At 64.9% G+C, this 53,747-nt stretch carries 56 protein-coding genes, 1 tRNA gene and 3 pseudogenes (2 of these 60 only partly in view); 32 read left to right on the top strand and 28 right to left on the bottom strand.

The features are described from left to right. Both casA and AVCA_RS07845 read right to left on the bottom strand, forming a co-directional pair. Window positions 1-1,014: the 5' portion of a type I-E CRISPR-associated protein Cse1/CasA gene (casA, locus tag AVCA_RS07850; RefSeq protein ID WP_012700341.1), read on the bottom strand. It extends 537 nt beyond the left edge of the window; 1,014 of the gene's 1,551 nt are visible here — the first part of the coding sequence; it begins with the start codon at window positions 1,012-1,014; the stop codon falls past the left edge of the window. A gap of 3 nt (window positions 1,015-1,017) precedes the next feature. Further along, a complete protein-coding gene (locus tag AVCA_RS07845; RefSeq protein ID WP_012700340.1) occupies window positions 1,018-3,723 on the bottom strand; it encodes a CRISPR-associated helicase/endonuclease Cas3 in 2,706 nt (901 codons plus the stop codon). A gap of 140 nt (window positions 3,724-3,863) precedes the next feature. Here AVCA_RS07845 and AVCA_RS07835 point away from each other — a divergent pair. After that, window positions 3,864-4,810, top strand: a protein-coding gene (locus AVCA_RS07835) for an IS630 family transposase (protein ID WP_407919053.1) whose coding sequence is annotated in 2 segments (ribosomal slippage) — window positions 3,864-4,209 and window positions 4,209-4,810 — 948 coding nt in all. Because the reading frame shifts where the segments join, the coding sequence is not laid out codon by codon here. Between the two features lie 307 nt (window positions 4,811-5,117). On the opposite strand, the gene AVCA_RS07830 is transcribed toward AVCA_RS07835, so the two are convergent. From AVCA_RS07830 to AVCA_RS07815, 4 genes are all read right to left on the bottom strand, one after another. Next, window positions 5,118-6,335, bottom strand: a complete 1,218-nt coding sequence (locus AVCA_RS07830; protein WP_012700337.1) for an OprD family porin — start codon at window positions 6,333-6,335, stop codon at window positions 5,118-5,120. A 222-nt stretch (window positions 6,336-6,557) separates the two neighbouring features. Beyond that, on the bottom strand, window positions 6,558-7,865 hold the full coding sequence (locus AVCA_RS07825; RefSeq protein WP_012700335.1) for a CitMHS family transporter: 1,308 nt from the start codon (window positions 7,863-7,865) through the stop codon (window positions 6,558-6,560). An 86-nt stretch (window positions 7,866-7,951) separates the two neighbouring features. Next, entirely contained in the window at window positions 7,952-8,275 is a 324-nt protein-coding gene (locus AVCA_RS07820) for an AtuA-related protein (RefSeq protein WP_175555982.1), read from the bottom strand. Continuing rightward, on the bottom strand, window positions 8,275-9,624 hold the full coding sequence (locus AVCA_RS07815; protein ID WP_012700333.1) for an acyclic terpene utilization AtuA family protein: 1,350 nt from the start codon (window positions 9,622-9,624) through the stop codon (window positions 8,275-8,277). Before AVCA_RS07815 ends, AVCA_RS07820 begins: the two co-directional genes overlap by 1 nt. Window positions 9,625-9,733: 109 nt before the next feature. Here AVCA_RS07815 and AVCA_RS07810 point away from each other — a divergent pair, with 109 nt between their 5' ends. After that, the gene (locus AVCA_RS07810; protein ID WP_175555981.1) at window positions 9,734-10,627 is read left to right on the top strand and encodes a LysR family transcriptional regulator; all 894 of its coding nucleotides are present in this window, start codon (window positions 9,734-9,736) and stop codon (window positions 10,625-10,627) included. An 818-nt stretch (window positions 10,628-11,445) separates the two neighbouring features. Here AVCA_RS07810 and AVCA_RS07805 read toward each other — a convergent pair. Beyond that, the gene (locus AVCA_RS07805) at window positions 11,446-11,862 is read right to left on the bottom strand and encodes a type II toxin-antitoxin system YafQ family toxin (RefSeq protein WP_437438509.1); all 417 of its coding nucleotides are present in this window, start codon (window positions 11,860-11,862) and stop codon (window positions 11,446-11,448) included. 1,100 nt (window positions 11,863-12,962) lie between these two features. On the opposite strand from AVCA_RS07805, the gene AVCA_RS24605 reads away from it, so the two are divergent. Then, on the top strand, window positions 12,963-14,000 hold the full coding sequence (locus AVCA_RS24605; protein WP_072432625.1) for a ParA family protein: 1,038 nt from the start codon (window positions 12,963-12,965) through the stop codon (window positions 13,998-14,000). Beyond that, window positions 13,997-14,881 carry an SIR2 family protein gene (locus AVCA_RS24600; RefSeq protein WP_012700329.1) on the top strand — a complete coding sequence of 295 codons (885 nt, stop codon included), beginning with the start codon at window positions 13,997-13,999 and terminating at the stop codon, window positions 14,879-14,881. The genes AVCA_RS24605 and AVCA_RS24600 overlap by 4 nt, the downstream gene beginning before the upstream one ends. 178 nt (window positions 14,882-15,059) lie before the next feature. On the opposite strand, the gene AVCA_RS24595 is transcribed toward AVCA_RS24600, so the two are convergent. Together AVCA_RS24595 and AVCA_RS25955 are read right to left on the bottom strand one after the other, a co-directional pair. Further along, the gene (locus AVCA_RS24595) at window positions 15,060-15,932 is read right to left on the bottom strand and encodes an ogr/Delta-like zinc finger family protein (RefSeq protein WP_081434878.1); all 873 of its coding nucleotides are present in this window, start codon (window positions 15,930-15,932) and stop codon (window positions 15,060-15,062) included. Next, the gene (locus tag AVCA_RS25955) at window positions 15,907-16,083 is read right to left on the bottom strand and encodes a chromosome partitioning protein ParB (RefSeq protein ID WP_139239937.1); all 177 of its coding nucleotides are present in this window, start codon (window positions 16,081-16,083) and stop codon (window positions 15,907-15,909) included. Before AVCA_RS25955 ends, AVCA_RS24595 begins: the two co-directional genes overlap by 26 nt. A 222-nt stretch (window positions 16,084-16,305) precedes the next feature. Between AVCA_RS25955 and AVCA_RS07800 the strand changes: the two genes are divergently transcribed. The 4 genes from AVCA_RS07800 to AVCA_RS07785 are packed head-to-tail and all read left to right on the top strand — an operon-like array spanning window position 16,306 to window position 17,355. Next, entirely contained in the window at window positions 16,306-16,623 is a 318-nt protein-coding gene (locus AVCA_RS07800; protein WP_231876374.1) for an Ogr/Delta-like zinc finger protein, read from the top strand. Then, window positions 16,620-16,853, top strand: a complete 234-nt coding sequence (locus tag AVCA_RS07795; RefSeq protein WP_012700326.1) for a helix-turn-helix transcriptional regulator — start codon at window positions 16,620-16,622, stop codon at window positions 16,851-16,853. Before AVCA_RS07800 ends, AVCA_RS07795 begins: the two co-directional genes overlap by 4 nt. Continuing rightward, the gene (locus AVCA_RS07790) at window positions 16,850-17,137 is read left to right on the top strand and encodes a helix-turn-helix transcriptional regulator (RefSeq protein WP_012700325.1); all 288 of its coding nucleotides are present in this window, start codon (window positions 16,850-16,852) and stop codon (window positions 17,135-17,137) included. Before AVCA_RS07795 ends, AVCA_RS07790 begins: the two co-directional genes overlap by 4 nt. Then, window positions 17,134-17,355, top strand: a complete 222-nt coding sequence (locus AVCA_RS07785; protein WP_012700324.1) for a hypothetical protein — start codon at window positions 17,134-17,136, stop codon at window positions 17,353-17,355. The genes AVCA_RS07790 and AVCA_RS07785 overlap by 4 nt, the downstream gene beginning before the upstream one ends. 166 nt (window positions 17,356-17,521) lie before the next feature. Here the strand turns inward: AVCA_RS07785 and AVCA_RS24590 are convergent, their stop codons facing one another. The 3 genes from AVCA_RS24590 to AVCA_RS24580 are packed head-to-tail and all read right to left on the bottom strand — an operon-like array spanning window position 17,522 to window position 18,383. Then, window positions 17,522-17,776 (bottom strand): BrnA antitoxin family protein, encoded by a 255-nt coding sequence (locus AVCA_RS24590; RefSeq protein WP_072432624.1) that lies wholly within the window; start codon window positions 17,774-17,776, stop codon window positions 17,522-17,524. Window positions 17,777-17,818: 42 nt separating this feature from the next. Then, window positions 17,819-18,145, bottom strand: a complete 327-nt coding sequence (locus AVCA_RS24585; protein WP_081434877.1) for a BrnA antitoxin family protein — start codon at window positions 18,143-18,145, stop codon at window positions 17,819-17,821. Next, complete coding sequence (locus tag AVCA_RS24580) at window positions 18,105-18,383, bottom strand: BrnT family toxin (protein ID WP_072432627.1); 279 nt, start codon at window positions 18,381-18,383, stop codon at window positions 18,105-18,107. Before AVCA_RS24580 ends, AVCA_RS24585 begins: the two co-directional genes overlap by 41 nt. A 345-nt stretch (window positions 18,384-18,728) precedes the next feature. Between AVCA_RS24580 and AVCA_RS24575 the strand changes: the two genes are divergently transcribed. Genes AVCA_RS24575 through AVCA_RS07745 form a run of 8 tightly spaced genes read left to right on the top strand, consistent with a single transcriptional unit; the run spans window position 18,729 to window position 22,354 of the window. Further along, on the top strand, window positions 18,729-19,037 hold the full coding sequence (locus AVCA_RS24575; protein WP_072432623.1) for a hypothetical protein: 309 nt from the start codon (window positions 18,729-18,731) through the stop codon (window positions 19,035-19,037). After that, window positions 19,034-19,291, top strand: coding sequence for a hypothetical protein (locus tag AVCA_RS07775; protein ID WP_012700322.1), 258 nt, complete (start codon window positions 19,034-19,036; stop codon window positions 19,289-19,291). Before AVCA_RS24575 ends, AVCA_RS07775 begins: the two co-directional genes overlap by 4 nt. Continuing rightward, entirely contained in the window at window positions 19,288-19,506 is a 219-nt protein-coding gene (locus AVCA_RS07770; protein ID WP_041807093.1) for a hypothetical protein, read from the top strand. Before AVCA_RS07775 ends, AVCA_RS07770 begins: the two co-directional genes overlap by 4 nt. Continuing rightward, window positions 19,499-19,744, top strand: a complete 246-nt coding sequence (locus AVCA_RS07765) for a hypothetical protein (RefSeq protein WP_012700321.1) — start codon at window positions 19,499-19,501, stop codon at window positions 19,742-19,744. The genes AVCA_RS07770 and AVCA_RS07765 overlap by 8 nt, the downstream gene beginning before the upstream one ends. Then, window positions 19,741-20,004 (top strand): hypothetical protein, encoded by a 264-nt coding sequence (locus AVCA_RS07760; RefSeq protein ID WP_012700320.1) that lies wholly within the window; start codon window positions 19,741-19,743, stop codon window positions 20,002-20,004. Before AVCA_RS07765 ends, AVCA_RS07760 begins: the two co-directional genes overlap by 4 nt. Continuing rightward, window positions 20,001-20,282: a hypothetical protein gene (locus tag AVCA_RS07755; RefSeq protein WP_236616361.1), complete on the top strand. Its 282-nt coding sequence runs from the start codon at window positions 20,001-20,003 to the stop codon at window positions 20,280-20,282. Before AVCA_RS07760 ends, AVCA_RS07755 begins: the two co-directional genes overlap by 4 nt. Next, on the top strand, window positions 20,275-20,727 hold the full coding sequence (locus tag AVCA_RS26365) for a hypothetical protein (RefSeq protein ID WP_175555980.1): 453 nt from the start codon (window positions 20,275-20,277) through the stop codon (window positions 20,725-20,727). The genes AVCA_RS07755 and AVCA_RS26365 overlap by 8 nt, the downstream gene beginning before the upstream one ends. Then, window positions 20,639-22,354, top strand: a complete 1,716-nt coding sequence (locus tag AVCA_RS07745) for a DUF3631 domain-containing protein (RefSeq protein ID WP_012700318.1) — start codon at window positions 20,639-20,641, stop codon at window positions 22,352-22,354. The genes AVCA_RS26365 and AVCA_RS07745 overlap by 89 nt, the downstream gene beginning before the upstream one ends. 315 nt (window positions 22,355-22,669) lie before the next feature. On the opposite strand, the gene AVCA_RS23990 is transcribed toward AVCA_RS07745, so the two are convergent. Then, window positions 22,670-23,707: a DUF4238 domain-containing protein gene (locus tag AVCA_RS23990; RefSeq protein WP_050764375.1), complete on the bottom strand. Its 1,038-nt coding sequence runs from the start codon at window positions 23,705-23,707 to the stop codon at window positions 22,670-22,672. Between the two features lie 309 nt (window positions 23,708-24,016). On the opposite strand from AVCA_RS23990, the gene AVCA_RS07735 reads away from it, so the two are divergent. Continuing rightward, window positions 24,017-24,571, top strand: coding sequence for a hypothetical protein (locus tag AVCA_RS07735; RefSeq protein ID WP_236616360.1), 555 nt, complete (start codon window positions 24,017-24,019; stop codon window positions 24,569-24,571). An 88-nt stretch (window positions 24,572-24,659) separates the two neighbouring features. On the opposite strand, the gene AVCA_RS07730 is transcribed toward AVCA_RS07735, so the two are convergent. The 3 genes from AVCA_RS07730 to AVCA_RS07720 all read right to left on the bottom strand — a co-directional run bounded on the left by AVCA_RS07730 (window position 24,660) and on the right by AVCA_RS07720 (window position 26,840). Then, a tRNA-Thr gene (locus AVCA_RS07730) sits at window positions 24,660-24,735 on the bottom strand. A 93-nt stretch (window positions 24,736-24,828) separates the two neighbouring features. Beyond that, window positions 24,829-25,668: a CvfB family protein gene (locus AVCA_RS07725; RefSeq protein WP_175555979.1), complete on the bottom strand. Its 840-nt coding sequence runs from the start codon at window positions 25,666-25,668 to the stop codon at window positions 24,829-24,831. Window positions 25,669-25,703: 35 nt separating this feature from the next. Beyond that, complete coding sequence (locus AVCA_RS07720) at window positions 25,704-26,840, bottom strand: PQQ-dependent sugar dehydrogenase (protein WP_012700313.1); 1,137 nt, start codon at window positions 26,838-26,840, stop codon at window positions 25,704-25,706. A gap of 156 nt (window positions 26,841-26,996) precedes the next feature. Here AVCA_RS07720 and AVCA_RS07715 point away from each other — a divergent pair, with 156 nt between their 5' ends. Next, entirely contained in the window at window positions 26,997-27,707 is a 711-nt protein-coding gene (locus AVCA_RS07715) for an rRNA pseudouridine synthase (RefSeq protein ID WP_012700312.1), read from the top strand. Window positions 27,708-27,744: 37 nt separating this feature from the next. Here AVCA_RS07715 and AVCA_RS07710 read toward each other — a convergent pair whose 3' ends face one another. After that, window positions 27,745-28,509, bottom strand: coding sequence for an SDR family NAD(P)-dependent oxidoreductase (locus AVCA_RS07710; protein ID WP_012700311.1), 765 nt, complete (start codon window positions 28,507-28,509; stop codon window positions 27,745-27,747). 142 nt (window positions 28,510-28,651) lie between these two features. Here AVCA_RS07710 and AVCA_RS07705 point away from each other — a divergent pair, with 142 nt between their 5' ends. Continuing rightward, window positions 28,652-29,416 (top strand): Mut7-C RNAse domain-containing protein, encoded by a 765-nt coding sequence (locus tag AVCA_RS07705; RefSeq protein WP_012700309.1) that lies wholly within the window; start codon window positions 28,652-28,654, stop codon window positions 29,414-29,416. Between the two features lie 72 nt (window positions 29,417-29,488). Continuing rightward, the gene (locus tag AVCA_RS07700) at window positions 29,489-30,511 is read left to right on the top strand and encodes a patatin-like phospholipase family protein (RefSeq protein ID WP_012700308.1); all 1,023 of its coding nucleotides are present in this window, start codon (window positions 29,489-29,491) and stop codon (window positions 30,509-30,511) included. Here AVCA_RS07700 and AVCA_RS07695 read toward each other — a convergent pair. The 3 genes from AVCA_RS07695 to AVCA_RS26355 form a co-directional block, all read right to left on the bottom strand. After that, complete coding sequence (locus AVCA_RS07695) at window positions 30,428-31,351, bottom strand: substrate-binding periplasmic protein (RefSeq protein ID WP_012700307.1); 924 nt, start codon at window positions 31,349-31,351, stop codon at window positions 30,428-30,430. The genes AVCA_RS07700 and AVCA_RS07695 overlap by 84 nt on opposite strands. Before the next feature lie 498 nt (window positions 31,352-31,849). After that, window positions 31,850-31,987 carry a hypothetical protein gene (locus AVCA_RS26360; RefSeq protein WP_156483737.1) on the bottom strand — a complete coding sequence of 46 codons (138 nt, stop codon included), beginning with the start codon at window positions 31,985-31,987 and terminating at the stop codon, window positions 31,850-31,852. Window positions 31,988-32,124: 137 nt separating this feature from the next. Beyond that, window positions 32,125-32,277 (bottom strand): hypothetical protein, encoded by a 153-nt coding sequence (locus AVCA_RS26355; protein ID WP_012700306.1) that lies wholly within the window; start codon window positions 32,275-32,277, stop codon window positions 32,125-32,127. Between the two features lie 605 nt (window positions 32,278-32,882). On the opposite strand from AVCA_RS26355, the gene AVCA_RS07690 reads away from it, so the two are divergent. The 6 genes from AVCA_RS07690 (at window position 32,883) to AVCA_RS07665 (ending at window position 41,385) form a co-directional block, all read left to right on the top strand. Next, entirely contained in the window at window positions 32,883-33,893 is a 1,011-nt protein-coding gene (locus tag AVCA_RS07690) for a zinc-dependent alcohol dehydrogenase family protein (protein ID WP_012700305.1), read from the top strand. 30 nt (window positions 33,894-33,923) lie between these two features. Further along, complete coding sequence (locus AVCA_RS07685) at window positions 33,924-34,922, top strand: dihydroorotate dehydrogenase-like protein (protein WP_012700304.1); 999 nt, start codon at window positions 33,924-33,926, stop codon at window positions 34,920-34,922. 99 nt (window positions 34,923-35,021) lie between these two features. After that, entirely contained in the window at window positions 35,022-36,233 is a 1,212-nt protein-coding gene (locus AVCA_RS07680) for an RNA-guided endonuclease InsQ/TnpB family protein (RefSeq protein WP_012700303.1), read from the top strand. Between the two features lie 223 nt (window positions 36,234-36,456). Beyond that, the gene (locus AVCA_RS07675) at window positions 36,457-37,533 is read left to right on the top strand and encodes an HlyD family secretion protein (RefSeq protein ID WP_012700302.1); all 1,077 of its coding nucleotides are present in this window, start codon (window positions 36,457-36,459) and stop codon (window positions 37,531-37,533) included. Then, window positions 37,530-40,265 carry a ribosome-associated ATPase/putative transporter RbbA gene (rbbA, locus tag AVCA_RS07670; RefSeq protein WP_012700301.1) on the top strand — a complete coding sequence of 912 codons (2,736 nt, stop codon included), beginning with the start codon at window positions 37,530-37,532 and terminating at the stop codon, window positions 40,263-40,265. The genes AVCA_RS07675 and rbbA overlap by 4 nt, the downstream gene beginning before the upstream one ends. A 1-nt stretch (window position 40,266) precedes the next feature. Further along, window positions 40,267-41,385, top strand: a complete 1,119-nt coding sequence (locus AVCA_RS07665; RefSeq protein ID WP_012700300.1) for an ABC-2 transporter permease — start codon at window positions 40,267-40,269, stop codon at window positions 41,383-41,385. Between the two features lie 40 nt (window positions 41,386-41,425). Here the strand turns inward: AVCA_RS07665 and AVCA_RS26350 are convergent, their stop codons facing one another. Next, window positions 41,426-41,590 (bottom strand): hypothetical protein, encoded by a 165-nt coding sequence (locus tag AVCA_RS26350; RefSeq protein WP_012700299.1) that lies wholly within the window; start codon window positions 41,588-41,590, stop codon window positions 41,426-41,428. Window positions 41,591-41,805: 215 nt separating this feature from the next. Here AVCA_RS26350 and AVCA_RS07660 point away from each other — a divergent pair, with 215 nt between their 5' ends. Together AVCA_RS07660 and AVCA_RS07655 are read left to right on the top strand one after the other, a co-directional pair. Next, window positions 41,806-42,222, top strand: coding sequence for an SRPBCC family protein (locus AVCA_RS07660; protein ID WP_012700297.1), 417 nt, complete (start codon window positions 41,806-41,808; stop codon window positions 42,220-42,222). Window positions 42,223-42,352: 130 nt separating this feature from the next. After that, window positions 42,353-43,141: an SDR family oxidoreductase gene (locus AVCA_RS07655; RefSeq protein WP_012700296.1), complete on the top strand. Its 789-nt coding sequence runs from the start codon at window positions 42,353-42,355 to the stop codon at window positions 43,139-43,141. Between the two features lie 28 nt (window positions 43,142-43,169). On the opposite strand, the gene AVCA_RS07650 is transcribed toward AVCA_RS07655, so the two are convergent. Both AVCA_RS07650 and AVCA_RS07645 read right to left on the bottom strand, forming a co-directional pair. Then, a complete protein-coding gene (locus AVCA_RS07650; protein ID WP_012700295.1) occupies window positions 43,170-44,072 on the bottom strand; it encodes a LysR family transcriptional regulator in 903 nt (300 codons plus the stop codon). A 247-nt stretch (window positions 44,073-44,319) separates the two neighbouring features. After that, window positions 44,320-45,816, bottom strand: coding sequence for an acetyl-CoA hydrolase/transferase family protein (locus tag AVCA_RS07645; protein ID WP_012700293.1), 1,497 nt, complete (start codon window positions 45,814-45,816; stop codon window positions 44,320-44,322). 369 nt (window positions 45,817-46,185) lie between these two features. Between AVCA_RS07645 and AVCA_RS25950 the strand changes: the two are divergent. Next, a pseudogene (locus tag AVCA_RS25950) lies at window positions 46,186-46,497 on the top strand (RES family NAD+ phosphorylase); the annotation flags it as partial. Between the two features lie 45 nt (window positions 46,498-46,542). Further along, complete coding sequence (locus AVCA_RS27330; RefSeq protein WP_072432903.1) at window positions 46,543-46,734, top strand: type II toxin-antitoxin system mRNA interferase toxin, RelE/StbE family; 192 nt, start codon at window positions 46,543-46,545, stop codon at window positions 46,732-46,734. A 42-nt stretch (window positions 46,735-46,776) separates the two neighbouring features. On the opposite strand, the gene AVCA_RS07640 is transcribed toward AVCA_RS27330, so the two are convergent. Continuing rightward, window positions 46,777-48,663 (bottom strand): family 2A encapsulin nanocompartment cargo protein cysteine desulfurase, encoded by a 1,887-nt coding sequence (locus AVCA_RS07640; RefSeq protein WP_187149015.1) that lies wholly within the window; start codon window positions 48,661-48,663, stop codon window positions 46,777-46,779. Then, window positions 48,638-49,570, bottom strand: a complete 933-nt coding sequence (locus tag AVCA_RS07635; RefSeq protein WP_012700291.1) for a family 2A encapsulin nanocompartment shell protein — start codon at window positions 49,568-49,570, stop codon at window positions 48,638-48,640. The genes AVCA_RS07640 and AVCA_RS07635 overlap by 26 nt, the downstream gene beginning before the upstream one ends. Window positions 49,571-50,401: 831 nt before the next feature. Here AVCA_RS07635 and AVCA_RS07630 point away from each other — a divergent pair. Both AVCA_RS07630 and AVCA_RS24560 read left to right on the top strand, forming a co-directional pair. Further along, window positions 50,402-51,046 carry a calcium-binding protein gene (locus tag AVCA_RS07630; protein ID WP_012700290.1) on the top strand — a complete coding sequence of 215 codons (645 nt, stop codon included), beginning with the start codon at window positions 50,402-50,404 and terminating at the stop codon, window positions 51,044-51,046. Beyond that, window positions 50,973-51,198, top strand: a pseudogene (locus tag AVCA_RS24560) (IS110 family transposase); the annotation flags it as partial. The gene AVCA_RS07630 and the pseudogene AVCA_RS24560, both read left to right, overlap by 74 nt. Here the strand turns inward: AVCA_RS24560 and AVCA_RS25745 are convergent. From AVCA_RS25745 to AVCA_RS07620, 3 genes and pseudogenes are all read right to left on the bottom strand, one after another. Further along, window positions 51,161-51,379: pseudogene (locus tag AVCA_RS25745) on the bottom strand (IS5/IS1182 family transposase); the annotation flags it as partial. The pseudogenes AVCA_RS24560 and AVCA_RS25745 sit on opposite strands and share 38 nt — an antisense overlap. Before the next feature lie 181 nt (window positions 51,380-51,560). Further along, window positions 51,561-52,922, bottom strand: a complete 1,362-nt coding sequence (locus AVCA_RS07625) for an IS701-like element ISAzvi8 family transposase (protein WP_012700289.1) — start codon at window positions 52,920-52,922, stop codon at window positions 51,561-51,563. 77 nt (window positions 52,923-52,999) lie between these two features. Further along, window positions 53,000-53,747, bottom strand: the 3' portion of a protein-coding gene (locus AVCA_RS07620; RefSeq protein ID WP_407919057.1) for a maltoporin. Its footprint extends 422 nt past the window's final position; 748 of the gene's 1,170 nt are visible here — the last part of the coding sequence; its start codon lies beyond the right edge, outside the window; the stop codon is at window positions 53,000-53,002.

The raw sequence follows: 53,747 nt of genomic DNA, 5'->3' as shown, positions 1-53,747 counted from the left end.
CGAGGCGCCCAGGAAGATCTGCAGGTTGGCGGCCCAGCCCAGGATCGCCGCCGGCTGGGATACCTTGCCTTCGGGATCGGGCAGCAGCGCCGGCAGATCGCGCCAGAAGGCCCTCCCCTCGGTGAAACTCATCCGTACGAGCGTGTCTTTTCCAGCGCGATAGCTGGCCATGGGGTCGGGCGCATGGGGATCGTCGCCCAGGGCGATCCCGGCCGCGAAGCGCAGCCAGCGCACATGCCCCTCCTCCGCCTCCAGCAGCAGGACCGCACGACTCCGGCGGGTGTAGCGGTCATTGGTACCGCTGGCCGGCGCGGGCGCGGCCAGCAGGTCCCGACGCTGCGCCGGCGCGCGCTCCCAGGCCGGCGGATCGTCCCGGTCCGAGGCCGGGTGCAGGGCCAGGCAGAGGGTTTGCTGCAAGGTCGCGCCCACCGGCAGAGCCGCCGCGCTGTTGGCCAGGGGACCGGCCTTGTCGGAGTCGCGCAGCGTCTTGACCAGACCGCCCGGCGTGAACTGCAGGAACCCCAGCAGGGTGCGCAGGGCCTGGGCCGGCGTCACCGGCGCGGGCGACAGATCGCAGGAATGGTCGAACACCACCGGCGCATTGCCATTGGCGCTGCCCAGGGAAACCTGCGTCCAGGGCTTCTGTCTGTCGCGGGTTTCCTCGATGGAGGCCAGTGCCGCCACCTGCATGAACGGCTGCTCGGGATGGAACAGCCAGAACCGTTCGCGCCAGTGCTCCAGGTAGTCGCGCAGCGCATCCCGCGGCAGCCCCTCGCGGTACCAGCGGGCGCGATCCCTGTCCTTCCAGGAGCCATGGCTGCGGGTCAGCGCCCGATGAGTGATGGCCAGGAGCAGCCGGTATTCGGCGATCAGGCTCGGCGGCGCGGTTTCCGCCAGGGCGGCGATTTCGCCGGCACGCTCGAAGAGTTCGAGCAGCCCGACATCGCGGACCCGGCCATCGGCGAAACGCACCGGCAGCCAGGGTTCGTCGAGCAGGTTGTAGCCTGGGGTCATTTATCAGTCCTCGGGTTGAATGTCGGCCTCGGCCGACTCATAGACCAGTCCCAGGTGCTCATCCAGACGCAGGACGAGCCTGTCGATGACGTGGCAGCCATCTTCCAGCAACAGCGGTTTCAGATGTCCGAGCAACGGATGCCCGGCGAAGGATGGCGGAGGCTCGACGCCGGCAAAGTGACTCACGACAAGCCCGTGACTGCATTTCATCCGGCGGCCATGGAGTTGGCGGGCCAGGAAATCGGACAGCGGCAGCGACGGATCGAAGGCTTCGCCGTCCGGCCGCAGGCTCCAGCCGTCCGGCACCCGGTATACCGGCACCAGGGCGACGGCGGCGTCGCCCAGGCGCGTGCGCTTGGTCAGGCCCGGCCCCTCGCCCTCCTCATTGCCGCGCGGCTTGTCGAGATAGGCGTTCTGCGGCGCCGCGGATGGGTCGATGGCGATGTTCAGCGCCTTCTGCCGCTCCTCTTTCAGACGGGCGAGATACTCGCCATGGATTTCGACTTCGATACGCGCCCGTACCTGCGCATCCAGGTCGTCCGGCAGCGGCGCGTCGCCATAGACCGCCTGCACCAGCCGGTCGATGTCCCATGGCAAGCGCAGACCCGTCTCGCGGGACAACAGGGCCCAGGTGCGACCGAGGAGGTAGGGCTCGTAGACGGTCTTCTCCAGTCCGGGCAGGCGCCGCGGGTCCAGTCCGGCGACGAACAGCCGGGCCCCGGCATGGGCCGGCACCCTGGCCCGCCGATGGCGGTGCAGGCGTCCGGCGCGCTGCAGGATCAGGTCGACCGGTGCCAGGTCGGTGATCAAGAAGTCGAAATCGATGTCCAGGGATTGCTCGGCGACCTGGGTGGCGATCAGCAGGCACCGGCCGGGACGCGGCCGGTCGGTGCCGGCGTTGCCGAACGCCTCCAGCACCTGCCGCTCCCGCATGCCGCGCTCGTCGGCCGGGAAACGGGCATGGAACAGGATCAGCCGCACCTCTTCGTCGAGCCGCGGCTGCAGGCGGCGGTAGAGTTCCTGGGCACGCGCCACCGTGTTAACGATCAGCGCGCCATGCCCGCCGCCGTCGAGCAGACGCAGGGCGCAGGCGGCCAGATCGTCCAGGTCCTCGTCGAGGCTTTCCAGGGCGATCGGCGGCAACGGCCGGGAATCGAAGGTCGTGGCCCGCAAGCCTCGGCCGTCCGCCAGCAGCAGGCGCGGATAGGGCAGCTCCGGCACCCGCTCCGTCGCCACGCCCCAGGCTTGCAGCAAGGCATTTCGCCGCTGTTCGGGCAGGGTCGCGCTCATCAGCACCACCGAGCTACCGAGCGCCCTGAGCCAGCGCAACAGGGACTCGATCAGACCGCCGGTGTAGACGTCGTAGGCATGCACCTCGTCCAGTACCACCACCCGGTTGGCCAGGCCCCAGAGGCGAACGAAATGGTGCTTGACGTTCAGGGCGGCGAACAGCGCCTGGTCGACGGTGCCGACGCCATAGGGCGACAGCAGCGGACGGCGGCGCTGGGAGAACCAGGCGGACGAGGCGATGCTGTCGTCCGTCCCGCCGTGGATGTCGCGCAGGCGCTGTACCCGTTCGTCCAGCGCGGCGCCGCCGTGCACCAACTGAATGTCCAGCGGCTGGCGATCCAGCGGCTGGCGGTCCAGCGGCTGGCGGTCGTCGAAGCCGCGCAGGAAGGTCAGTGCCCGGTCGAACAGGGCATTGCCGATCGCCTGGGTCGGCAGGGCGACATACAGGCCGCGATGGTCGTTGGCCGCTTGCAGGCGCAGGTGGGCGAGAAAGGCCAGCTCGGTCTTGCCCTCCCCCATCGGCGCCTCGACCAGCAGCAGGGACGGCCCCCGCGCCTCGCTCAACAAGCGATCGCCCTCGACCTGCAGGGAACGGGCGGCCACGCCCTCGCGGCGAACGATGCGGCCGAGCAACTCGTCCGTCGTCGCCGGCTCCCGCAACAGGGCGCGATGAGGACTCCAGCCGATCTCTTCCAGAGCCTTGGCGGCGAGCTTCCCGGCCTGGCGGAAATGCCCGGCGAGCGAATCCTCCCGCTCGCCGGGCGGGAACCAGTCGGGATCGGATGCGATCCAGTCGGCCACGCTGGTCAGCCCGGCCAGCCAGGCCACGGCGGGCAGCGGCAACTCGTCGGCCGCGGGTACGCCTTCGGGGGCCAGGGCCTGCCAGTAAGCCTCGAACAGTGCCTGGCGCGCCGGGGCCCAACCCGGTGCCTCGAGCGCCGGCACGGCCGTGCGGATTTCCGGAACGCTGGGGTTGTAGCCGTGGTGCGCACCGATCGCCTGCAGCACGCCCATGATCCAGCCCGGCTCGGCACCTTGTGCCGGCAGATGCCGCCAGAGCAGGGCCGCGCCGGCGCAGGCGTGATCGGTGACGCGCAGGGAAGGTTCGGCGAATCCCAGGCCATGCGCCTCGTCACGCTCCCGCCCCGCCGGCCACTTGGCCTGGAAACCGGGAATGGCCTTGCCGAAATCGTGCAACCCCGCCAGCGCGGCGACATGCCGGGAAAAAACGGACTCCGGCAAGCCGAACTGCGCGGCGAAGCATTCGTGCGTGGCTGGCGGCTCGCGTTCCAGAAGCGTCTCGGCGACAGCCGCCACGTCCAGCATGTGCGCCAGCAGGCCATGCCCTCCCGGCTCGCCGCTCTTGGCCCAGAGCGCGCGACTGCAGGCAGGCAGTTCGGAAAAGCGTGTCGTGGTCATTCTTGAGCCCCCGTAAAGGCAAATAGCCATTAACCGAGAGATCAAGCTAGAGCATTTTTAGAAAATACGAATTCGACATACAGGGGTTGCTCTTCCTGGTCATTTCGGTTCTCCTCTCCCGCTCGGACAAGGAGACCAGAATGGCTCGGGCATACAGTGCGGACCTTCGCCGGCGCGTCGTCGAGGCGGCCATGGGCGGGCTGTCGGCTCGGCGGGCCGCCGAGCGATTCGACGTCGGCACGGCGACGGCGATCGTCTGGGTACGGCGCTTCCGGGAAGGCGGGGAACTCGTCGCCCGCCGACAGGGCAAGCCCCGGGGCTTGCGGCTCGATCCCCATGCGGACTACCTGCTCGGCCTGCTCGAGCAGACCCCCGACCTGACGCTGGCCGAACTCGCCGCGACCCTCGAACGGGAGCGTGGCGTCCGTGTCAGCCTGGCGACGGTGTGGACGTTTCTCGACCGGCACGCCATGACGTTCAAAAAAAGACGGCGCATGCAGCCGAGCAGCAACGGCCGGACGTCCAGGCAGCCCGACAGGGATGGATCGAGGAGCAGTCCGGTTTCGATTGGCGCAAGCTGATCTTCGTCGACGAAACCGCCGCTTCGACGAACCTGGCCCGCCTGCGGGGCTGGGCCCCTCGCGGCGAGCGCTGCCGGGCCGCGATCCCCCACGGCCACTGGAAAACCACGACCTTTACCGCCGGCCTGCGCGTGGACGGGCTAACTGCTCCGCTGGTGCTCGATGGCGCCATGAACGGCCCGGTCTTCCTGGCCTATGTCGGGCAGGTTCTGGTACCCGAACTGACGCCCGGCGATATCGTGGTGATGGACAACCTGCCGGCCCACAAGGTGGCGGGGGTACGCCAGGCCATCGAAGGCGCAGGAGCCACACTGCGCTACTTGCCACCCTATAGCCCCGACCTGAACCCGATCGAGATGGCCTTCTCCAAGCTCAAGGCACTGCTGAGAAAGGCGGCGGCGCGGACCGTGCCGGAGCTGTGGCAGAGCATTGGCGAGGCGATTGCGCAGTTCTCTGCACAGGACTGCAGGCACTACTTCGAGGCCGCCGGATATGAATCAGGATAAGGTAAAAATGCTCTAACCACAAGGCTGACCAGCGATAAAAGGTTGGTTTTAAAAACAGGTAAACAAACGCAACGGATCAGTCGAAGGCTGCATCCCAGGATCTACCGGTCCCAGGTGATTTTCATAGCCTACAATCGGACCTCGAAAGTTGCGCGGCTGCGCCCCGTCCCGGTATATGCCCGATTTGTAGACATAACCAAACCGGCAATTACGGACAGACAGGTGAACTCCGGTCGAGGCTACCCGCGCCCGCCCGCACACCGTCGGTCCGATGACGGGCGGATCGCCGACGGGACTCGTCTCTTCTTCAAAACAGCGAGATCGGATAATTCACGATCAGCCGGTTCTCGTCGTAGCTGGTGTTGCTGCCCCAATCGGCGCGCCGGCTGGCGTTGCGCCAGCGCAGGGACAGGTTCTTCAGCCTGCCGCTCTGCACCACATAGGCCAGCTCGTTCTCCCGCGACCACTCCTCGCCGTCGCTGACCGTCGCGGTGTGCACGTTCTTGCCACTGACGTAGCGGCTCATGAAGATCAGTCCCGGCAGGCCGAGGGCGGCGAAGTCGTAGTCGTGGCGCAGTTGCCAGGACTCTTCGCGGGCGTTGTCGAAGCTGGTGGTGAACACGTCGTTGGGCAGCATGCTGCCGATGGTGCCGTTGAGGCGCAGCCAGCGGTCGTCACCGCTGAGCCGCTGGAAAGCGAAGGTGAAGGTGTTGGCGCCGGCCTTGAGGGCGAACAGGCCGGTCAGGGTCTTGTTGTCCAGATCGCCCGCCTCGCCCCGACCATCCTCCTCGCCACTGAACAGGCCCAGCCGCGAGGAGAGCGACCAGTTCTTGCCCAGCGGCTGGAGATGCCGGATCTCGAAGTAACGCTGCTTGTAGATGTCCTCCAGTTGGCCGAACCAGGCGCCGAGCGTGGTCCGGCTGTCGTTGAAGCGGAATTCGACGCCGGCGAAGTTGTAACGGTCCGAGGTGGCGCCGGACGACGAACCGTGGAGCGACATGTTTTGCAGGCTGGCGTCGTCGCGCGGGCTGTTGGCGCGCATCTGGCCGGCATGGAAAGTGACGCCGGGAATTTCCCTGACCGTGAGCAGGCCGCCCTGAAAGGTCTGCGGCAGCACGCGGGCGTCGTTGGCATTGAGGATCGGCAGCGCCGGGCTCCATTCGCCGATCTTCAGTTCGCTCCCGGAAAAGCGCAGCTTGCCGGCCACCGCCACGCGGCCGAAGTCGTCGGCCGGGCGGCCGTCGTCGTGGATGGGGAGCATTTCGTTGCCGGCGGTGCCCTTGCCGCCATCGAGCTTGATCGCCCACAGGCCGCGTACATCGACGCCGAAGCCGAGCGGCCCTTCGGTGTAACCCGATTGCAGGTCGAGGATGAAACCCTGGGCCCATTCCTCGCGTTTGCCCTGGGTGGCGCGGTCGACCATGTTGCGGTTCATGTAGTAGTTGCGCAGGCTCAGGGTCCCCCTGGCATCCTCGAAAAAACCGGCCTGGGCCGTGGGCAGCAGGCCCGCGAGAGCCAGGACCATGACAGGCGAGTATCGGAGCGAAAAGTACGGTTCGGCGTTCTTCATTTGTTCTTGTTACCGGTGAAGATCGGTGGAAAAGGCGCAAAAGAGGGCCCCTCCGCGACGGCGGAAACGTTCCACGAAGGGGAAACTCCGGTGACGGCGGCCGGCGCGGACCGCTCCCGCGAGAAAGCGGCATGAAGCGATGATGGGAGTGCGGCCTCTCCCGTCATCGGGAGTCGCTCAGAAGCGGACCACGCCGCTCGCCAGGGCGAATGCCAGCATCGTCAGACTCACGCCCCAGGCCCAGAAGAAGCTGTAGGCGATATGCCGGCGCAGCTCGACGCCGGCGAGCGCCAGTGCCAGGTAGACGCTGGGCACCACCGGGCTGATCGAGAAGCCGGCGTTCTCGCCGATCAGCATGGCGCGGGCCACGGCTTCCAGCGGTACGCCGGCGGCCACCGCGACGTCGCGGATCACCGGCAGCAGGGCGAAGTAATAGGCGTCGGGCGAGAAGATCATCCCCAGCGGTACGCCGAGGCCGCCGACGATCAGGTGCAGGTACTGCGCCGATCCGGCGGGCAGGATGTCGATCAGCGCCTGGGCCATGCCGTCGGAGATTCTGGCCCCGGCGAGCACGCCGAGGAGCACCGCGGCGGCCATCATCACCATGACCATCTGCAGGGCATCGGCGGCATGCGCCTTGATGCGCTCGGCCTGTGCCTCCAGCGAGGCGAAGTTGAGTGGCAGCGCGATGCCCAGGCCGACCATGAAGCAGGCATAGAGCGGGAAGATGCCGGTGAACAGGCAGAGCAGGATAGCGGCGGTCAACGCCACATTGAGCCAGTAGCGCAGGCAGCCTGGCGACAGCCCGTGCTCGCGCGGCGCGGGCCGGGCCAGGGCCGGGTCGAAGCTCGACGCCGCACCGAGCGAAACCGGCATCTGCCGCTGCGCGCGCAGCCCGAGCCAGGCGGCGATCAGCAGCATGCAGGCGAAACCGACCAGTTGGACCGGGATCAGACCGAGCCACAGCCCGGTGGCATCGAGGCCGGTGGTCGCCGCCGCTCGCGCCGTCGTGCCGCCCCAGGGCACCATGTTGACGACGCCGGCGGTGGTGCCGACCAGCAGCAGGAGCATCGTCGGGCTCATGTTCAGCCGCTTGTACAAGGGCAGCAGGGCCGGAATGGTGAGCAGGAAAGTCGCCGCGCCCACGCCGTCCAGATGGACCACCGAGGTGATCAGCACCGTGACCAGGGCCACGGCCAGCGGCTTGCCGCCGGTGCGGCGGATGAGAAAGTCGACCAGCGGATCGAACAGGCCGCGATCGCGCATGATGCCGAAGTAGAGAATGGCGAACAGGAACAGCGCGGCGGTCGGCGCGACCGTGAGCAGACCGTTCTTGATGAACTCGCCGATCTGCGGCGGCGAGAAGCCGGCCAGCAGGCAGATGACGACGGGAATCGTCGTGAAGGCCACCACCGGACTGATCCTGCGCAACAGAATCAGCGCGATGATGGCGAGCATCATGCAGAAACCAAGTGCGGTGAGCATGGCAAGGAACCTCGTGATTGTTTTTATTCTGCGAACCGGCCCGCGAGGGCGGGCCCGATCGGTTGCAAGCGTGGCGCGGCAGCGGATCAGCCGGGAGCCGGCAGACGCATCGACAGCAGCAGGTAGCTCAGGCTCTTGCCGTGCCGGTCGAGACCCGGACTGCGGTTGACGCCGCCTTCCAGCGCATCCTCCAGCACGAAGTTGAGTGCCTTGAGCGAGTCGATCTCATGGCGCCGGACACGCGCCGGGCGACGGCTGGCGAAATGCTCGGCGACCCGCTCGGCAGTGAGCTCGCGCCGCAGCCATTCGTAGTGCGCCGCATCCAGCGGGAACACAGCGATGCTGAGGATGTTGCCCTTGTCGCCGGCACGGGCGTGGGCATGCTCGGCGAGGATGACGGTCGCGTTCATCAGTACCACTCCAGACGTGTTTCGATTGCCTCGCGGGGAATCAGGAAGTCGCGGGTGGCGATGGATTCGCCGATATGCCGGCGCACCCCGCCGCCACCGGCCGGACCGTTGGTGTAGAGCGACTCCACCTCGGCCAGCAGCGTCTCGATCAGAGCGCGGTCGCGATGCACCAGGCCGACCCGGACGCGCACGTCGTCCACCTCGGGCGCCAGGTCCAGGCGCCGGGCGAGATAGTCGCCGCGCGCATCGTTGAACAGGCTGGCGACGCCGGCCAGATCGATCCAGGGCTGCACGCCCGGCGCCAGCAGGTCGAAGCGCTGCAGCAGGATCTCCCGGGCGAGCCGTGCCCGGGCCACGGCGCCGGCACCGGCGTAGGAGATTTCCGCCTCGCCGAACCAGAGCCCGCGCACGCCGGCCAGCCCCTTGAGCGTATCGGGGCGCGGATGGCCGTGGATGCCGCCGACCGCGACGCGATCGGCGCCGATGGCCTCCACCCGTGCCGCGCCGAGGTCGAGGACCACGTCGGGGGTGAGATAGCGGCGCGGATCATGCACCTCGTAGAGCAGTTGCTCCTTGACCGTGCGCTCGCTGACGCAACCGCCGGAACCGGCGGTCTTGGTGATCACCAGGCGACCGTCCGCGGCGACCTCGGCGATCGGACAGCCGAGATTGGCCGGATCGGGCACCTCCTTGAGACCGGGATGGGCGAAATAGCCGCCGGTGGCCTGGGTGCAGCATTCCAGCAGGTGTCCGGCCACGGTGGCGATGGCCATCCGCTCCCAGTCGTCGGCGGCCCAGCCCAGGGCGTGGCGGATCGGACCGACGGCCAGGGACGGGTCGGCGACCCGTCCGCAGAGCACGATGGCGGCGCCCTCGTCCAGGGCCCGGACGATGCCGTCGGCGCCGCTGTAGACGTTCGCCGAAACCAGCTCGTCCCGCGGGTCGCCGAGGTCGAGCCACTGGCCGAGGCGCCGGCGGTCCATCCCCATCAGATCGTCGCCCAGCACGCAGGCGATACGCAGGCCGGCATGGCGCCCGCCCAGTTCGGCCCGCAGCCGCTCGGCCGCCGCACGCGGGTTGGCCGCGCCGCCATTGGTGACGATCGGGATACCCGCCTCGATGCAGGTGTCCAGCACCGGCTGGAGGAAGTCGAACAGACGCGCGGCGTATCCCGCGCGGGGATCGGCCTGCTTGCGCAACTGCGCCTCGGCCAGCGTGCGTTCGGCCAGGAGTTCGTACATGAGATAGCGTCGGCCGGAACGTCGGGCCAGATCCTGCGCCAGGCGCAGTCCCGCATCGGGGCGATCGTTGGCAAAGCCCGCCCCACAACCGATATGGATCGTTGTCATCGCTTCAGCTCCAGCGTGAGTCCGGGGCCATGGTGAGGGCAATCGATTATTCTGTGAATTTTAAATATCCGATAAATTGATCCATTATTTTTATTAGCAAGCCATGCTCATGGATATCAGCTTTCGCCAACTGCGTGCCTTCATCCTGATCGCCGAAACCTCGAGCTTCACGCGAACCTCGGAACAGCTCCACCTGTCGCAACCGGCGCTGAGCTACAGCATCCGCAAGCTCGAGGACGCGCTCGGCCTGCGGCTCCTGGCGCGCAACACGCGCAGCGTCGAGCTGACCCCGGCGGGCGAGCACTTCCTGCCCCAGGCACGGCGGATGCTGCGCGACATGGACGATGCGATACGCGATGCCCACGAGGCGCTGAACCTGATCCGCGGCACGATCCGCCTGGGCGCGCTGCCAACAGCGGCGGCCTCCTTCCTGCCGGGGGTCATCGCCGCGTTCGGCCGCGACCATCCCGGCGTGAAGATCAGCCTGCGCGACGGCCGGGCCGGGGAAGTGAAGGCATGGGTGCAGAACGGCGAGGTGGACGCGGGCATCACCTCGCTGCCGGAGGACCTGTCGGGTCTCGGCTTCGAGCCGCTGCTGGACGACAACCTGGTGCTGCTGGTGCGCCAGGAAGGCGCGTCGAAGGAGCCGGACACGTGGAAAACGCTGCCCTACATCGCGCTGACGGCGGACACCAGCATCCGCCCGCTGGCCGACGAGGCGCTGCGCCACCTGGGCGTGACTACGCAACCCGCCTGGGAAGTGGCGCACATGAGCACCGCCGCCGCCCTGGTACGCGAAGGCATAGGGTTTTCCCTGCTGCCGGCCAGTTGCACGACATTCCTGCACATCGGCGCAGATCTGTCGGTGCTGCCGATCGAACAGCCCACCCGGCGCTCACTCGGCCTGCTGCAGCGCAAGCCGATCGGACAGACGCCTTCGATGAAGGCGTTCCTGAGCCATTTGAACCGCTGCCTGGAAGGCTCGCCCACGGGCCGCCGGTGATCTCGGCGCCAGGCTCTTCCGGCGCAAAAACAAAAACGGCGAGGGGTCAGCCTCGCCGTTCATGTCTCACCACCACGTCCCTGGGTTCATCGTCCTGATGAAGCCGCGATCCTGCGACTCTCCCCGGCCGCCATCCCTGGTCGGCTTGCGTCGATCCGTCGACGTCTTCGTGGTATTCAATCTACCCGGATGAGCGCCCCTGGCAAATCGGGAAAACTCTCGATCTGTCGTAAGCGATGGCTTACAGGGAAACGGCCAGCAGAATGCCGCGTGCGGCCCGCGATTGCCGGAAACCGCTCTATCCGGCGGTACGTGGCTCTTCAACCGGTCCGCCAACGCGGCATCCAGCCGCATCCGCCCCCGGACCGCGCCGGCAGGTCCGGCGGCAAGCCACCGCAAAGCGGAGTCCTCCGTGGTTCTGGCGCCATCTTCAACGCTTGACTGACCACCGGCCAGCAGCACCGACGCTACGTCACGCCGGCGCCAAACTCGCATCAAGGTACGGGCCGATCCGGTCGCCGCTTCCGTTCCTCCATCAGCCCTTGAAACGAAAAATATCCGCATCGCTGCGGGCCTTGATGTTTGTAGCTCCGCGTCTCCCCTGCAGGCGTGAAAACCTTTTCCATTTACCGGTTACCGGCGAATGGAAGGGGGACAACCGAAACGTGTAACCCTGAGGCGCTTTCTCTCCATGACTGTCGGACAGGCGCGCAAGGCTACCGCTGCGGTCAATTTTGTCGAACGGGGAAACCACCCCTCCGTGATCACTGCACCGAGCGAAGCATTCGCGCCCTGCAGGTCGGTCAAGAGTGCGGTTGTCAGAGCCCAAGTTCGCTATGCGAGCCGAGGCGAACCAATTGCAGCGCTTCGTCGTCCGGCTTCCGATACAGGAGCACCAGATCCGACTTGATATGGCAATCGCGATGATCCGCCCAGTTGCCGGAAAGCGAATGGTCGCGGTACTTCGCCGGCAACGGTTTGTCGATCACCAGCAGATCCAGAATCGAGGCCAGAAGCGTCGACAACTCCTCGCCGTGCCGACCTTTCGACTCGCGCTTGTCGCCGAGTGCGAAACGGATGCGATCTGCTTCGGCCACCTGCTGGCGGTCACGGCGGAGACTGGCGAGACGCTGGACGCGGACAGGCTCTGCGACCTGGGCCGGCTGCTCGAAAGCCTGGGAGGGCTGTCCGCCAGCCTCGCAGATATGAAGCGGGCTGCCGAAAGCGAGCTTCAACGCCACACACGAGCCATCGGGTGACCCCGGCCAGACTCCCGCCCAAGTGTGGACCAAAGTGCCCGAAGGGTCTCGCCTGCTGGCGTTAACCTGGCTGGTCGAGTGCCTGCGCCCCGACGCGCCGCTTCGCTGGAAACGTAACCCCGGCGTAACCCCAGCCTGAAATGAAAAAGGGCCTGCATCGCTGCAAGCCCCGTGTTTACTGGTGCGGTGAAAGGAGTCGAATAGCGGCATTACAGGCCGCGCAAATACTGGAAACCTCAACTCCAACCATGCCGCCGTATCCCTAAGCGTATCCCCAAACCAGAATTCACCCTCCCTAGAAAAGCCAACCCTATGGTGCTGACTTCTTATTTTTCTCCCGTCTGTAAAAAATAGGGAGAGCAGGGGGAACGGGGGAATTTATCTCTGAAAGCCAATAAATACAGGGCTCTTGGGGTTCCCCATTACATATATATATGGGGGGTAGGGGGAACAATATATATATTCTAATAAGTGATGCTCGGCTGACTCCAAAGGCCCGCCCTCTTGGCGAGCCGCTGCCGCCCGGCGCCCGCCGCCGGCTCCTGGTGATCGGTTACGCGCCGCGCCTGCCGGCATGGATGAGGTGCAATCCTGGCCGGCTCCGCTGCTCCTGGTGCTCGACCGGGCCGCGCTGCTGTTGCGGATCGGGGCCAGCCCGCCCCCTTGGCCGGCCCCGCTGCTCCTGGACGGCGCCTACCGCCGGGCCGGTGCTGTGCGGATCGAGGACCGCCCAACCCCTTGGCGAGCCGCTGCCGCCCGGCGCCCGCGGTCAGCCCCTGGTGCTCGGTTGCGTGCCGTAGCTACCAGTGCGGATGAGGCGTCTTCCTGACTGGCTTCCGCTGCTCTTGGTGCTCGGTCGGCACCTGCCGCCGGCCGAGGGCAGCCATACGACCCAAACCGGCCGGTCATGCCAGGCAACAATCGGCCAAAAGCAGACATTTGGAGCGGGGAGCGGGATAAATCTCCCCCCTTTTTCCTCCAATTTCTGAATGAAAAAAGTGTCTGGGTCAGCGTGACTATTCATCCGGGATGCGGACTGTGATAAATACCGCCTGTCAAACGCTAAGGACATCAAAATGGCAAAGCCTGCTCAGCGGCAAAAAACTGCTCAAGAAGCCAAAACAATATGCTTCTTCAATAATAAAGGAGGAGTTGGAAAAACTACTTTGGTAGCTAACCTAGCCGCCGAGCTTTCTTTGAATCATAACAAGAAAGTTCTGCTCATAGATGCCGACCCACAGTGCAACCTGAGCCAGTATGTCTTACCTGAAGACGAATTTATAACTGCGTACTATAGCATCGACCCCCAAAAGCCCACTGAGCCCGAGACAATATTCAGCGTAGTTCGCCCTCTATCCTTAGGCAAAGGATATAACACAAGCCTACCAATCAGACGCGCAGATGAATTCGGCGTTGATGTTATCATTGGCGATCCACGCCTAGCTTTACACGAAGACTTACTCGCCCAAGATTGGCGAGAGGCGAAAGCTGGTGGAATTAGAGGACTTAGAACTACGCTCGTATTCCACAACGTAATCCTTCAAGCTCGGAAAAATTACGATTATATATTTTTCGATATGGGGCCATCCCTTGGGGCGATTAACCGAGCAATATTGCTCTCCGTAGATTATTTTGTCGTCCCTATGGCAATTGATATATTTTCAAGCTGGGCGCTAAAAAATATTAGCGAGGCAGTCAAGCTCTGGGAAAAAGATTTGGCATACGGCTTATCCAACTCGGAATTCCCATCGGAAGTCCCTAACTTTTCCAAGAAGAATTTAAAGTTTTTAGGCTATGTCACGCAACAACATAAAGAGCGTAGCCGCGACGGTAGCGCGAGAATTGTAGAAGCATATGAGGAGATTAGTAAAAAACTACCAGCGGTAGTGAAGCAGCAGTTAAATGTTTTCTATCCGTCAAGCATGAATCCCCACCTAGGGGAGATCAAGCATCTAGCCAGCCTTGCTCCGAAGTCTCAAACGCTGCACCAACCCATGATTAGCGTTAAAGCGAAAGGGAGCTTCACAGTTTCTAGAAAACAAGCAAGGGAAATCTATCAAGCATTAGCGTTAAGGTTTTTTGAAAATATTGAATTGGTGGCAGACTCAAAATGACTGTCATCAATCCCGACCTTATAAATGATCTGGCTGAACGGCGTACAGTAATCTTTGTTGGAGCAGGGGTCAGCGCAGGCGTAACCACTCGCAGCGGCGGAAGGCTCAAAGTTTGGGACGCGTTCCTGAAAGAAAATGCGGAAAAGCTAACTGACCGTGCCATTAAAAAGCAGGCCCACGAGCTAATCAAGAATGCCGACTATCTGATGGCATGCGAGCTAATCAGCCGAGGCATGGGTGATAAAGCATGGGAGGCAGCTCTCACTGCCGAATACAACCAGCGCGCGCAGCCCAGCGCTCTCCAAAAACTGATTATGCAGCTAAAACAGAGAATAATCTTAACAACAAATTTTGATTTATTCTTAGAAAAGGCTTGGGATGAAGTTAACTCAGACTCAACCCATAACCCAAAAATTCTCAAGCGATTAGATTCCAATGCCCTTCATGCCTTCAGAGATTCCGATGAATACATAATAAAAATTCACGGATCAATTGATGATCTTGGCAGCATGATCTTTACAAAAAAAGAATATTCAGACAAAGCCTATGGGAATTGGGCATACTCCAAATTTATTGAAACTATCCTTTTAACACACACTGTGATTTTTGTCGGATTCTCGCTTGCAGATCCGGCCATTTCACAGATAATTGAAAATTACGCTCACCGCCTACCCCAAGCACGCCCACATTATATATTTTTAGCGGGCAACCAGTCTGAAGCATTTGTCCAAATAAACAAAGAGCTTCGGCGGATATTTATAGTTCCGTACAAGAAAACGCCGGATCACGGTGAATTGACAAAGCTTTTTGAGAAAATCGTGAGCGAGGTAGATACTCGGCGTCGGGAGATGAATATTGCTGCGCTTCGAGCCAAGGAGTAGTGGCTATTCGAAATAGGGGGGCAGATTTATTTCCCTGCTTTAAACGTCCGCTTTGGCCGATTTCTGCCTGTTACGGCGGGTCGGTTGAAGACATGGCACATCGTCAGTGCGCATGTCCTCCCGCAGTGCCGCAGCTAGGTATTGGCTACTGTGGCCGGTTGCGCGATGCTCAAGCCGGCTACGCTTTTTTATCCGCCAACAGGCTTTTTGCGTATGCCGTCAGCAGCGCTCGGATTGTCTTGCCCTGCTTGGCGGCATTGGCCTTCAACTTCGCGTGTGCAGCCTGGTCGATTTCGAAATTCACTCTCACGGGGCCGCCCTTGTGCGCTTGGCTTTCTGCATCCTCCTCGGCTACAGCCACCGGGCCGGATGCGCGCCACCGACACCGGCTATAGGTGCATTCGACATGCAGAGACCACAGCAGCGGGTCTTTTGTCGGCATGCACGTTGCCACGAGCGGGCTTTTGCACCGCGGGCAAATCCCCTTTGTGGGCACCTCGCCTGGCTTCGTCCATTCAAGATGCTCATATCCCGGCCAGCGCATCAGCTCAGAAATCGGATTTGCCACAAATGGGCCGGACAATCGCTCGATAATTTCCTCGTGGCCCAAAAATGACGCGCCGCACCCGAATGCTTGGCACTGGTAAGTGATTGTTCGAAACCAGAGGCTTTTCCATTCAATGGCCCGTTTCCGGACCGGGGATGAGCAATGTGGGCAAAGCCCGTTTCTCGGACTACGCGGCACCCGCATTTCTGGAATGCCTGGCCCGGCCAGCCGATAGTCGATCTTCTCGCGGCCAAGAAATTTCGAGCCGCATTCCGGATTTTTGCAGTGGTACGTGATTTTGCGAACCAAGCTGCTTTCCTGTTTGCTGGTCCGCCGAATGAGCCTTCCGTAGCAATCGGGGCAAAGCCAGTTTCTCGGGCTACGCGGCCCTGCGGATACTTCAACCGGCGGCGTCACGGCAGCAACACGAAAATTACCCTTTTTCAGCGCGCGCGGCCCCCCGAGATTTCCTGGAAGCCTATGCATCTGGAAGGCTGTTGACATACTCGGCCAACAGCTCCTTCACCGTCTTCCCATTCCTGACCGCATAGGTCTTCAGCCGTGCGTGCAGGGCTCTATCCATATCGAAGTTCACCCTTACGGTTTCGCCTTTGCCGGGCGATGCCGCCCTCGGCGGTGCAGAAGCATCTTTCATGCATAGTCCTCTGTGCGGTTCACCTGCTGCGCGGGGCACATACTCAAACACTCATAAAATGCAGGCAACGAAAAATGCCCGTAATCCTATGTAGATCAAGGATTTTTGATTGATTCGATCTTCTCCGATGGTTGTAGTGCGCCACGCTACAGGCAGTGCTCGTTTCGGTACCGAGCAGTAACAAGGAGTATTGGCCCGTACCGAAGTTGAGGACCGGCAAACGTGCGTATCGCAACCAAACTCCCCATCAAGAAAGGCAAACGCCCCTGCCCCGACTGTGGCGCCGCGCTGGTAAAGCGGACGTCCGAAAGGCTTCACCCGCTGTACTCGGAGACGATGCTGATTTGCAAAAACCCGGACTGCGGCGCGACTTTCGTCGGTTGCGATGAAATCACGCACCGCCTGAGCCCGCCGGCCGATCCGAATCCGTCCATCGCCCTGCCCTACGCCCCCACCGCCGCCCGGCGCAACTGGCTGGAAGAAATCGGGCTGCTCGACGAATCGCCCAGCCCGACCGGCCAGCCGGAGGACATGCAATGACCCAGCAAGGCAACGGCGCCCCGCTCGCCCTGGTGCGCATGCGGGAAGTGCAAGAGATGACCGGACTCGCCCGGCCGACCATTTACAAGACGATCAGCCGCGACCCGACCTTTCCGCGCCCGGTCAAGCTGAGCGACAGCCCGGCCCGTAACGCTCCGGTCGCGTTCGTGTTGAGCGAGGTGCAGGAATGGATCAACCGGCGGATCAAGGCGCGGGAGGGCATGGCATGAGCAAGGCCAGCCAGACGCCCTTCAAGCCGATCGAGCGGATAGCGCTCGGCAATCGCCTGCTGCGCTTGCCCGACGTCGAGAGCAAAACCGGAAAGAGCAAACAGGCGATCTACGCGGCGATCCGCGCCGGCACCTTTCCCGCTCCGGTGCCGATAGGCCGCAACAGCGTGGCCTGGCTCGAAGCCGAGGTGGATCAGTGGATTGCCGACCGCCTGACAGACCGCGCCCGCAACCGGGCGCAACGCAAAACCAACCCCACAACCCAGCCGGGAAAAACAGCATGAACGAGTTCGAAATCACCATTGGCCGCCAGACGGTGAAATTGACCATGGAAGACATCGTAAACATCGAGGCCGCCGTACTGGCCGCCAGCAAGAAGCCGGGCGAAAAGGTATTCCGGGGTCACGTCACCGCATCCATGGCCATGCACGCCGCCGGCTCGGGCGTCGCCCAGCACTTCAGCAACACCGGGCCGGAAGGCTATATCCTGGCCGACTGCTAACCCGCCAACCCCTATCGCTCAATCTGACAGGACGCCCGGCCTTGCGCCGGGTGTAAGGATCACTCATGCCGCAAAAAGCAAAAAGCCCCGGCAAGCGCGGAACCGCTGCCAGGGCCATATCCAACACAATCGAAAAGCCGTCGAAGTATAACACGTGCCCGGACCATCAGGCTCTTTTCAGCTCCTCGGGATCGTGCTCTTTCAGCCAGTCCGCCAGGGCAGCATCCATCCTGGTTTGCCAGCCGGGGCCAGACGCCCTGAAGGAGCACAGAACATCGGTCGAGAGTGTCAGCAGGATGGGTATTTTCCGGCTTTCGGGATACCGGCCTCGCAGGCGTGCGCGGTCGCGCAGCCTGGCGGCTTTCATCTGCCGGACGGACTCCAGCAGATCGGCCTGGAACCGCTCCATTTCCTTATCCATGTTCGATTGCCTCTTTCAGGTAGGGGGCGGCACCATGAAGGCTCAAGGCGCATGCTTTGCCAGGTCTTCAGCCATGCGTGTCTGCCAGCCCGGCCCCGTGGCTTTCCAGCGTTCCAGCACGTCCGGCGGCAGGCGCAGTTGTATCGCCACCTTCGCCGGCTTCCTGCCGGGGCCGCGCCGCCCTGGGGTACGGCCCAGCACCATATCGCCCCGCTTCATCACGGCCCCGGCCCAGTCATCGGGCGTGGTGCGCGGGTTGTCGCGGTCCGCTGCAATATCGTCATCCGCCAGTGCCTGCACACGGTTCAGGTCTGTGCGATCTTCCCGGTCACTCACCGGGGTGGTGTTGCCAGTAGTAGCGCGCTTCATGCGTGTCTGCCTTGCGGATACTGATGATGTGATCGGCCTCACCGCGTGGAGTGTGAACCACCACCACAACCACAAGGCCCCGGTAGACGCCAAGCGTTTGCAGGCGGGGTTCACCGTAGGCTTCCCGCGTGTCTTCGCGGGAGATCGTGAAACCGGCCAGCACTTCCTCGGCAATGACCAAATCCAGCCCGTGCTTACGGAGATTGGCGGCGCGCTTGGCAGGGCTGAAAGTAATCATGATCTTAATGTATATGTTATTTGCCGGAAAAACCAGCAAACTCCATATGCATTTTATTGCCCGAGTATTGACCCGACCAGCAGCCGGCGCTATGGTTCGCCCGTCACGGTCAATCCCGTGGCCGGGTTTGGCGACCCGAAGACTACACGGCGCACCAGCGCCACCAAGACCATTGCCGGCGCTTTTTTTGTGCCCGCAATGTCCTGTCATGGCGGCTGTGCGCGGGAGACCGAAAGGTCTGCCGGGTTCCGTGTGTCCCGGTTCGCCAACCTGCGCACAGTCGCCTCCAATGACCGTTTGGCGACGGTCGGGGGCGGCTCCACAACACACACGGAGCACCACCCCATGAAGCACGACCCCGCCCTCAATCCGTCCGCACTCCGGCAACGCGCCGCCGCGCATCGCGCCATGGCCCTCGCCGCCCTCCGTGCAAACTCTTCCCTATCCATCCGCCTCAAGCGCTACAACGATCACATGGCCAAGGCCCGCGCCCTGGAAGCCAAGGCAAACGCCACGCCGACCCGCAACCCTCGCACCGCGCTGTCCTGGATCAAGTCCGGCCAGTCCGTCCGCATCGATGCCCTGAACCTGCCCGACCATCTGCGCCACATCCACGCCCTGGCGGCCCTGGAAGCCGCAGGGGGTGAGGCATGAACCAGACCGTCACCCGCACCGCCAACGACATCGCAGACGAAGCCCTCGAAGCGGTTGGCTATGGCCAGGAGCAATCGAAGTGGCTTTCTGCCCTGCTCATCGCCATCCGGCTCGACGCCAGGCACAACCACGGACGCAACGTGGCCGATCTGGCCAGCCTCGGGCAATACCTGGCCGATGACTGCGCGAACTACCTGGAAACGCAATCCGGCACCCTACGCCGCCAACTGAAAGCCGTAGGGGGTGCGCAATGATCGTTCTGATGAATTACGGCTCGGTCGTGCTGCTGACCGACAGCACTGTAGGCCGCGCAGATCGCCCGGCCAACGTGGGCGACACCGTGACCGTTCACCTGCAAGACGAGAACTGGAGTCCCATCGTACGCACCGGAGCGGTAAAGAAGGTACTGGCATGTAGTAAGGCTGCGGCCGTGACCACCTTGGAAGAACAGGGGGCACGCCATGCGTAACTACCTGGACAAGCGCACCGCCCCCGAAGGCGCGGCCTACATGGCGAGCGGCGACCTGGATGGCAATGCCTCCAGCGCTTTCGCCTACACCGGGCGCCGTGGCGGGCGATTCAGTCTCGGAATCGGCCCCATGTCCCTGAGCCTGAGCAAAGAGGCCATCACCGAGCTGGCGCATTGCCTGAACGATGCCCTCGCCGACCTCAAAGCCCTCGACGACGGCAAAGGGGGTGAGGCATGAGCCACATCATCAAGGCCCTCGCCGGCCTGCTCGCCGATGCGCAACGCTGCTCCGCTGCGCCTTCGTGCCGCCTTTCCCGTGGATCGCTGGCCGATGCATTGCAAGCCCTGGAGCACCTGAACGAAAGCCCGGCGGCGATGGCCGAGCTATGCGCCGCCGTGGCCGATGCCGAGCGTCGTGGCGCCATCGATATCGACGGGGTGCCGCTGGTGCTGCTGCGCTGCCTGCTGCCGGCCGACACGACGGGGGGTGTGCCATGAGTAACTATCGCCCCCTGACCAGCAGCCCCAGCAAAGATGCCGCCGCTTTGCTGATCGATGCAAGCCAGCCGTTTGCCGTGCTCGAAGAGTGCGCGGAGCACCGCCTTTATGTGGTCAAGAACCTGCTGAACTCCATGGCCAGCATGAATCCCTCTCGTACCGACGCCCATGACTTTTCCAATATCGCCGAAGCGGCCTACCTGATGCTCAAGGACGCCTGCGACCTGCTGGAAGCGGCCAGGTTGGCTGCCATGCGGGAGGGCCGCCGGAATGAGTAAAGCCATCGTTCCCGCTGCCTATGGCCAGCAGCCCATGCCCACCCGACACGATGCCCGCTTTCAGGAGGTCGTGACTTTCGGCGCGCACGCCGCCGAACGCTGGATGGCGACCCCTGGCCCGCTATCGCTACCCGAGCACCTGGAGGCACTCCAATACAATTTGCCAGGCAGCACCCGTCAGCCGGTAGTCGACGGTTTTCTGATGCGCATCGAGCAGCACTTTCGCGCCATCCTGCTGCCGTCGCTGGCCGCCTCTCTGCCCACTGAAACGGACGACACGGCTACGCCGCCCGCTGCCACCTTGCCGAACCACCCCGCTGAAGAGCCCATAGCTGCAACAGCAGAGGGGGTGTGCCATGGATATCTTGCCACCCACTCCAGCGCCAGCCGCCCGCAGCACTGGCGTCGGCACCGGCCCACGCTTCGACCTGCCGCCCTTCCTTGAGCGCCTGGGCATCGATTACAAGCAGGACCGGCACAACGACGCCGACCGATACCGGCTTGAGTATTGCCCGTTCAACGAAGAGCACGGCTTCGGCGAGGCCGCTATCTTCCAGCTCGACAACGGCGCCCTGAGCTTCGATTGCAAGCACAACAGCTGCGCCGACAAAACTTGGCACGACGTTCGCGCGCTGGACCCACAGCCCCGCACTGCTGGCGCCGATCCGGCCAAGGCGTTCGCTGGCAAGCCTGATCTGCCGCCCGGTGCCAGCGAGCAGCCCACCGGGGAAGTCGTAATGCAGGAAGCCACACCCGTCGCCGCCCCCCTGGAAGAGGTCCGGCACGCCGTCAACACTCTATGCGCGGACGCGGGCGCTATCTTCGCACCGGGCATCATCGCGGCATTGCAAATCATCAAGCGCACGGATCGCGCCGAGTTCGCCCGGCTGCGCCGAGCCGTGAAGGAGTCGCGAGCCGTACAAATGTCGGAGTTCGACCGCGCTTGCTGGTCGCGCAGCGAGGAGGAGGAGATCGGCGACAAATCCATATTCACCGAGGATGCCCCCTGGCCGGAGCCCGTGAACGGCGCCGAGCTGCTGACCGACATCGCCACGGCCATCGGGCGGTTCGTCATCGCCAACAAGGAGACGATAGACAGCGCCGCCCTGTGGGCCGTATTCACTTGGCTGTTGGACGAAGTACAGGTAGCGCCCATCGCCAATATCACCGCCCCGGAGAAGCGATGCGGCAAGACCGTCATGCTGTCCGTCCTGGGCAAGCTGGCCTATCGACCGATGCAAGTCGCGGACATCGCCACGGCGGCGCTGTTCCGCTCCATTGAGCTGTGGTCGCCGGCGCTGCTGATCGACGAGGTGGACGCCTTCCTGAACGACAACGAGGAGGCGCGCGGGATCATCAATGCCGGCTTCACCCGTGACAGCGCCTTTGTTGTCCGCTGCGTTGGCGACGATCACACGCCCACCAAGTTCAACGTATGGGGCGCAAAGGCGCTGTGTGGTATCAGCAAGATCGCCGACACCCTGGCCGACCGGAGCATCCCCCTGCGCCTGCGCCGCAAGAAGCCCGGCGAGAGCGCCGAGCGCCTGCGCCACTCCGACCCAGCCCTATGGGCTGACCTGCGCCAGCGGGTCGCACGCTGGGCAGAGGACAACGCCGCCACCGTGGCCGCCGCAAGGCCCGCCATCATCGAGGGGCTGAACGACCGGGCGAACGACTGTTGGGAGCCGCTGCTGGCCATCGCGGAAGCCGCCGGCGGAGGCTGGCCGCTCAGGGCGCGCCATGCCGCCGTCGCACTTCATGGGCTGGAGGAAGAGACGCCGACCATCGGCGCCGAACTGCTGGCTGACATTCGCGACGTGTTCGACAGGCTGGGCGGGCTGGCTATCTTCGGGGAAACGTTGCTCGGTGAGCTGATCCGGGAGGAGGAACGGCCGTGGGCGACCTGGAATCGAGGTACCGCCATGAGACGGAACCAGCTAGCGAAAAAACTCAGCGAGTACGGAATCACGTCTGGACAAGTCCGCATCGGCGCCGCGACGAAGAAAGGTTTCCGCCGGGACCAGTTCGTAGAGGCGTGGGAGAGATACGCGGCGCCCGTTCCCCCCTCTTGAAACGAAACATCGAAACAAGCCACGGACGGCGCGGCTTCCAGCCATTTTCAAAGCGAAACACGAGGGGCGGCTGTTTCGCTTTGAAAAACGCTACAGCCCACGGCTGGCGCGGGTTGTTTCGATGTTTCGTTTTCTTAACCCTGCGAATTGCACGGACTTGACCATCTGCTTGTATTGCCACTGACCAGTCATTTGCACTCGACTTGACCAGTCCTGCCTTTCAGGCTGAGCTGGTGCGTCAACTCCAGCACCGACAATGGCTCTCAAAGGCAGCAATCAACCCGCCGCTGCTGTTCCTCGTCGCACCGGGTGCCACTAAGTCCCCATGCGCTTAACATAAGCCCCAATAGAGACGGTACCGTCGGCCTTTATGCGACGTCCAATCTCGACGCGCGACTTAGGCCGCCACTCAGTGCCCGCGAGGCCGAGTTCAGTGGTGATGTTTTCCACCAGAGCTGCATTACCTCCCATGACGTACCGATGGCAATCCTGGGCAATAGTCATGTTGAACCGGCGAAGCGCATCGACTTTGATGTCTGCTCGGCCTGTTCGCCCCAATGATCCACTTGCTACGAGCGCATACTTCGATGTTAAGGAAAACAAGATCTGCGCATGGCTAGAGCCGTACCCGATTGGAAGATGTCGAGTTGCAGCCGATCCCGATGTCAACACGACTGGTGAGTCTGATGTCAGGAAACTCTGGCCTTCGCCAGGCGCATGTAGGACCATCCAGTCCCGACTCCACAGTTCTTTGGCCACGGTGCTCCAGACGTTCAGCGAACGCTGAAGGGCATATCCCGGGTCTACGACGATGTCATAGGACTCCTCGAGAGCCATCGTCGTTATAGCGTGGGCCTCCTTTCTCAACAACACCTCATCCGCGTCAGGACCGTTCATTTTCTTGAGGAGTTCAAGGACCCTATGCTCGTCCGTCAACATCAGTCGAGACCGAGCTTTCTCAAATCCCGCATAAACGCTGCTCGCCTCAGCAATGGCAGCTGGTGTCCGTACTGCCGCAAGGCCGAGAAAGAGCGCAAAGGACTCGCGGTCCTTGGGGCTTATGCGGTCGCCCTGCACGAGTGACTTCAAGATAGGAGCCGCCTCTTCCTCAATGTAGCTGAAAAGTACCTCTAAATCAAACCGCTTGCGGTCTTGGTGGTCCTCAAATGTGTAGAGGTGACCGACAACCGCTGTGTTCTGCGGCTGCTGTTTCCTGATCTCACCACTAACCCGATCAAAGACGGCAAGTAGCCCATCCGAGGTAAATCCCTCTAAATAGAATTTCGGGACAAAGTGCTGCCGCTTTGGGCCATTGAGATGGGGCTTCGATCTCAGCTTTTCGAACTTGTCCATAGGTTGGTAGCCGTCCTATCAGGCGAAACATCAAAGTACCTATAAATTGAGGCGCGTACCATAGGGAGTCGATCTCTACCGGTCATCGTCGGTAGCACAGTGTCCTTTAGTGCCTTTACGTGCGACTGTAACTCTGGTGATGCCATTGTCATCAGGTGCATTGCATAGGGAGGCCTTGATGCTGGTCAGGTCGAACGCAAATAGATGATCAAGTGAGACGCAATTTCGCACCTAATCTCCTTCCCGCCGCTCCGCATGCTCTCAAGCACCCGGTATTTCCATTTTCCAAATTATCGAGGTTCGAAAATTATGAGCAGACCGAAGGAGCACGGGACGGTTGAAAATTACCGACTCTTGGATATCAACGCGCTGAACCGTCACGGGCTGCTGGCGCCGGGGCGCGCTTTTCTGTGGCAATGGGGACCGGACGCCAACATTAGCATTCACATGGAAGGCGCCGAACGCCTGCGCCTGAGCTATCGAGTGGCGGGAGAGCCGCGAGAGTACCGCGCCGCTATCGAGTGGACGCCTTGCCACCTGGGCGGCGAACGTCCGTGGTTCCTCTGCCCCTCCTGTGGCCGCCGCATGGCCAAGCTGAGCATTGGCGAGGTGACCGCGTGCCGCCACTGCCTGAGCCTGAACTACGCTGCCCAGCAAGCCAGCAAGGGCGACAGGCCACACAACCGCCATTGGAAGCTGCGCCGCGCCCTGGGCTGCAATGAGCTGACCCCTGTCGATCTGATCCCCAAGCCCAAGGGCATGCACTGGCGGACCTTCGCCCGGAAGATCGAGCAGCTACGGGAGGCTGAGCGCCAAGCCTTCGCCGCAATCGCCGCGCAACTGGAGCGGCTGCGCCGGTGTTGAGCAGCACCGTCCCTGCTTTGGCATTAGCCCGGCATTAGCCCAACCAAAAATGAAAAAGGGCCTGCATTGCTGCAAGCCCCGTGGTTTCTGGTGCCGGTGAAAGGAATCGAACCCTCGACCTTCTCATTACGAATGAGCCGCTCTACCGACTGAGCTACACCGGCGGAAAACGCCGCACATTATTCAAATTCGGCCGCCTCAGCTCAACCCCCGAGCGATAACTTTTTTCCGTGTATCAGGCAGTTGCGGACACTTGGTCATCGGCTGCGTTCGATGCGGTCGTCATGGATGACGATCAGGCCCTGCTTGTAGAGGCCGCCGATGGCCTTCTTGAAGGTGCCCTTGCTGACGCCGAACAGTTGGGCGATGCGTTCCGGCGGGGTCTTGTCGCCGAAGGGCAGCGTGCCGCCCTCCTCGTCCAGCCGCGCGAGGATGCGTTCGGCCAGTTCGTCGCGAGCGGCCTGGCCGGCCGGTTGCAGTGTCAGGCCGATCCTGCCGTCGGCGCGCACGTCCCTGATGTAGCCCCGTTCGCGCATGCCGGGGCGAACGGGCTTGAACAGCTCGTTCCTGTGGATCAGCCCCCAGTGCCGGCCTTCGACGATCGCCTTGAAGCCCAGCGGGGTCTGCTCGACCACCAGCAGCTCGACGGCCTGGCCGGGCCGGTAGTCGGGCGGAGTCCGGTCCAGATAGCGGTCGAGCCGGGCGGTGGCGACGATGCGCCGGGTGCGCGCGTCGAGGTAGGCGTGGACCACGCAGTGATCGCCGACCTGCAGCGGGCGTTTCTCTTCGGAATGGGGCAGCAGCAGGTCCTTGGGCAGGCCCCAGTCGAGGAACAGGCCGACGCGGTCGATCTGCACCACCTTGAGGCTGGCGAAGCCACCGACCTGGATCTTCGGCCGCAGGGTGGTGGCGATGAGCCGGTCGTCGCTGTCCAGGTAGACGAAGACGTCGAGCCGGTCGCCGACCTCGCTCGGCCGGTCCCTGGGCACATAACGCCGGGGCAGAAGGATTTCGCCGTCCTCGCCGTCGTCGAGATAGAGGCCGAAATCAGTGTGCTTGACCACCTGCAGGGAGTTGAACCGTCCGATGAGTGCCATCTTGAATACCTTGCTTGCCGGGGCCGGCATTCTACCTACTCTCGAGCAGCCAGGCCGAGGCGCAGCAACTTGCCGTCGGCTTCGTCGGTCAGCACGTAGAGGTAGCCGTCCGGCCCCTGGCGGACGTCGCGGATGCGGGTATCCAGATCTTCCAGCAGGCGCTCCTCGTGGACGATGCGCTCGTCGTCCAGTTCCAGGCGGATCACGCAGCGATCGACCAGGGCGCCGATGAACAGGCTGTGCTGCCAGGCGGGAAAGCGCCCGGCGTCGTAGAAGGCCATGCCGCTGATCGCCGGCGATTTCTCCCAGACGTAATATGGCGGTTCGGTGCCTGCGACAGTCTTGCCGCGGGCTTCGGGAATCGGCAGGAAGGAATAGTTGATGCCATGAGTGGCCAGCGGCCAGCCGTAGTTCCTGCCGGCTTCCGGAATGTTGACCTCGTCGCCGCCGCGCGGGCCGTGCTCGTGGGTCCAGAGCTGGCCGGTCCAGGGATTGAGCGCGGCGCCCTGCTGGTTGCGGTGGCCGTAGGACCAGATCTCCGGGCGCGCGCCCTGACGGTCGACGAAAGGGTTGTCCTCCGGCACGCGGCCGTCCGGATACAGTCGCACCACCTTGCCCTGCAGCTTGTCGAGGTCCTGCGCGGTCGGCCGCTGGTTGTTCTCGCCGAGGGCGACGAACAGGTGGCCGTCGCGGTCGAACACCAACCGCGAACCGAAGTGGATGCCGGTGGAGAGCTTCGGCTGCTGGCGGAAGATCACCTGGAAATCCTCCAGCCGGCGCAGGTCCCCGGACAGCCGGCCACGCCCCACGCTGGTGCCGGCCTGGCCGTCATCCCCGGCCTCGGCGTAGGACAGATAGACCAATCGGTCCTCGGTGAACCCCGGCGACAACGCCACGTCGAGCAGTCCGCCCTGCCCGCGGGCGAAGACCTCGGGCACCCCGTCCAACGGCTCGGACAGGCGTCCGTCGGCGAACAGCCGCAAGCGGCCGGGACGCTCGGTGACCAGCATGCTCCGGCCATCCGGCAGAAAGGCCAGCGCCCAGGGATGCTCCAGACCGCCGGCCAACCGGTCGAGTTGCACGGGTCCCTTTTCGCTGGGGTACTGCGCCCCCAGGGCGGATGGAATCAGCAGGGAGCTGCAGACCAGGGCGAAGAAGCAAAGACGAAACATGTTCGAGTTCCTTTCGTGAATGAGGGTGCGGAGCGGAATCTATTGTAGGAACAGCTTGTCGGCGATCCGTTCCTGCAGGTGGAACGCCGGACCGGGTCCGGACATCCCGCCGTCCCCAGCAGGTACAATGAGCGCCCCTTTCCGAGTACCTTCACCATGGCCGAACCCATCCGCCTCTCCAAACGCCTGATCGAGCTGTACCGTTGCTCGCGCCGAGAGGCCGAGCTGTATATCGAGGGCGGCTGGGTCAGCGTCGATGGACGGGCCGTCGAGGAGCCGCAGTTCAAGGTCGGCGACGAGGAAGTCGTCCTGCATCCGGATGCCGTGGCCACGCCGGTCGAGCCGGTGACCCTGCTGCTGCACAAGCCGGCCGGCGAAACCCTCGAGCAGGCGCTCGCCCGCCTCGGCCCGGCGACGCGCGCGGAAAGCGACCGCGACCCGCGGCGCCCGCTCTCCCGGCACTTTCACAGGCTCACCGCACTGTTGCCGCTGGAACCCGCGGCCAGCGGCCTGCAAGTGTTCAGCCAGCAGCGCGGCGTGCTGCGCCGACTGGGCGAGGAAAGCGACGCGCCAGAGCAGGAATTCGTCGTCGAGATCGCCGGCGAGCCGGCCGCCGACGGTCTGGCCCGGCTCGGCCACGGTCTCGACCAGCGGGGCCGACCACTGCCGCCGTGCAAGGTCAGCCGACAGAGCGAAAGGCACCTGCGCTTCGCCCTCAAGGCGCCGCAGGCCGGGCAGATCGAACACATGTGCCGCAGCCTCGGGCTCGAAGTGCTGGCCCTGCGGCGCATCCGCATCGGCCGCCTGGCGATGGCCGGGCTGCCGGTGGGACAATGGCGCTACCTAGGCGAACGCGAGCGGTTCTGAGCCGGCGCACCGCTATATGCTGCGCAACGCGCCTTTCTCATTGCGGGTCGCGGTCGATGGCGAAGGGCGACCAAGCCTGGCGTACCGGCATGATTTCCAGGCGATTGATGTTGATGTGCGCCGGCAGGCTCGCCACGTAGAAGATCTGCTCGGCGATGTCCTCGGCGGTCAGCGGCGTGGTGCCCCGGTAGAGCCGCTCGGAGGCGGCCTGGTCGCCCTTGGTGCGCACCAGGGTGAATTCGGTCTCGGCCATGCCCGGCGCGATGTCGGTGACCCGCACGCCGGTGCCCAGCAGGTCGCAGCGCAGGTTGTAGCCGAACTGCTCGACGAAGGCCTTGGTCGCGCCGTAGACGTGGCCGCCCGGATAAGGCCAGTGGCCGGCGACCGAGCCGAGGTTGACGATGCTGGCGCCCTGGCCGCTGGCGATCAGGGTCGGCAGCAGCGCGTGGGTGACGTTGACCAGGCCGGTGATGTTGGTGTCGATCACGGTGTGCCAGTCCTCCAGCGCCACCTGCTGCGCCGGCTGCGGGGCCAGGGCCAGGCCGGCGTTGTTGATCAGCGCCCGGACTTGGCGGAAGCCCTCGGGCAGCGCCGCGACCACCTGGCGCACGGCCTCGGCGTCGCGCACGTCGAGCGCGGCGATGTGCACCGGCACCCTGCCCTGGAGTTCTTCCCGCAGGACCTGCAGGCGCTCGAAGCGCCGGCCCGTCAGCACCAGCGACCAGCCGGCCTGGGCGAAACGGCGGGCGGCGGCGCGGCCGAAGCCGGAGGTCGCCCCCGTGATGAAAACAACATCGCTCATTCCTGAACCTCTCCGTTCTCGTGGAAAAACACCGGCCCCTGTCGGGATCGGCGGGGCTTGCGGGCGAAGCCGAGCACCTGGCGATCTTACCTGCTTGTCGGCGGATCCGCGCCGGCGCGTTCCCACCTGCCATACTGTCGCCATGGTCAGCGTCACTTTCCGCTTCTACGAGGAACTCAACGACTTCCTCCCGTCCGAGCGGCGGCGGCAGGCCTTTGCCTGCGACTGCGCGCGGGCGGCGACGGTCAAGCACATGATCGAGGCGCTCGGCGTGCCGCACACCGAAGTGGAACTGGTGCTGCTCAACGGCGAGTCGGTGGACTTCTCCCGGCCGCTGCACGACGGCGACCGGGTGGCGGTCTATCCCCGCTTCGAGGCGCTGGACATCGGTCCGCTGCTCAAGGTGCGCGACCATCCACTCAGAGAGCTGCGCTTCATCGCCGACGCCCATCTGGGCGGACTGGCCAGCCTGCTACGCATGTGCGGCTTCGACACCCTCTACGACAACCACTACGAAGATCGCCAGATCGCCGCCCTCGCCGCCGAGCAGCGGCGCATCGTGCTGAGCCGCGACCGCGAACTGCTCAAGCGGCGGATCGTCACCCACGGCTGTTACCTGCATGCCCTGAAACCGGCCCTGCAGTTGCGCGAACTCTTCGAGCGGCTGGATCTTGCGGGCAGTGCGCGGCCGTTCAGCCGCTGCCTGCACTGCAACCTGCCGCTGCACGAGGTCACCGTGGAACAGGCCCGGCCGCGACTGCCGCCGCGCATCGCCGCCCTCTACTCGCGCTTTTTCGGCTGCGATGCCTGCCAGCGGCTTTACTGGGAAGGTTCCCACTGGCGCAGCATGCGCTCACTGCTCGCCCCCCTGCTGGACGACCGCCCGCCCGAGCGGGGCTCCACTTGAACCACCATCGGTGCAAGAAGCGCTTTTTGCCTGTCTGAAGCGCAGACCCTTTCCAAGCGTGGGGAATCATCCATGTTCTTTCGTTCGCGCGACAAGCGTTCGACCCTGAGCCTTGCTCTGCAGGGCGGCGGCGCCCATGGCGCCTTCACCTGGGGCGTGCTGGATGCGCTACTGGAGGACGGCCGGCTCGACTTCACGGGCATCAGCGGCACCAGTGCCGGCGCGATGAACGCGACCATGCTGGCCCATGGCCTGCTGCAAGGCGGTCGCGACGGCGCGCGGGAGGCGCTGGCCAGCTTCTGGCAGGCGGTGGCCAGCAGCGCTCCGCTACTCAATGCCGGCGCCAACATCCGCAGCGGCCATCCGGCGACCGGCCTCAAGCTGATGCTCTACTGGGCCCAGATGCTGTCGCCGCGCCAGCTCAATCCGCTGAACGTCAATCCATTGCGCGACATCCTCGCCTCGCTGGTCGATTTCGAGCGTCTGCGCACGGATTGCCCGCTCAAGCTGTTCATCGCCGCGACCAATGCCAACACCGGCCGCCTGCGGCTGTTCCGCAGCCACGAGCTGAGCGTGGACTGCGTGCTGGCCTCGGCCTGCCTGCCGACCTTCCACCATACCGTGGAAATCGACGGCGAACCCTACTGGGACGGCGCCTTCTCGGCGAATCCGGCGGTGTTTCCGCTGGTCTACGAATGCGATGCGAGCGACATCCTGCTCGTCCTGCTCAGTCCCATGAGCCATGGCAAGACGCCGCGGAGTGCCGAGGAGATCCGCCGCCGCGCGCAGGAACTGGCGTTCAAGTCCACCTTCCTGCGCGAGATGCACAGCCTCGCCCAGGCCCGTACGCACGCAGCCCGCACGGTGCTACCCCTGAACAGGCTGGAACGGCGGTTGACCCGGACCCACCTGCACATGATCGCCGACGACGCGCTGATGAGCCGGCTCGCCGCGGAATCGAAGATGACCACCAGCCAGCCCTTTCTGGAAATGCTCCGCGACCAGGGCCGCTCACGGGCCCATGACTGGCTCGAAAGCCATTACCGGGCAATCGGCAGGCGCTCCTCGGTGGATATCGCCACCGTATTCCTCTGAGCCGCCGGCACTCCGGCACGACTCCTGCGGCGCGGCGCTCCTCTTGCGGGCGGCCCACTTCAGCGCGGAGGGCGCCAGCTTCAGTTGGTAGCGCTGGAAGATGGCGGCGACCGTGCCGTCGGCGATCAGCACCTGCAGGCCTCGCTCGAAGGCCTCGAACTTTTCCGGAGAAACCCGCTCCCGGGAGAAGGCGATGGCGTAGCCCACTTTCTTGAACAGGCCGGCTTCGCGGACATTGCCCAGCTTGTGCTCCTCGATCAGACGGCGGGCGATGGTCGGGTTCATGATCACCATGCCATCGTCGAAGCGCCCCGCATCGAGCTTGCGCATCAGGCGCAGGTTGTCGAACTCCAGGTGGATATGCGCCGACGGGATGTCCTGCAGGCGCTGCCGGACCACATTGGCCGTTCCCGAGGGCCCCAGGATGTAGAAGTCGCGCCGCTCGCCGTTCTCCGGCCGCCAGCCCCGCAGGGGATTGGAGCTATGGACATAGATATCGAGGCTGGAGTCGATCAGCACCGGACTGAAGCGCAGGTCGACCGCTTGTTCGTAGGCGGGAATGACGGCGAAGACGGCATCGGTCTGCCCCTGCTCGAGCATCGCCAGGGAGCGCCGCCAGGGCACCAGGCCGATCGGGCAATCGTAGTGGATATGGGCGCAGACCGCCTGCACCGTTTCGACGAAGGGCCCCCGGGCGACCGGAGGGGTTGCACCGCTGGAAGTGTCCCGGGAGGAAAAGTCGAAAGACAGGAACTCGCCGGTCACGAAGCGCAGCTCCATGCCCTTGGCCGACCAAGGCAGCAGCAGTGCCCAGACCATCAGGAATACACGTATCGACATCGACTGACTACCCACCACGGGCCGGAGACAGGGAGTCCGCTTTTTCCGCGCGCAAAAAAAGAGGCGAGGATAACCTCGCCTGCTCTTCAGTCCTTTTTTCCCTTTTTTCCCTGGCTCATCATCCTGATGATTCGCCGTCCTGCGAAATCCATGGTCATCGTCCGTGACAACCCGCGTCGCTCCGTCGACACGGACGCGATATTAGCGTGCGCCCCGGGCGGAACAAGGGGCCAAAACCCGCTCCCGGCGCCACGACGCTTCCCAAAAAATAAAAAATACCCATAAAAATCAATAAATTAAAAGATACCCAGTAACTCGTCCAGGATGCGGGCAACCATCTGACCTACATATCCTGTAGGCAATGGCTTACACAGCACCGGGCAATCGGGCCGCTTTCAGCCACGGCTGGCCACGAAACGCCTGCCCCGGGTCGATGGCGAACGCAGCCCCGGCCCCGGCGGAAGCGATCGGAGACGGGCCGCCACGGCATCGACGCGTTCAGCCCGGCACCCGGCGCGACGCGGCCTTCCTCTTCGCCTCGGCGGCCCGCGGCCGCGTCAGATGCTCGACATAAAGGCCGGCCGCGAACAGGGCCGCGCCGGCAAGAGCGAGAAGAAACAAGGTGTCTATCGACATGCAACGCCCTCCGTGGCACTTATGGCGGTGAACGGCTCCATCGACCGGGCCTGGCGGGCCTCCGGCGGAGCCGCTTCTCCATTCGGCGTCCCGCGTCGCCGCCCGTTCATCCGGCCCAGGGCGAGCGGAACGGAAGTTCAGAAAAGCATTCCCAGAAAAGCGGTGCCGTACATCAGAAGCATCCCTACTTGCAGGCAGCGGGTGAAAACGTCTTCATGACCGCCACGCTTGCCCGCTTTATCCTTTTCGTTTTCCTCAAAGCAAGGATCGCACTCGTTGATCTGCCGCATGCACAAGTCCCTCCTTCTTCTTATAGCTTCCTAGCCGGCGGCCAGCCGAGCTACAGAGGCCCCTCCGGTGCATCCTTGTGAAGCACACCGGACAAAAGAGGAACGACCATCGGCCTGCCTTACCTCACGGTATTAAGTAAGGTGAGGCATCGCGCAACGGTCAAGGCCAGCACGCAAAAACAGTTCCGCCATGGCCGCCTACCCGAGCGGATGGGTTCCGCATCGTGCATCGCCAGGGCGTGTCATCAATTGTTTCCCGCGTTGCGACGGAGCCTGTTTTGGCACAGGGCAAGGCGCGAGGAGAGAAGTTTGGTGATTCCAAACGAACGACGAGCAACGCCGCGCTGTGCCAAAACAGGCCCGTCCCTGCGGGTGGGGCCGCCTAGGTTGCGCCGGAAATGGGGCCAGGCGGCGTTGCAGCCTTTGGCAAGGGAATGACCATTGCCTGCAGGCTGCGCCTTGCCGAACGCGGCCCGGCCAGGCCCCATTTCCGGCAGCAACGCAACCGGGGAAACAATTGATGACACGCCCTAGACTGCCCGACGACGGCACGGCGCCGTCGAGAACAGTGCGACATCCACCCATCCAACCCACGAGGAAAGACCATGAGCATCCGCACCCTGCGCGTACAACCCGGCGGCGGCTTCGAGCGCATCACCCTGGAAACCGGCGAGCCGGTCGAACCGAAGGCCGGCGAGATCGTCGTGCGCATCCGCGCCAGTTCGCTCAACTACCACGACTACCTGGTGGTCAGCGGCGCCTGGGGGCCGGCCGAGCCGCGCATCCTCCTGTCGGACGGCGCCGGCGAAGTCCTCGCGGTGGGCAGCGGGGTCGACGAATTCAAGCCGGGCGACCGGGTGGTCAGCACCTTCTTCCCCACCTGGCTGGACGGCGAGCCCGAGGTCGAAGGTTTCACCACCGTACCGGGCGACGGCGTCGACGGTTTCGCCCGCGAACAGGCGACCCTGCCGGCGACCGCCTTCACCCACGCGCCGCAGGGCTGGAGCCACGCCGAGGCGGCGACCCTGACCACCGCCGGGCTGACCGCCTGGCGCGCGCTGATGGCCGACGGCGCCCTCAAGCCCGGCGAGACCGTGCTGGTGCAGGGCAGCGGCGGGGTCTCGGTGTTCGCCCTGCAGTTCGCCAAGCTGGCCGGAGCGACGGTCATCGCCACCTCCTCCAGCGACGACAAGCTCGCCCGTCTCGAAGCCCTGGGCGCGGACCATCTGATCAACTACCACAAGGAGCCGCAATGGGGCGACAGGGTGAGACGTCTGACCGACGGGCGCGGCGTCGACCATGTCATCGAGGTGGGCGGGCCGGCTACGCTGGAACAATCGATGATCGCCGCGCGCATCGGCGGGCATATCGCGGTGATCGGCATCCTGTCCGGACTCTCGGCCCACCTGCCGCTGGCCACGGCGCTGACCCGGCAGTTGCGCCTGCAGGGCCTGATCGTCGGCAGCCGCCGCCAGCAGAAGGACATGATCCGCGCCATCGAAGCGACGGGCATGCGGCCGGTCATCGACCGCCATTTTCCCCTGACGGAAATGGTCGAAGCCTTCCGGCACGAGGAAAGCGGACGGCATTTCGGGAAGATCTGCCTGGATATCTGAGGAGAGACCATTGACCCCGGGAGACACGCCTTGAACCTGACCACCACCTATCTGGGCCTGTCCCTGCGCAACCCGCTGATCGCTTCGGCCTCGCCGCAGAACGCCGAACTCGATCACCTGCACCGGCTGGACGACGCCGGAATCGGTGCGGTCGTGCTGCCCTCGGTGTTCCAGGAACAACTGGAGGCCGGCGCCAACGACTACGCCAGCATCGGCGCGGCCTGCAGCGATGTACCGGCGTTTCTCCCGCCGGTCGAGGGCGGTCCCTACGGGATGATTCCGGAGAGCCACCTGGCGCTGATCATGCGCGCCAAGGCGGAACTCTCGGTACCGGTCATCGCCAGCCTCAACGGCGCCTCGGCCAACCATTGGACGCACTACGCCGCCCTGCTGGAGGAGGCCGGCGCCGACGCCCTGGAACTCAACCTGTATTTCGTGCCGGTCGATCCGCTGGAACCCGGCACGGCGGTCGAGCAGCGTTACCTCGAAGTGCTGGCCGCCGTACGCCGGACGGTGAAGATCCCGGTGGCGGTGAAGATGCCGCCCTACTTCAGCGCCATCGGCAACATGGCCAGCCGTCTGCTGGAGGGCGGCGCCGACGGCCTGGTGATCTTCAACCGCTACCTGCAGCCGGACATCGACCTGCAGCGCCTGCAACCGATCAGTACCCTGGAACTGAGCAGTCCGGGGGAAATGCGTCTGCCGCTGCTGTGGATCGCCCTGCTGGCCGGGCGGGTCAAGGGTTCGCTGGCCGCCTCCGGCGGCGTGGAGGACGTCGAACAGGTGGTGAAGTACCTGCTGGCCGGCGCCGATACGGTGATGACCACCGCCGCCATCCTGCGCCACGGCCCCGCGCACGTGCACACCCTGCTCTGCGGACTGGAGGCCTGGCTGCAGAGCCGGCGCGGCCAGTCGCTGGAACGGATTCGCGGGCAGATGAGCTGGGCGCGGCAGCAAAAGCGCGACAACTACGTGCGCGCCAACTACATGCGCCTGCTGGAAAGCTACCGCGATCCGCGCGCGGATTGACCCAGTGTGCGGCAAGCCTCGGCCTTCAGGCCGGGGAAGGCTAGCGCGGGGTACGGAGCGGCCCTATACTCGCGCCTGTACGGATAGACAGTCCTTTCCATGCTTCGACTTCAAGCCTTCAAATTCGAAGTGATGCCAACCGGCGAACAGCAGCGCCAGATGCGCCGCTTCGCTGGCTCGTGCCGGTTCGTGTTCAACAAGGCATTGGCGTGGCAAAAGGAACGCTACGAACAGGGCGAATCGAGGCTCGGCTATGCCGGACTGTGCAAGCGGCTCACGGAATGGCGGCATGATCCGGAGACGGCCTGGCTGGCGGATGCACCGGTTCATCCGCTGCAACAGGCACTCAAGGACCTGGAGCGAGCCTACGCCAATTTCTTCGCCCAGCGGGCCGACTTCCCGCGCTTCAAGAAGAAGGGCCGGCGCGACAGCTTCCGCTATCCCGACCCGAAGCAGATCAAGCTCAACCAGGAAAATAGCCGCCTGTTCCTGCCCAAGCTCGGCTGGCTGCGTTATCGCAACAGCCGGAACGTGTCCGGCATGGTGAAGAACGTCACCGTCAGCCAGTGTTGCGGCAAGTGGTTCGTGTCCATCCAGACCGAGCGCAAGATGGCGCAACCCATCCCGAAGGGTGGTGCGGTCGGCATCGACATGGGGGTGTCCCGCTTCGCCACGCTCTCGGACGGCACGTTCTACGCTCCGCTCAACAGCTTCAAGCGGCACGAGGACAGGCTGCGCAAGGCGCAGCGGGCGATGAGCCGCAAAACCCGACTCAGCAACAACTGGAAGAAGGCGAAAGCCCGCATCCAGCGTATCCATTCCCGGATCGGCAACGCCCGCCGTGACTACCTGCACAAGATCTCGACCACGATCAGCCAAAACCACGCGATGGTGTGTATCGAGGACTTGCCGGTGCGGAACCTGTCCAGGTCGGCGGCAGGCACAACCGAAGTACCGGGCAGAAACGTTCGGGCCAAGTCCGGCCTGAACAAAGCCATCCTCGACCAGGGCTGGTTCGAGTTCCGCCGCCAACTGGACTACAAGCTGGCGTGGAACGGCGGCTGGCTCGTTGCCGTGCCGCCACGGAACACCAGCCGCACCTGCCCGTGCTGCGGGCATGTGTCGGCGGACAACCGGCAGAGCCAGGCCCGGTTCGAGTGCGTGGAGTGTGGTTTCGAGGAAAACGCCGATGTGGTCGGCGCGATCAATGTGTCAAGGGCGGGACACGCCCGGTTCGCCTGTGAAGTGAGCGGTGTGGTAAGGCCGCCAGCAGCAGGAACCCGCCGAGGTGAGTCGGCCCGGGTGGGCTGAACACGGTAGGAATCCCCTTCCTTTTCGCCTTTTGGGCGGCAAGCGTCAGCGAGAGGGAGGGGAGGATGTCAATCCCGCCCGAGGCACGAACCGGTGCGGCAAGACGGCCCGAGCCCTGGCCCAGGTCAATAGGAGGCGAACCGGCCCATCGCTATACTCGCCACAGAAACGCCAGCCGTCCGGCCTTCCAGGCGCCTCCCTCGCAGTCAGGAATCCGCACCTCATGAAACAGGCAGTCAAGAAACCTCTCATCCGGAGCCTGGTGGCCATCGCGCTGCTGGCCGGTCTGGCCGGCCTGGCCTGGCTGGAGTTGCGCCCGACCGGCCTCGGCGAGGGATTCGCCAGCGGCAACGGACGCATCGAGGCGACCGAGGTCGACGTGGCGACCAAGCTCTCCGGCCGCATCGCCGAGATCCACGTCGACGAAGGCGACTTCGTCCAGCCCGGCCAGATCCTGGCCCGCATGGACACCCAGGTCCTGGAGGCCCAGTTGGGCGAAGCCAAGGCCCAGGTGAGCAAGGCCGAGAACGCCATCCTGACCGCCCGCGCGCGGGTCGCCCAGCGCCGCAGCGAGCATGCCGCCGCCGAATCCGTGGTGCGCCAGCGCCAGGCCGAACTGGTCGCGGCGGAAAAGCACTTCCAGCGCACCGATATCCTGGTCAAGCGCAACGCCATGTCGCGCCAGCAACTCGACGACGACCGCGCCAACATGCTCAGCGCCCAGGCGGCGCTGGCGACGGCGCGCGCCCAGGTGCTTTCGGCCGAGGCCACGATCAAGGCGGCCGAATCCGAGGTGATCGAGGCCGAGTCCACCCTGGAGGCCGCCAGGGCGACGGTGCGGCGCCTGCAGGCGGACATCGACGACAGCCAGTTGAAGACCGACCGGGTGGCCCGCGTGCAATACCGCGTGGCCGAGCCGGGCGAAGTGCTCGCCGCCGGCGGCAAGGTGCTCAACCTGATCGACCTGACCGACGTCTACATGACCTTCTTCCTGCCCACCCGCGAGGCCGGCCGGGTGGCCCTCGGCAGCGATGCCCACCTGGTGGTGGACGCCGCCCCGCACTACGTGATCCCGGCCAGGATCAGCTACGTCGCCAGCGTCGCCCAGTTCACCCCCAAGGCCGTCGAGACCGAAACCGAGCGGGAAAAACTGATGTTCCGCCTCAAGGCGCGGATCGATCCGCAACTCCTGGAAAGACACCTCGAGCAGGTCAAGACCGGCCTGCCCGGCCGGGCCTACGTGAAGCTCGACCCGGCGCTCGAATGGCCCACCCACCTGCAGGTCAACCTAGTCCCATGAGCGGCGTCGCCCAGCTTGCCGGGGTCACCCTGCGCTATGGCCGGACTTGCGCCCTGGACCGGCTCGACCTGGAAATCCCCGCCAACCGCATGGTGGGCCTGATCGGTCCGGACGGCGTCGGCAAGTCCAGCCTGCTGGCGCTGATCTCCGGCGCGCGGCGTATCCAGCAGGGCAGCATCAGTGTGCTGGACGGCGACATGGCCGACGCCGCCCACCGCCGCCGGGTCTGCCCGCGCATCGCCTACATGCCCCAGGGGCTGGGCAAGAACCTCTACCCGACGCTGACCGTGCGCGAGAACCTGGAGTTCTTCGGCCGCCTGTTCGGCCAGGACCGGGCGGAGCGCGACGCACGCATCGCCGACCTGACCCGCAGCACCGGCCTGGCGCCTTTCACCGAGCGGCCGGCGGGCAAGCTCTCCGGCGGCATGAAGCAGAAGCTCGGCCTCTGCTGTTCGCTGATCCACGACCCCGACCTGCTGATCCTCGACGAACCCACCACCGGCGTCGACCCGCTGGCGCGCAGCCAGTTCTGGGAACTGATCGAACGCATCCGCGACAACCGCGCCGGCATGAGTGTGCTGGTGGCCACCGCCTACATGGACGAGGCGCAACGTTTCGACTGGCTGGTGGTCATGGACGACGGCAAGGTCCTGGACACCGGCAGCCCCGGCGAGATCCTCGCCCGCACCGGCAGCGCCGACCTGGAGACCGCCTTCATCGCCCTGCTGCCCGAGGAGAAGCGCCGCGGCCACCACGCCCTGGAGATCCCGCCGCTGGCCGCCGACAGCCGCGAGGCCGCCATCGAGGCCCATGGCCTGACCTGCCGCTTCGGCGACTTCGTCGCGGTGGACCACGTGGACTTCCGCATCGAACGCGGGGAAATCTTCGGCTTCCTCGGCTCCAACGGCTGCGGCAAATCCACCACCATGAAGATGCTCACCGGCCTGCTGCCGGCCAGCGAGGGCCAGGCCCTGCTGTTCGGCCAGCCGGTGGACCCGAAGGACATCGACACGCGCCGGCGGGTGGGCTACATGTCCCAGGCGTTCTCCCTCTACGGCGAACTGACGGTCCTGCAGAACCTGGAGCTGCACGCCCGCCTGTTCCACCTCCCCGAGGCGCAGCGCACGCCGCGCATCGGCGAAATGCTCGACCGCTTCGACCTGCGCCAGGTCGGCGACAGCCTGCCCGAACAACTGCCGCTGGGCATGCGCCAGCGCCTCTCGCTGGCCGTGGCGGTGCTGCACAACCCGGAAATCCTGATCCTCGACGAACCCACCTCCGGCGTCGACCCGGTCGCGCGGGACAACTTCTGGGAACTGCTGATCCAGTTGTCGCGCCAGGACGGGGTGACCATCTTCATCTCCACCCACTTCATGAACGAGGCGCTGCGCTGCGACCGCATCTCCATGATGCACGCCGGCCGCGTGCTGGACAGCGACTCGCCCCGCGCCCTGATGGAAAAGCGCGGCCTGCCGACCCTGGAGGAAACCTTCATCGCCTACCTGCGGGATGCCGCCAGCGCCGGCGGCGACGAGCCGCTCGCCGAATCCCCCGCCGCCGACACGGCGGCGCCTGCGGCGGCGGACGCCACGGCTCCGTCCGAGGGCTTCAGCCCGCGGCGCCTGTACAGCTATTTCCTGCGCGAGGCGACGGAGCTGCGCCGCGACCCGATCCGCGGCTCCCTGGCCCTGCTGGGCACCCTGCTGCTGATGGCGATCATGAGCTACGGCATCACCATGGACGTGGAAGACCTGAAATACGCCGTGCTCGACCGCGACCAGAGCGGCGCCAGCCAGGACTACGCGCTGGCCCTGTCCGGTTCGCCGCGCTACTTCACCGAGCAGCCGCCGTTGACCGACTATGCCGACCTGGACCGGCGCCTGCGCGGCGGCGAGATCAGCGTGGCGGTGGAGATCCCGCCGAACTTCGGCCGCGACCTCAAGCGCGGCGCCGTCCCGCAGGTGGCCTTCTGGATCGACGGCGCCATGCCCATGCGCGCCGACACCGTCAAGGGCTACGTCCAGGGCATCCACCAGCGCTACCTCGAAGAACTGGCCGCCCGCGATCCAGCCGGCCAGGGCGCCAGCCTCGCCGAAGTGGCCCTGCGCTACCGCTACAACCCCAACGTGCTGAGTCTGCCGGCCATGGTCCCGGCGGTCATCCCGCTGCTGCTGATGATGATCCCGGCCATGCTCACCGCCCTGGGCGTGGTGCGCGAAAAGGAGCTGGGATCGATCACCAACCTCTACACCACCCCGGTGACCCGGCTGGAATTTCTGCTCGGCAAGCAACTGATCTACATACTGATCGGCCTGATCAACTTCCTCATGCTGCTGGTCTTCGCCGTGGCCGTGCTCGACGTGCCGGTCAGCGGCAGCCTGTCGGCGCTGATCCTGGGCGCGCTGCTCTACGTCGCCTGCTCCACCGGCCTGGGCCTGTTGATGTCCACGGTGACCAACAGCCAGATCGCCGCCATCTTCGGCACCACCATCGTCACCCTGCTGCCGGCGATCCAGTTCTCCGGGCTGCTGCACCCGGTTTCCGCCCTGGAGGGCATCGGCGCCCTCACCGGCCAGCTCTACCCGACCAGCCATTTCCTGACCATCAGCCGGGGCGCCTTCTCCAAGGCCCTGGGCCTGGGGGATCTGCTGCCCTATTTCATCGCCCTGCTGGTGACCGCCCCGCTGCTGACCCTCATCAGCGTCGTCGGCCTGAAGAAACAGGAACGCTGACATGCGCAAGCTCTCCAACATCCTGCAACTCGGACTCAAGGAACTGCGCAGCCTGTACCGCGACCGGACCATGCTGGCGCTGATCGTCTACTCCTTCAGCCTGGCCATCTATTCCAGCGCCACCGGCGTGCCGGAATCGCCCTACCGCGCCACCGTCGCCGTGATCGACGAGGACCGCTCGCAGGTCTCCGCGCGGATTCTCGACGCCTTCCAGATGCCCTACTTCATCCAGCCCCGGATGCTCCAGTCGCAGGAGCAGATGGACCAGGGCATGGACCGGGGCGACTACACCTTCACCCTGAACATCCCGCCCAAGTTCCAGCAGGACCTGCTGAACGGCCGGCAACCGACCATCCAGCTCAACGTCGACGCGACCCAGGTCAGCCAGGCTTTCACCGGCGCGGGACACATCCAGCAGATCGTGAGCACCGAGGTCGACGCCTTCGTCAAGCGCTACCGGGGCGAAGAGGCCGTTCCCGTGCAGGCGGTGATCCGCTCGGAGTTCAATCCCAACCTGACCCGCGCCTGGTTCGGTTCGATCAACGAGGTGGTCAACCAGATCACCATGCTGTCGATCATCCTCACCGGCGCGGCGCTGATCCGCGAACGCGAGCACGGCACCATTGAACACCTGCTGGTGATGCCGATCACCCCGTTCGAGATCATGGTCTCCAAGGTCTGGGCGATGGGCCTGGTCGTGCTGCTGGCCTCCGGCCTGTCCCTGCACTTCGTGGTGGAGGGCTGGCTGGGCGTGCCCATCGCCGGCTCGATCCCGCTGTTTCTGCTGGGTACCGCCCTGCACCTGTTCGCCACCACCTCCATGGGCATCTTCTTCGGCACCGTCGCCCAGTCCATGCCGCAACTGGGCATGCTGTTCATCCTGGTGCTGATCCCGCTGCAGATCCTTTCCGGCGGCCAGACACCGCGCGAAAGCATGCCCGAGCCGGTGCAGAACATCATGCTGGCCGCACCCACCACCCATTTCATCATACTGGCCCAGGGCATCCTGTTCCGCGGCGCCGGCCTTGCCGTGGTCTGGCCGCAGCTTCTCGCGATCGCCTCGATCGGCGGGGTGTTCTTCGTCGGCGCCCTGTCGCGGCTGCGCAAGTCGCTGCGCTGACCGGACGGGACAGCGCAGCGGCAGGTGGCGAACCGCAGGCTCAACCGAAGGTGAGATACATCTTGTAGGCCACGGTCGAGAGCATGCAGGCCCAGCCCAGGGCGATCAGCGCGACCCCCCAGCCCTTCGCCCGGTTGGCGAAGCCGACTCCGAGCAGCAGGAAGCCCGCGGCGATTACCAGCAACATGATTTCGAGGGAGGTCATAGGATCGTCCTGTTCCGGCGAATGAAACTCCCGGCGACAGGGCTCGCCGGGTGGCTGCACACTCTACTGCCTGCCTCCGGCGGAACCCAAGGAAATTACTGTCGCAGCCGCGGTCTGAACACCGTCCGCCACGGCGCGCCGGTTTTCTCGCCGCTGCGCCGCAACGATACTGCCGGAGCTGGAAGACTCCAGCGGACCACCAAGGAACCGAAAACATGATCGAAGTAAGCGTCTCCGTAAACATCGCCCGCCCGGCCGAAGAGGTCTGGTCGATTCTCGGCGGATTCGATTTCCTGCCGCGCTGGGTCGGAGCGATCGCCAGCAGCCGGCTCGAGGACGGTGGCCGCCTGCGCCGCCTGGAGACGGTCGACGGCGAAATCGTCGTCGAGCGCCTGCTGGAGTTCAGCGAGAGCGAACGGCAATACAGTTACGCCTTGCTCGAAAGTCCCTTTCCGGTGTCCGAATACGTCGGCCAGGTGGCGGTCCACGACGAGGGCGCCGGCAAGTCGCGAGCGGTCTGGTCCAGCCGCTTCCGCTGCCAGGGCGTCGATGCGCTGGACATCGCCGCGGACTTCGAGGGCTTCTACCATGCTGGCCTGGAGCGCCTGAAGGCGCTGGTCGAGGGACAATAGCCGGGCCATCCCGGAAGTCCGAGTGCCGCCTGCCGGGCGGGCGGCCCGGAACCGGGGGAGCGGGAAAACGGATTGCATGGCGGTAATCCGCACCGACCGCCATTCCATGAGCCGATAGAGGAGAACCGACATGGATCTGGGAATCGCCGGACGCTGGGCGCTGGTCTGCGCCGCCAGCAAGGGGCTCGGCAAGGGTTGCGCGACGGCCCTGGCACGGGAAGGGGTGAACCTGGTCGTCAATGCCCGCGGCAGCGAGGCGCTGGAGGCGACGGCGGCGGAACTGCGCGCCCTGCATCCGGCGATCGAGGTGCGCAGCGTGGTCGGCGACATCGCCCGCGACGAGGTGCGTCGGGCCGCCCTCGACGCCTGCCCGCAGGTCGACATCCTGGTCAACAACGCCGGCGGACCGCCGCCGGGCGATTTTCGCGACTGGAGCCGCGAAGACTGGCTGCGGGCCGTGGAGGCCAACATGCTCACGCCGATCGAGCTGATCCGGGACACGGTGGACGGCATGGCCGCACGCGGCTTCGGCCGGGTGGTGAACATCACCTCGGCGGCGGTGAAGGCGCCGATCGATATCCTCGGCCTCTCCAACGGCGCGCGCAGCGGCCTGACCGGCTTCGTCGCCGGCCTGGCCCGCCAGCCGCGCCTGGCCGGGCGCAACGTGACGATCAACAACCTGCTGCCCGGAGCCTTCGACACCGAGCGCCTGCGCCAGACCCTGGACAACGCCGCCAGGGCCACGGCGCAGACGCCCGAGGCCGTCGGCGAACGGCGCCGCCAGAGCATCCCGGCCGGCCGCTTCGGCTGCGCCGACGAGTTCGGCGCCTTCTGCGCCTTTCTCTGCAGCATCCACGCCGGCTACATGACCGGGCAGAACCTGCTGCTCGACGGCGGCAACTATCCCGGCACCTTCTGAATCCCGCCGGCGGAAGCGCCAGCCGCGCTCAAGAGTGTTTCATGAACGCCTGCAGGCGCGGCACCATGAAGTCGAGGAACACCCGTACCCGCTGGGGCGGATGCCGCCCACCCGGATAGAGGGCATGGACCTCCTCGCAATCGTGGCCGCTCTCGGCGAGCACCTCGACCAGCCGCCCGGCGGCGATGTCGTGGTCGACATGGAAATCGGCCAGCCGGGCGACGCCGGCCCCGGCGATGGCCAGGCGGCGCACCGTCTCGCCGTTGTTGGCCAGCAGGTTGCCGCGCACCATGCGGTCGACGATGCGCCCGCCCTGGCGCAGCGGCCAGACCGGGCTGGCGCGGCGGAAGTTGAAGCCCAGGCAGTTGTGCCGGTCTAGGTCCTCGATGCGGGCCGGCAGCCCATGCCGCTCCAGATAGGCCGGCGCGGCGACCATGCGCCGCCAGGCGACGCCGATCTTGCGCGCGCGCAATGTCGAGTCGGCCAGGGCACCGACGCGAAAGGCGATATCGGTGCGCTCCAGATAGAGATCGACGAGATCGTCGGACAGCGACAGGTCCACCAAGATGTCCGGATGGGCCTCCCAGAAGGCCGGCAGCAGCGGCTCGATGCCCCAGGTGCCGAAGCCCACCGAGGCATTCACCCGCACGGTGCCGCGCGCATGGTTCGCCCCCCTGGCGAGCGCCTGCTCGATGTCGTCCAGCTCGGCGAGCAACGCCTGGCTGCGTTCGTAGTACAGGCGGCCCTCGTCGGTCAGCGCCAGGCGGCGCGTGGAGCGCTCGAAGAGGCGCACCCCGAGCCGCTGCTCGATGCGCAGGACCAGCTTGCTGATGGTCGAAGGGCTGGTCAGCAGTTGGCGGGCGGCCTCGGAAAAGCTGCCGGTTTCCACCACCCGGACGAATACCTGCATCTCGCCGGCCCGGTTGTCCATGGCGCCTCGCCTTCGTCGATCCACGAAAGGCGGAACGGTAGCACAGAACGCGCGGTGGCTCGGGCGGGGAAGGTTTATGGCAGGGCGAGCACTCCCCCTCCTCCTTTTCCCTCTCCCCGCCCCTCTCCCGCACGCGGGAGAGGGAGCGAACGACCGCCCCGCTCCTTCTTGCCCTGGACTGCGCGGCAGGAAATATGGCTGTCGAAAAGGGCAGGCATACCTCGCCGCCCCCGACCGGCCCGTGCCCTCAGCCGGCGGCCAGCATGTGGCCGCGCCGCTCCTGGTTGATGTGCCAGGACAGCGCCTCCTCCAGCACGTGCGGGGTCTGCCCGCCGCGTTCGCAGGCGCGTTCGAAGTAGTCCTTCAGCGCCGCGCGGTACTGCGGATGCACGCAGTTGCCGATGATCGCCCGCGCCCGCTCGCGCGGCGCCAGGCCGCGCAAGTCGGCCAGGCCGATCTCGGTGACCAAAATGTCGACGTCGTGCTCGGTGTGATCGACGTGGCTGACCATCGGCACCACGCTGGAAATGGCCCCGTCCTTGGCGATGGACTTGGTGACGAAGATCGCCAGTTGGGCGTTGCGGGCGAAATCGCCGGAGCCGCCGATGCCGTTCATCATCCGCGTGCCGCTCACGTGAGTGGAGTTGACGTTGCCGTAGATGTCGAACTCCAGGGCGGTATTGATGCCGATGATGCCGAGGCGGCGGGCCACTTCCGGATGGTTGGAAATCTCCTGCGGGCGCAGGACCAGACGGTCCTTGTAGCGCTCGAAGTCGCCGAACACCTGGGCGCCGCGGGCCGCCGAGAGGACGATCGAACTGCCCGAGGCGAAATCCAGCTTGCCGGCGTCGAACAACTCGAAAGTGGAGTCCTGCAATACCTCCGAGTACATGCTGAGGTTCTCGAAGGGGGAGTTGATCAGCCCGGCCATCACCGCGTTGGCGATCGAACCGACGCCGACCTGCAACGGGCCCAGGTTGCGCGGCAGGCGTCCGTTCTCCACCTCGCTCACGAAGAAGCCGATCAGGTGGTCGGCGATGGCCTGGGTTTCCGCGTCCGGCGGCAGCACGTTGGAGGGCGAGTCGCTGTACTCGCTGATGACGATGGCGGCGATCTTCGCCGGATCGACCGGAATGGCCGTGGCGCCGATGCGCTGGTCCGGGCGCACCAGCGGAATCGGCGAGCGCTCGGGACGCTCCGGCGGCAGGTAGATGTCGTGCAGCCCTTCCAGATTGGCGCCGTAGCGCAGGCTGATCTCGACGATCACCTTGTCGGCGAACAGCGCCAGGTTGGCCGAGTTGCCCACCGAAGCGGTCGGCACTATGTGGCCGTCCTCGGTGATCGCCACCGCCTCGACCACGGTGACGTCGGGCCGCTTGAGCTGGTTGCTGCGCATCTGCTCGACGGTCTCGGACAGGTGCTGGTCGATGAACATGACCTTGCCGTCGTTGATCGCCTTGCGCAGCGCCGGGTCGGCCTGGAACGGCATGCGCCGGGCCAGCAGGCCGGACTCGGCCATCAGCCGGTCGAGGCCGTTGCCGATGCTGGCGCCGGTGACCAGGCTGATGCTGAAGGGTTCCTGGCTGGCGCGCTCGACCAGCGCGAAGGGCACGGCCTTGGCGTCGCCGGCGCAGGCAAAGCCGCTCATGCCGACGGTCATGCCATTCTGGATCAGGGAAGCGGCCTCGGCTGCACTCACGATCTTGTCATGCAGGGAAGCCAAGCGGATACGCTCGGAATACATGGGAGGAAACCTCGGACATTGTAGTTATTAGGTAGAGGAATACGGGGATATTACTTACCGTAGCTGGTGCTTATACAAACTTTCGCCGGCCGGCCCAAGCTAGACCAAAGCATTAGGACCTTCATCAATTGAGCAGGATGACTGAAGCAACCCCGTAGATCGCGCCCGGGAAGCCGTGCGCGGTCTTGCCATAACGCGTGCGATAGCTCGGTATTTCTTCAAGCGGGCAAAGAGGCTTTCGATCGGATGCCGAGCCCTATACAGGTCGCGCTCATAAACGCGCAACACCTTGCGCGTCGGATTGGAGGGAATGACCACACGCTTACTTATCTTTGCCCGCGGCGGCAGTTCGACAACCCGCGCATGAATGTTCAGGGGCTCAACTATGATCGTTTTGTCTTCAACAGTCCGAGCTGCAGCTTTAGCGATGCCGGAGTAAGGGACGCCACGGTGGTGCCGCTGACAGACCCTGTATACGCCCCTGACGGCTACACGCCTTCCCATAAATTGGGTCGCAAAACGAAGTGGGATGGATGCCCAGGCTTGCGTTACAACTCTGTCCGTTCTCCAGGCAATGTCTGCTGGGCTCTGATGACGCCGAGACTCGTTACGTCGATCGTTCAGACCGCGCATTACGAGATGACCTGGAATAGCCAAACTACCAGTGACTTGAGGCCATGAGAAGGTCCCGGACCGTGGCCTGAGCCGCCACCGGTTCCGCTCGGGCTGCTTCGACGAGGACAGCCGGAGCCGCAGGACCATTCACGCGAAGATCGCCAACCGTCGGATGCGCGCTATCGTGATCACGGCCTGTCTGGCGATTGGGCGGGCTACCGTGAATGCCACGTCAAGCCTGACCTGCCAGGCCGTCGCCATACAACCGCTTCGCCCTCCTTTCCGGCTCATGGCGCGCAGTGAGAGGAAAAAGCTCCCCGGCCGGACAGCCGGGGGAGATGAACGTCAGCGCCGGGTCGCCAGACGGTGCACGGTGCTCACCAGCAGGTCGATCTCGTCGAAGGTGTTGTAGAACGCCAGCGACGGCCGCACCGTGGTTTCCACCCCGAAACGGCGCAGGATCGGCTGCGCGCAGTGGTGGCCGGAACGCACGGCGACACCCTCGCGATTGAGGGCGGCGCCGATCTCCTCGGTGCGGTAGCCCTGCAGCACGAAGGACAGCACGCTGGCCTTGTTCGCCGCGGTACCGATCAGACGCAAGCCAGGAATCGTCGCGAGGCCCCGGGTGGCGTACTCCAGCAGTTCGTGCTCGTAGCGGGCGATGGCTTCCAGGCCGATGCGCTCGACATAGTCCAGCGCCGCACCGAGCCCCACCGCATCGGCGATGTTGCCGGTGCCGGCTTCGAAGCGCGCCGGCGCACCCTGGTACTGGGTCTTCTCGAAGGTCACATCGGCGATCATGTTGCCGCCGCCCTGCCAGGGCGGCAGCTCGTCGAGCAGTTCCTGCTTGCCGTAGACTACACCGATGCCGGTCGGCCCGAAGACCTTGTGCCCGGAGAACACGAAGAAATCCGCGTCCAGCGCCCGCACGTCGACCTTCAGGTGCGACACCGACTGCGCGCCGTCCACCAGTACCCGCGCGCCGGCGGCATGCGCCAGGGCGATCACTTCCGCCACCGGGGTGACCGTGCCGAGGGCGTTGGACACCTGGGTGATGCTCACCAGCCGGGTGCGCGGACCGAGCAGCCTGGCGTACTCCTCCAGGATGATCTGCCCGGAGTCGTCCACCGGGATCACCTTGAGCCTGGCGCCCACCGCGTTGGCCAGCAACTGCCAGGGCACGATGTTGGCGTGGTGCTCCAGGTGGGAGACGATGATCTCGTCCCCCTCGCCGATGAACCGGCGGCCGAAGGTGTTGGCCAGCAGGTTGATGCCCTCGGTCGCCCCGCGCACGAAGACGATCTCGTCCGTCGACTTCGCGCCGAGAAAGCGCGCCGCCTTGCTGCGCGCGCCCTCGTAGGCGTCCGTCGCCCGCGCCGCCAGTTCGTGGGCGGCGCGGTGGATGTTGGAGTTCTCGTGCTCGTAGAAGTACGCCAGGCGATCGATCACCGCCTTGGGCTTCTGCGTGGTGGCGGCGTTGTCGAACCACACCAGCGGCTTGCCGTTGACCCGTTCGGCGAGAATCGGGAAGTCCCGGCGCACCGCCTGCACGTCGAAACCGCTGCGGACCTGCGGCTGGACGACGGGATCGGGCGCCTGCTCCAGGCCCGGACCGCTCCGTTCGAGGAAATAGAACTGTCCGGCCCCCGGACCCGCCGGCGCCGCCGGCGCGGACGGCTCGGCGAGGATCGAGCGGAGGACCTCGCCCAGCGCGTCCCCGCCCGGCACCGCGCGGCTGTCCGGCTCGACGGGAAGGTCCGCGAAACGCTCCGGCTCGCCGCTGTAGGCGCTGCCCTCGCCGAGGAAGTAGTACGGCGTGGACGGCGCGCCCCCGGCCAACGGCGCGAGGCCGCCGGCAGCCGGGAACAGCGTCGGCAACGCTGCGGCGTAGGCCTCGGGCGAGCCGAGCTCCAGGCCGTCGGCGATGCCCGCCGGAAGCGTCTCCCCGGCGTGCCGTTCGGCCGCCCCGAGCGAGGCGGCGGCCCCACTCGGAAACGGCTCGACGGGCGACACGCCGGCCAGCGCCGAAACGCCGCCCGGCAGGGCGCTGTCCGACAGACCCTTGCCGAAGGGCGCGCCGCCCGACGGAACGCCGTCCGACGGAGCGCTACCCGGCAGGCTGGCGAAGAAGGCGTTGGCCAGCCGCGCCAGATCCGCCACGTCCGGCAGACCGGCCGGCCCCCGGGCGTCCGCCGGCTGCGGCGGATTACTTGTAGGTGTCCGAGTAGTCATGGTACTTGTCGACCTCCACGTCATCGAGCACGGCCAGGGCATCTTCGGTCAGCACCGCCAGCGAGCAGTACAGCGAGATCAGGTAGGAGGCGATGGCGTTGCGATTGATGCCCATGAAGCGCACCGACAGCCCCGGGCTCTGCTCGCCGGCCACGCCGGGCTGGTACAGGCCGACCACGCCCTGGCGCTTGTCGCCGACGCGCAGCAGGAGGATCTTGGTCTTGCCGTTGTCGTCGAACGGGATCTTGTCCGACGGCACCAGCGGCAGGCCGCGCCAGGTGAGGAACTGCGCGCCGAACAGGCTGACGGTGGGCGGCGGCACGCCGCGGCGGGTGCACTCGCGGCCGAAGGCGGCGATGGCCAGCGGATGGGCGAGGAAGAAGGCCGGCTCCTTCCAGACCCTGGCGATCAGCTCGTCGAGGTCGTCCGGGGTCGGCGCGCCGCCCAGGGTGGAGATGCGCTGGCTCGGATCGACGCTGGCCAGCAGGCCGTATTCGGGGTTGTTGATCAGCTCGTTTTCCTGGCGCTCCTTGATCGTCTCGATGGTCAGGCGCAACTGCTCGCGGATCTGGTCGTGCGGGCTGCTGTAGAGGTCGGAGACGCGGGTGTGCACGTCGAGGATGGTGGTCACCGCGTTGAGGAAGTACTCGCGCGGCTGCTCCTCGTAGTCGACGAAGGTCTGCGGCAGCACCGCCTCGTCGCGCTGCGAACAGGCGACCTGCACGTTCAGCGGGTTCTTCACCTTGTTCAGACGGAAGATGCCCGCCTCCACCGGCGTCCACTGCAGCAGGTGCACCAGCCAGCGCGGGCTGATGGTGGAAAGCTGCGGGACGGTCTTGGTCGCGTTCGCCAACTGGCGTGCGGCGCTGTCGCCCAATGCCAAGCGTACATCCTGATGGTCACTCATGAATCACTCCAGTAAAGATTCGGAATAGACGCACAGGACCGAAAGGCTCGTCGTCGCGACTGCCCCGCGTTGCCCGGCTGGAATTGCATGACGCACAGGGCCGGAGGCTCGCCATCGCGGCTGCCTCGCGTTGCCTGGCCGGTACCGCGGTGTGCAGGACCGGAGGTTCGTCGTTACGACGACCCCGCGTTGCCCGGCCGGTACCGCATTGATGCGCAGGGCCGGAGGCTCGCCGTCACGGCTGCCCCGCGTTGCCTGGCTGATGTTGCAAAGTCGCCTGGGTGACGTTGCTGCCCGGAGGCACGCTACGGGTCAGCCAAGACGTAGCCATCGATGGTGAAGCTCACCACTGCAAACGACTGTGAGAAATTCTATATGTTTTTTTGATATTTAAATATAATTAAATATTATAAGAAAACAAACTTATAATGTCATCAATTGCCAAGCCGAACGCCCCCTGGCCACGAAGCTGGGCGTGAGCAAGCTGACGGTTGGCAAATGGCGCAGGCGCTTTGCCGACCAAGGGACGGCCGGACTGGTCGATGCCCCTCTCGCCCGGGAGCCCTCGAACCCTTTTGGACGAGCAGATCGGGCGTGTCATCAGCACGAAACTGGAAACGCTCCCCAAAAGCGCCACCCACTGGAACACCCGGCGCCTGGCAGCAGAACTGGGCAAGTTCACTCGGCCGGCAACGTCTTGCCCCTCGCCTCCCGGACTGGCGTGGCGGGGCAGGTTTGGCTGCGGCCTGGTGTTGGCCTGTGGTGAACGTAGGCACCGGGCGCTGATATCCCTTGCCCCTCAAATAAATCACCGATCGAGGGAGAGATAGGATGCCGTCAATCACCCAACGAACCGACTGGTACGGCACTGCCAAAAGCGATGCAATCAACGGCAGCGATGGCAATAACATTCTCTATGAAAATGCCGGTAACGACGTCCTCACGGCAGGCGGAGGCGATGGCGTCAGCGTGCTGATTGGCGGTGATGGGCGCGACTGGCTGGTGGCAGGGAGCCAGAGCGATACCTTTCGCTATACCGCCGAGAGCGATAGTTACTACGACAGTACCGGCGGCCATAACGATCTGATCGTGGGTTTTGATCCTGCTCATGACATGTTGGACCTCACGACCCTGGGCCTCGATGGCATCGGCTTCGGCTATGGGCGCAAGGTTGACCGGGTATACAACGAAGTACTGGACCGTACCTACCTGCGAAGCTACGACCACGACTACATTCCAGGTGTCGATCTGAAATATTTCCAAGTCGCCCTGCAGGGCGACTACCGTACGACCCTGACGGACGACAACTTCTGGAACCTGGAAGCGCGCGATCGTTTCGACGACAGTTTGACCGGCACAGACGAGGGCCAGGAAACCCTGTTCGGTGATTTGGGCCGCGCCGTCCTGCACCGTTGTCATGGAGGCCTGCGCTGGGTCCCATTACACGGCCCGCGAGATCAGGGCGTTGGGACATGAAGCCAAGCTGATTCCCCCCAGTTCGTCCGGCCGTTCGTCAAATCGAACAAGAACAACTTCGTGTGGATGCCAAGGCGATCTGCGAAGCCGCCTCGCGCCCTTCGATACGCTTCGTGGCATCCAAAACCGAAGCACAGCAGACGCTATTCGCTTCAGCCTGTCGTAGCGAAACGACACGGCGCGGTAATGTTTCAGCCGCGCAAAGGCGTTCTCGACCAGATGCCGGTAGCGATACAGCCCCCGGTCCAGATCGCCATTGCCCTCGAGCGAGTTGCGCTTTCGGAGAATGACCGCCCGTGCGCTCTGCGCCTCGATCTGTTCGCGAATACGCTCGCAATGCTATCTGAACTCTGAACTGCCCTGGGAGTTCGGGCGGCTTAACGCAACATCAAATTAACGAGGTTGCAGTGTCCAGTTTGATAGGGGCAAGTCCAGGCTTTCGCGGAAAAATTTATTAATCTTACTGTGTCATAACCGTGGGTACCCCAGACCTCCGTACAGGTCCCGGCAATACTCAAGCATCAGGTAGACACCCAGTTGATGACGCAGCGTCGTGATCGACTTCGCCACATGCCGCTGCGCGCGCTGGCCGACCGCGGGGGCGGTAATCCGCGGGAAGCGCAGGTACCGTGCAGGCCATGAGGTTTTTTTTTCCTTGGCCATCCGGTCCGGACAGGGCCTCACGGCGCAGGCGCTGCCCGAGCAGAAAACCATAGGCGGCGATGCTCAGGCTGGCATGGTGGTGGAACCCCCGCCAACCACGCCCCTCGTAATGCCCCAGCCCCAAGTCCTGCTTGAGATCCTGGTAGTCGCGCTCGATACGCCAGCGCAGATGGGCGATGCGTACCAGTTCCGGCAGCGGCGTGTCCTCCACGAGCGTGGACAGCCAGTAGCGGGTCGGCTCGTCCTGCGCGGAGGGCCATTCGATCAGTAGCCACTGCTGCGGGTGCAGCCGCTGTTTTGCCGAAACGCTGCCGGCCAGGCGTACCCGTACTGCAGCGAAACGCCCGCTCAGCGGTTCGTTGGTTCCCTGGCGCCAGGTGAGTTCCGTAAAGACCTCCGGCGGCAGCGCCAAGGCCAGCTTCTTTACCGACAGCGGTCGATGCTCTGGCGAGCGCCGCGTGGCTACCGGCGGGCGCCCCTTGCCCGTCCAGGGCTTGGGCGGTAGCGGCTGCTGGCCGGGTGGCCATACCCGCACGGCCGAGGTGATCCCAACCACATAGGACAGCCCCATGGCCGTCAGGCCTTGGCGAAAGGCGCTGTCCACGCCGTAACCAGCATCGGCCACCACACAATGGCGCGACTCCCCGGCTTCGAGCAGCGCCTGCAACTGCGAAAGCGCTATCTGGGGCTTAGTGGCAAAGCGGACGTCCTCGGGCACGCCGGCTTTGCGGCGCCGCCCAGCATCTTCGGCCCAGTCCCGGGGCAGGTACAAGCGCCAGGCTACCGGCAGGCTGGCCTGTTCGCACGCCAGCGAAATACTGACCGCCACCTGGCAGTTGTCCTGTTTGCCCAGCACCCCGCAGTACTGGCGCGCCACGCCCACCGAGTGCCGCCCCTTCTTCGGGAAACCGGTGTCGTCCACAAGCCAGTAGCCGCCCGCGGACAGATCCATGGTCGGCAGGACCCAGCGGGCCACACGGCGCAGCAGTTCGGTATCCGACCAGTCGGCCTTGGCCACGAAATGATGCAACGCCTGGTGCCGGGCACTGGCATGCAAGGGGTCGAGGTGTGCCGCCATAGGTTCCACGCTCTTGCGCGCCAGGGGCAGCATCAGGCCGGAGCAATAGCCGCGCAGCCCGGCTTCCCGGTCGGCATGCCCAAGACCTGCCGCCAGATGCGCCAGGTACTCGTCGAATCTGATCATGGAGTCCATCGTCGATCTTCCTCAAAGTGCAGAAGATCTACTCACAGTAGCTCAATTTAATGACACAGTAAGATTAATAGCTCTGACTATTTCCACCAGTGTTCGATCTGCACGCCGAAGTTGGCGCCGTTGCGATCGGAGCCGAAGGGACCGCTGGCGGACAGCGCGGAGTCGGGAGCCATGGCGGTCGCCGCGCGCTGGGCCGCCTCGTTCCAGGCCGCGTAGGTGTAGTAGAAGCGGATCTCCGGACGCGTCCAGAAGCCCGGCCCCGACGGCGACCAGGTGGGGGCGATGGTGAACTTGGTCAGCTTGCGGGTACCGCCGGGGGCCTTGATCTGGTCGCGGCCCAGTTCGGCGATCAGCTTGAACTGCTCACTGAAGGCGTAGACCGGCCGTACGCCGATGGACAGCCAGCGCTGGTCGTCGCCGTCCGGGCGGATGTCCTTCTGGTAGACGATGCCGAACTGGCCGCCGAAGCGCTCGGTGGTCTGCCAGTCGAAATACTCGACCAGGCGCCAGCTCTTGTCGCTGCTGTCCAGGCCCGGATCGCCGGTATAGCCCAGGCCGGTGCCCGGACCGCGGCCGTATTGCAGCGCAAGGGTGTTGGCCCGGCCGCCGAGAAAGCCTTTCTGCTTGTGCTGCAGGATCGCCGACCAGCCACCGTGGGCGTCGCGGCTGTCCGGTTTCTGGAGGTAGTTGAGGCCGACGGTCAGTTCGCCGCCCGGGTTGGTCTTGAAGCCGCTGACGCTGAAGTCGTGACGATTGATGTAGGGCTCCTGGTCCTGGTTGTCCTTGCGCGAGAACACGTAGCTGTACTTGAGGTCGCCGATGGCC

Source organism: Azotobacter vinelandii CA (assembly GCF_000380335.1).
Taxonomy (GTDB): domain Bacteria; phylum Pseudomonadota; class Gammaproteobacteria; order Pseudomonadales; family Pseudomonadaceae; genus Azotobacter; species Azotobacter vinelandii.
This window is presented reverse-complemented; position numbering and strand designations above follow the sequence as displayed.

Excerpts from the sequence above, each read along its gene's own strand:
- AVCA_RS07845 (WP_012700340.1), bottom strand. The coding sequence starts at position 3,723 with ATGACCACGACACGCTTTTCCGAACTGCCTGCCTGCAGTCGCGCGCTC.
- AVCA_RS07830 (WP_012700337.1), bottom strand. The coding sequence starts at position 6,335 with ATGGTCCTGGCTCTCGCGGGCCTGCTGCCCACGGCCCAGGCCGGTTTT.
- AVCA_RS07825 (WP_012700335.1), bottom strand. The coding sequence starts at position 7,865 with ATGCTCACCGCACTTGGTTTCTGCATGATGCTCGCCATCATCGCGCTG.
- AVCA_RS07820 (WP_175555982.1), bottom strand. The coding sequence starts at position 8,275 with ATGAACGCGACCGTCATCCTCGCCGAGCATGCCCACGCCCGTGCCGGC.
- AVCA_RS07815 (WP_012700333.1), bottom strand. The coding sequence starts at position 9,624 with ATGACAACGATCCATATCGGTTGTGGGGCGGGCTTTGCCAACGATCGC.
- AVCA_RS07810 (WP_175555981.1), top strand. The coding sequence starts at position 9,734 with ATGGATATCAGCTTTCGCCAACTGCGTGCCTTCATCCTGATCGCCGAA.
- AVCA_RS24605 (WP_072432625.1), top strand. The coding sequence starts at position 12,963 with ATGGCAAAGCCTGCTCAGCGGCAAAAAACTGCTCAAGAAGCCAAAACA.
- AVCA_RS24600 (WP_012700329.1), top strand. The coding sequence starts at position 13,997 with ATGACTGTCATCAATCCCGACCTTATAAATGATCTGGCTGAACGGCGT.
- AVCA_RS24595 (WP_081434878.1), bottom strand. The coding sequence starts at position 15,932 with ATGTCAACAGCCTTCCAGATGCATAGGCTTCCAGGAAATCTCGGGGGG.
- AVCA_RS25955 (WP_139239937.1), bottom strand. The coding sequence starts at position 16,083 with ATGAAAGATGCTTCTGCACCGCCGAGGGCGGCATCGCCCGGCAAAGGC.
- AVCA_RS07795 (WP_012700326.1), top strand. The coding sequence starts at position 16,620 with ATGACCCAGCAAGGCAACGGCGCCCCGCTCGCCCTGGTGCGCATGCGG.
- AVCA_RS07790 (WP_012700325.1), top strand. The coding sequence starts at position 16,850 with ATGAGCAAGGCCAGCCAGACGCCCTTCAAGCCGATCGAGCGGATAGCG.
- AVCA_RS07785 (WP_012700324.1), top strand. The coding sequence starts at position 17,134 with ATGAACGAGTTCGAAATCACCATTGGCCGCCAGACGGTGAAATTGACC.
- AVCA_RS24590 (WP_072432624.1), bottom strand. The coding sequence starts at position 17,776 with ATGGATAAGGAAATGGAGCGGTTCCAGGCCGATCTGCTGGAGTCCGTC.
- AVCA_RS24585 (WP_081434877.1), bottom strand. The coding sequence starts at position 18,145 with ATGAAGCGCGCTACTACTGGCAACACCACCCCGGTGAGTGACCGGGAA.
- AVCA_RS24580 (WP_072432627.1), bottom strand. The coding sequence starts at position 18,383 with ATGATTACTTTCAGCCCTGCCAAGCGCGCCGCCAATCTCCGTAAGCAC.
- AVCA_RS24575 (WP_072432623.1), top strand. The coding sequence starts at position 18,729 with ATGAAGCACGACCCCGCCCTCAATCCGTCCGCACTCCGGCAACGCGCC.
- AVCA_RS07775 (WP_012700322.1), top strand. The coding sequence starts at position 19,034 with ATGAACCAGACCGTCACCCGCACCGCCAACGACATCGCAGACGAAGCC.
- AVCA_RS07770 (WP_041807093.1), top strand. The coding sequence starts at position 19,288 with ATGATCGTTCTGATGAATTACGGCTCGGTCGTGCTGCTGACCGACAGC.
- AVCA_RS07765 (WP_012700321.1), top strand. The coding sequence starts at position 19,499 with ATGCGTAACTACCTGGACAAGCGCACCGCCCCCGAAGGCGCGGCCTAC.
- AVCA_RS07760 (WP_012700320.1), top strand. The coding sequence starts at position 19,741 with ATGAGCCACATCATCAAGGCCCTCGCCGGCCTGCTCGCCGATGCGCAA.
- AVCA_RS07755 (WP_236616361.1), top strand. The coding sequence starts at position 20,001 with ATGAGTAACTATCGCCCCCTGACCAGCAGCCCCAGCAAAGATGCCGCC.
- AVCA_RS26365 (WP_175555980.1), top strand. The coding sequence starts at position 20,275 with ATGAGTAAAGCCATCGTTCCCGCTGCCTATGGCCAGCAGCCCATGCCC.
- AVCA_RS07745 (WP_012700318.1), top strand. The coding sequence starts at position 20,639 with ATGGATATCTTGCCACCCACTCCAGCGCCAGCCGCCCGCAGCACTGGC.
- AVCA_RS23990 (WP_050764375.1), bottom strand. The coding sequence starts at position 23,707 with ATGGACAAGTTCGAAAAGCTGAGATCGAAGCCCCATCTCAATGGCCCA.
- AVCA_RS07735 (WP_236616360.1), top strand. The coding sequence starts at position 24,017 with ATGAGCAGACCGAAGGAGCACGGGACGGTTGAAAATTACCGACTCTTG.
- AVCA_RS07725 (WP_175555979.1), bottom strand. The coding sequence starts at position 25,668 with ATGGCACTCATCGGACGGTTCAACTCCCTGCAGGTGGTCAAGCACACT.
- AVCA_RS07720 (WP_012700313.1), bottom strand. The coding sequence starts at position 26,840 with ATGTTTCGTCTTTGCTTCTTCGCCCTGGTCTGCAGCTCCCTGCTGATT.
- AVCA_RS07715 (WP_012700312.1), top strand. The coding sequence starts at position 26,997 with ATGGCCGAACCCATCCGCCTCTCCAAACGCCTGATCGAGCTGTACCGT.
- AVCA_RS07710 (WP_012700311.1), bottom strand. The coding sequence starts at position 28,509 with ATGAGCGATGTTGTTTTCATCACGGGGGCGACCTCCGGCTTCGGCCGC.
- AVCA_RS07705 (WP_012700309.1), top strand. The coding sequence starts at position 28,652 with ATGGTCAGCGTCACTTTCCGCTTCTACGAGGAACTCAACGACTTCCTC.
- AVCA_RS07700 (WP_012700308.1), top strand. The coding sequence starts at position 29,489 with ATGTTCTTTCGTTCGCGCGACAAGCGTTCGACCCTGAGCCTTGCTCTG.
- AVCA_RS07695 (WP_012700307.1), bottom strand. The coding sequence starts at position 31,351 with ATGTCGATACGTGTATTCCTGATGGTCTGGGCACTGCTGCTGCCTTGG.
- AVCA_RS26360 (WP_156483737.1), bottom strand. The coding sequence starts at position 31,987 with ATGTCGATAGACACCTTGTTTCTTCTCGCTCTTGCCGGCGCGGCCCTG.
- AVCA_RS26355 (WP_012700306.1), bottom strand. The coding sequence starts at position 32,277 with ATGCGGCAGATCAACGAGTGCGATCCTTGCTTTGAGGAAAACGAAAAG.
- AVCA_RS07690 (WP_012700305.1), top strand. The coding sequence starts at position 32,883 with ATGAGCATCCGCACCCTGCGCGTACAACCCGGCGGCGGCTTCGAGCGC.
- AVCA_RS07680 (WP_012700303.1), top strand. The coding sequence starts at position 35,022 with ATGCTTCGACTTCAAGCCTTCAAATTCGAAGTGATGCCAACCGGCGAA.
- AVCA_RS07675 (WP_012700302.1), top strand. The coding sequence starts at position 36,457 with ATGAAACAGGCAGTCAAGAAACCTCTCATCCGGAGCCTGGTGGCCATC.
- rbbA (WP_012700301.1), top strand. The coding sequence starts at position 37,530 with ATGAGCGGCGTCGCCCAGCTTGCCGGGGTCACCCTGCGCTATGGCCGG.
- AVCA_RS07665 (WP_012700300.1), top strand. The coding sequence starts at position 40,267 with ATGCGCAAGCTCTCCAACATCCTGCAACTCGGACTCAAGGAACTGCGC.
- AVCA_RS26350 (WP_012700299.1), bottom strand. The coding sequence starts at position 41,590 with ATGACCTCCCTCGAAATCATGTTGCTGGTAATCGCCGCGGGCTTCCTG.
- AVCA_RS07660 (WP_012700297.1), top strand. The coding sequence starts at position 41,806 with ATGATCGAAGTAAGCGTCTCCGTAAACATCGCCCGCCCGGCCGAAGAG.
- AVCA_RS07655 (WP_012700296.1), top strand. The coding sequence starts at position 42,353 with ATGGATCTGGGAATCGCCGGACGCTGGGCGCTGGTCTGCGCCGCCAGC.
- AVCA_RS07650 (WP_012700295.1), bottom strand. The coding sequence starts at position 44,072 with ATGGACAACCGGGCCGGCGAGATGCAGGTATTCGTCCGGGTGGTGGAA.
- AVCA_RS07645 (WP_012700293.1), bottom strand. The coding sequence starts at position 45,816 with ATGTATTCCGAGCGTATCCGCTTGGCTTCCCTGCATGACAAGATCGTG.
- AVCA_RS07640 (WP_187149015.1), bottom strand. The coding sequence starts at position 48,663 with ATGACTACTCGGACACCTACAAGTAATCCGCCGCAGCCGGCGGACGCC.
- AVCA_RS07635 (WP_012700291.1), bottom strand. The coding sequence starts at position 49,570 with ATGAGTGACCATCAGGATGTACGCTTGGCATTGGGCGACAGCGCCGCA.
- AVCA_RS07630 (WP_012700290.1), top strand. The coding sequence starts at position 50,402 with ATGCCGTCAATCACCCAACGAACCGACTGGTACGGCACTGCCAAAAGC.
- AVCA_RS07625 (WP_012700289.1), bottom strand. The coding sequence starts at position 52,922 with ATGGACTCCATGATCAGATTCGACGAGTACCTGGCGCATCTGGCGGCA.